Origin of the sequence: Ancylobacter novellus DSM 506 (assembly GCF_000092925.1) — a bacterium.
Lineage (GTDB): Bacteria > Pseudomonadota > Alphaproteobacteria > Rhizobiales > Xanthobacteraceae > Ancylobacter > Ancylobacter novellus.
Genome location: NC_014217.1, coordinates 4,375,582 through 4,431,989, shown reverse-complemented (window position 1 = coordinate 4,431,989; position 56,408 = coordinate 4,375,582). Strand labels below are relative to the sequence as shown.

General features: G+C 68.4%; 52 protein-coding genes (2 of these 52 only partly in view). 28 read left to right on the top strand and 24 right to left on the bottom strand.

The window, feature by feature from the left end; genetic code table 11:
- From SNOV_RS20875 to SNOV_RS20845, 7 genes are all read right to left on the bottom strand, one after another.
- On the bottom strand, window positions 1–491 hold the 5' portion of the coding sequence (locus tag SNOV_RS20875; protein ID WP_013168964.1) for a hypothetical protein. 436 nt of this gene lie to the left of the window's left edge; 491 of the gene's 927 nt are visible here — the first part of the coding sequence; the start codon lies at window positions 489–491; its stop codon lies off the left edge, out of view.
- Complete coding sequence (locus SNOV_RS20870; RefSeq protein WP_013168963.1) at window positions 492–1,352, bottom strand: DUF58 domain-containing protein; 861 nt, start codon at window positions 1,350–1,352, stop codon at window positions 492–494.
- Window positions 1,349–2,380 (bottom strand): AAA family ATPase, encoded by a 1,032-nt coding sequence (locus tag SNOV_RS20865; RefSeq protein WP_013168962.1) that lies wholly within the window; start codon window positions 2,378–2,380, stop codon window positions 1,349–1,351. Before SNOV_RS20865 ends, SNOV_RS20870 begins: the two co-directional genes overlap by 4 nt.
- A 218-nt stretch (window positions 2,381–2,598) precedes the next feature.
- Entirely contained in the window at window positions 2,599–2,913 is a 315-nt protein-coding gene (locus SNOV_RS20860) for a methanol dehydrogenase [cytochrome c] subunit (protein ID WP_013168961.1), read from the bottom strand.
- A 44-nt stretch (window positions 2,914–2,957) separates the two neighbouring features.
- Entirely contained in the window at window positions 2,958–3,566 is a 609-nt protein-coding gene (gene moxG, locus SNOV_RS20855; protein WP_013168960.1) for a cytochrome c(L), periplasmic, read from the bottom strand.
- 82 nt (window positions 3,567–3,648) lie between these two features.
- Window positions 3,649–4,533 carry a methanol oxidation system protein MoxJ gene (moxJ, locus tag SNOV_RS20850; RefSeq protein WP_013168959.1) on the bottom strand — a complete coding sequence of 295 codons (885 nt, stop codon included), beginning with the start codon at window positions 4,531–4,533 and terminating at the stop codon, window positions 3,649–3,651.
- A 119-nt stretch (window positions 4,534–4,652) separates the two neighbouring features.
- Entirely contained in the window at window positions 4,653–6,557 is a 1,905-nt protein-coding gene (locus SNOV_RS20845) for a methanol/ethanol family PQQ-dependent dehydrogenase (RefSeq protein WP_013168958.1), read from the bottom strand.
- Between the two features lie 448 nt (window positions 6,558–7,005).
- Here SNOV_RS20845 and SNOV_RS23265 point away from each other — a divergent pair, with 448 nt between their 5' ends.
- The 13 genes from SNOV_RS23265 (at window position 7,006) to SNOV_RS20780 (ending at window position 23,663) form a co-directional block, all read left to right on the top strand.
- The gene (locus SNOV_RS23265) at window positions 7,006–7,548 is read left to right on the top strand and encodes a hypothetical protein (protein WP_013168957.1); all 543 of its coding nucleotides are present in this window, start codon (window positions 7,006–7,008) and stop codon (window positions 7,546–7,548) included.
- Window positions 7,545–8,972 (top strand): ATP-binding protein, encoded by a 1,428-nt coding sequence (locus SNOV_RS20835; protein ID WP_013168956.1) that lies wholly within the window; start codon window positions 7,545–7,547, stop codon window positions 8,970–8,972. Before SNOV_RS23265 ends, SNOV_RS20835 begins: the two co-directional genes overlap by 4 nt.
- A complete protein-coding gene (locus SNOV_RS20830; RefSeq protein WP_013168955.1) occupies window positions 8,969–9,640 on the top strand; it encodes a response regulator transcription factor in 672 nt (223 codons plus the stop codon). Before SNOV_RS20835 ends, SNOV_RS20830 begins: the two co-directional genes overlap by 4 nt.
- 186 nt (window positions 9,641–9,826) lie before the next feature.
- Complete coding sequence (gene glgX, locus SNOV_RS20825; RefSeq protein WP_013168954.1) at window positions 9,827–11,890, top strand: glycogen debranching protein GlgX; 2,064 nt, start codon at window positions 9,827–9,829, stop codon at window positions 11,888–11,890.
- Window positions 11,887–13,662, top strand: a complete 1,776-nt coding sequence (gene treZ / locus SNOV_RS20820) for a malto-oligosyltrehalose trehalohydrolase (protein ID WP_013168953.1) — start codon at window positions 11,887–11,889, stop codon at window positions 13,660–13,662. Before glgX ends, treZ begins: the two co-directional genes overlap by 4 nt.
- Window positions 13,659–16,157 carry a malto-oligosyltrehalose synthase gene (treY, locus tag SNOV_RS20815; RefSeq protein WP_013168952.1) on the top strand — a complete coding sequence of 833 codons (2,499 nt, stop codon included), beginning with the start codon at window positions 13,659–13,661 and terminating at the stop codon, window positions 16,155–16,157. Before treZ ends, treY begins: the two co-directional genes overlap by 4 nt.
- A gap of 89 nt (window positions 16,158–16,246) precedes the next feature.
- Entirely contained in the window at window positions 16,247–17,494 is a 1,248-nt protein-coding gene (locus SNOV_RS20810) for a Zn-dependent hydrolase (RefSeq protein WP_013168951.1), read from the top strand.
- 17 nt (window positions 17,495–17,511) lie between these two features.
- Window positions 17,512–18,969, top strand: a complete 1,458-nt coding sequence (gene hydA, locus SNOV_RS20805) for a dihydropyrimidinase (protein ID WP_013168950.1) — start codon at window positions 17,512–17,514, stop codon at window positions 18,967–18,969.
- A 177-nt stretch (window positions 18,970–19,146) separates the two neighbouring features.
- Complete coding sequence (locus SNOV_RS20800; protein ID WP_013168949.1) at window positions 19,147–20,466, top strand: NtaA/DmoA family FMN-dependent monooxygenase; 1,320 nt, start codon at window positions 19,147–19,149, stop codon at window positions 20,464–20,466.
- A gap of 45 nt (window positions 20,467–20,511) precedes the next feature.
- Window positions 20,512–21,363, top strand: a complete 852-nt coding sequence (locus SNOV_RS20795) for a transporter substrate-binding domain-containing protein (protein WP_013168948.1) — start codon at window positions 20,512–20,514, stop codon at window positions 21,361–21,363.
- Between the two features lie 25 nt (window positions 21,364–21,388).
- Window positions 21,389–22,117, top strand: coding sequence for an ABC transporter permease (locus tag SNOV_RS20790; RefSeq protein ID WP_013168947.1), 729 nt, complete (start codon window positions 21,389–21,391; stop codon window positions 22,115–22,117).
- Entirely contained in the window at window positions 22,114–22,890 is a 777-nt protein-coding gene (locus SNOV_RS20785; RefSeq protein ID WP_013168946.1) for an ABC transporter permease, read from the top strand. Before SNOV_RS20790 ends, SNOV_RS20785 begins: the two co-directional genes overlap by 4 nt.
- Window positions 22,887–23,663: an amino acid ABC transporter ATP-binding protein gene (locus tag SNOV_RS20780; RefSeq protein WP_013168945.1), complete on the top strand. Its 777-nt coding sequence runs from the start codon at window positions 22,887–22,889 to the stop codon at window positions 23,661–23,663. The genes SNOV_RS20785 and SNOV_RS20780 overlap by 4 nt, the downstream gene beginning before the upstream one ends.
- A 5-nt stretch (window positions 23,664–23,668) precedes the next feature.
- Here SNOV_RS20780 and SNOV_RS20775 read toward each other — a convergent pair whose 3' ends face one another.
- From SNOV_RS20775 to SNOV_RS20765, 3 genes are read right to left on the bottom strand one after another with little or no spacing between them, the layout of a single operon-like run.
- A complete protein-coding gene (locus tag SNOV_RS20775) occupies window positions 23,669–24,190 on the bottom strand; it encodes a flavin reductase family protein (protein WP_013168944.1) in 522 nt (173 codons plus the stop codon).
- 42 nt (window positions 24,191–24,232) lie between these two features.
- Window positions 24,233–24,775 carry a flavin reductase gene (locus SNOV_RS20770; RefSeq protein WP_013168943.1) on the bottom strand — a complete coding sequence of 181 codons (543 nt, stop codon included), beginning with the start codon at window positions 24,773–24,775 and terminating at the stop codon, window positions 24,233–24,235.
- Window positions 24,776–24,807: 32 nt separating this feature from the next.
- Entirely contained in the window at window positions 24,808–26,121 is a 1,314-nt protein-coding gene (locus tag SNOV_RS20765; RefSeq protein WP_013168942.1) for an NtaA/DmoA family FMN-dependent monooxygenase, read from the bottom strand.
- A gap of 294 nt (window positions 26,122–26,415) precedes the next feature.
- Between SNOV_RS20765 and SNOV_RS20760 the strand changes: the two genes are divergently transcribed.
- Window positions 26,416–27,486, top strand: a complete 1,071-nt coding sequence (locus tag SNOV_RS20760; protein ID WP_013168941.1) for a LysR family transcriptional regulator — start codon at window positions 26,416–26,418, stop codon at window positions 27,484–27,486.
- Between the two features lie 12 nt (window positions 27,487–27,498).
- Here the strand turns inward: SNOV_RS20760 and SNOV_RS20755 are convergent, their stop codons facing one another.
- Entirely contained in the window at window positions 27,499–27,801 is a 303-nt protein-coding gene (locus SNOV_RS20755) for a hypothetical protein (protein WP_144296027.1), read from the bottom strand.
- A 174-nt stretch (window positions 27,802–27,975) separates the two neighbouring features.
- Here SNOV_RS20755 and SNOV_RS20750 point away from each other — a divergent pair, with 174 nt between their 5' ends.
- Window positions 27,976–28,818 carry an alpha/beta fold hydrolase gene (locus SNOV_RS20750; RefSeq protein WP_013168939.1) on the top strand — a complete coding sequence of 281 codons (843 nt, stop codon included), beginning with the start codon at window positions 27,976–27,978 and terminating at the stop codon, window positions 28,816–28,818.
- Here the strand turns inward: SNOV_RS20750 and SNOV_RS20745 are convergent.
- Window positions 28,805–29,752, bottom strand: a complete 948-nt coding sequence (locus SNOV_RS20745; protein ID WP_013168938.1) for a hydrogen peroxide-inducible genes activator — start codon at window positions 29,750–29,752, stop codon at window positions 28,805–28,807. The genes SNOV_RS20750 and SNOV_RS20745 overlap by 14 nt on opposite strands.
- A 224-nt stretch (window positions 29,753–29,976) precedes the next feature.
- Between SNOV_RS20745 and katG the strand changes: the two genes are divergently transcribed.
- On the top strand, window positions 29,977–32,247 hold the full coding sequence (gene katG / locus SNOV_RS20740; RefSeq protein ID WP_013168937.1) for a catalase/peroxidase HPI: 2,271 nt from the start codon (window positions 29,977–29,979) through the stop codon (window positions 32,245–32,247).
- Between the two features lie 73 nt (window positions 32,248–32,320).
- Here the strand turns inward: katG and SNOV_RS20735 are convergent, their stop codons facing one another.
- On the bottom strand, window positions 32,321–32,923 hold the full coding sequence (locus tag SNOV_RS20735) for a TetR/AcrR family transcriptional regulator (RefSeq protein ID WP_013168936.1): 603 nt from the start codon (window positions 32,921–32,923) through the stop codon (window positions 32,321–32,323).
- 231 nt (window positions 32,924–33,154) lie between these two features.
- On the opposite strand from SNOV_RS20735, the gene SNOV_RS20730 reads away from it, so the two are divergent.
- From SNOV_RS20730 to SNOV_RS20685, 10 genes are all read left to right on the top strand, one after another.
- Window positions 33,155–34,255: an ABC transporter ATP-binding protein gene (locus tag SNOV_RS20730; protein WP_013168935.1), complete on the top strand. Its 1,101-nt coding sequence runs from the start codon at window positions 33,155–33,157 to the stop codon at window positions 34,253–34,255.
- 41 nt (window positions 34,256–34,296) lie between these two features.
- Window positions 34,297–35,352, top strand: a complete 1,056-nt coding sequence (locus SNOV_RS20725; RefSeq protein ID WP_013168934.1) for an ABC transporter substrate-binding protein — start codon at window positions 34,297–34,299, stop codon at window positions 35,350–35,352.
- Window positions 35,353–35,388: 36 nt separating this feature from the next.
- The gene (locus SNOV_RS20720; protein WP_013168933.1) at window positions 35,389–36,633 is read left to right on the top strand and encodes an ABC transporter permease; all 1,245 of its coding nucleotides are present in this window, start codon (window positions 35,389–35,391) and stop codon (window positions 36,631–36,633) included.
- Between the two features lie 46 nt (window positions 36,634–36,679).
- Complete coding sequence (locus SNOV_RS20715) at window positions 36,680–37,438, top strand: ABC transporter permease (RefSeq protein WP_013168932.1); 759 nt, start codon at window positions 36,680–36,682, stop codon at window positions 37,436–37,438.
- Window positions 37,439–37,604: 166 nt separating this feature from the next.
- On the top strand, window positions 37,605–38,528 hold the full coding sequence (gene osmF / locus SNOV_RS20710) for a glycine betaine ABC transporter substrate-binding protein OsmF (protein ID WP_013168931.1): 924 nt from the start codon (window positions 37,605–37,607) through the stop codon (window positions 38,526–38,528).
- Window positions 38,525–39,754, top strand: coding sequence for an ABC transporter permease (locus tag SNOV_RS20705; protein ID WP_013168930.1), 1,230 nt, complete (start codon window positions 38,525–38,527; stop codon window positions 39,752–39,754). The genes osmF and SNOV_RS20705 overlap by 4 nt, the downstream gene beginning before the upstream one ends.
- Entirely contained in the window at window positions 39,751–40,686 is a 936-nt protein-coding gene (locus tag SNOV_RS20700; RefSeq protein ID WP_013168929.1) for an ABC transporter ATP-binding protein, read from the top strand. The genes SNOV_RS20705 and SNOV_RS20700 overlap by 4 nt, the downstream gene beginning before the upstream one ends.
- Window positions 40,683–41,444 carry an ABC transporter permease gene (locus SNOV_RS20695; RefSeq protein WP_013168928.1) on the top strand — a complete coding sequence of 254 codons (762 nt, stop codon included), beginning with the start codon at window positions 40,683–40,685 and terminating at the stop codon, window positions 41,442–41,444. Before SNOV_RS20700 ends, SNOV_RS20695 begins: the two co-directional genes overlap by 4 nt.
- A gap of 161 nt (window positions 41,445–41,605) precedes the next feature.
- Window positions 41,606–42,559: an agmatinase gene (gene speB, locus SNOV_RS20690; protein ID WP_013168927.1), complete on the top strand. Its 954-nt coding sequence runs from the start codon at window positions 41,606–41,608 to the stop codon at window positions 42,557–42,559.
- Window positions 42,560–42,562: 3 nt separating this feature from the next.
- Window positions 42,563–43,501 (top strand): 2-hydroxyacid dehydrogenase, encoded by a 939-nt coding sequence (locus SNOV_RS20685; protein WP_013168926.1) that lies wholly within the window; start codon window positions 42,563–42,565, stop codon window positions 43,499–43,501.
- Between the two features lie 50 nt (window positions 43,502–43,551).
- On the opposite strand, the gene SNOV_RS20680 is transcribed toward SNOV_RS20685, so the two are convergent.
- The 3 genes from SNOV_RS20680 to SNOV_RS20670 form a co-directional block, all read right to left on the bottom strand.
- Complete coding sequence (locus tag SNOV_RS20680) at window positions 43,552–44,862, bottom strand: LLM class flavin-dependent oxidoreductase (protein ID WP_013168925.1); 1,311 nt, start codon at window positions 44,860–44,862, stop codon at window positions 43,552–43,554.
- Between the two features lie 19 nt (window positions 44,863–44,881).
- Window positions 44,882–45,667 (bottom strand): maleate cis-trans isomerase family protein, encoded by a 786-nt coding sequence (locus tag SNOV_RS20675; protein ID WP_013168924.1) that lies wholly within the window; start codon window positions 45,665–45,667, stop codon window positions 44,882–44,884.
- Window positions 45,668–45,766: 99 nt separating this feature from the next.
- Window positions 45,767–47,194 (bottom strand): FAD-binding oxidoreductase, encoded by a 1,428-nt coding sequence (locus SNOV_RS20670; RefSeq protein ID WP_013168923.1) that lies wholly within the window; start codon window positions 47,192–47,194, stop codon window positions 45,767–45,769.
- Between the two features lie 128 nt (window positions 47,195–47,322).
- Between SNOV_RS20670 and SNOV_RS20665 the strand changes: the two genes are divergently transcribed.
- Window positions 47,323–48,312 (top strand): LysR family transcriptional regulator, encoded by a 990-nt coding sequence (locus SNOV_RS20665; RefSeq protein ID WP_013168922.1) that lies wholly within the window; start codon window positions 47,323–47,325, stop codon window positions 48,310–48,312.
- Window positions 48,313–48,573: 261 nt separating this feature from the next.
- On the opposite strand, the gene SNOV_RS20660 is transcribed toward SNOV_RS20665, so the two are convergent.
- From SNOV_RS20660 to SNOV_RS20650, 3 genes are read right to left on the bottom strand one after another with little or no spacing between them, the layout of a single operon-like run.
- Complete coding sequence (locus tag SNOV_RS20660; RefSeq protein ID WP_013168921.1) at window positions 48,574–49,815, bottom strand: HlyD family secretion protein; 1,242 nt, start codon at window positions 49,813–49,815, stop codon at window positions 48,574–48,576.
- Between the two features lie 10 nt (window positions 49,816–49,825).
- Window positions 49,826–50,020 carry a DUF1656 domain-containing protein gene (locus SNOV_RS20655; RefSeq protein ID WP_013168920.1) on the bottom strand — a complete coding sequence of 65 codons (195 nt, stop codon included), beginning with the start codon at window positions 50,018–50,020 and terminating at the stop codon, window positions 49,826–49,828.
- Window positions 50,021–50,025: 5 nt separating this feature from the next.
- Window positions 50,026–51,660 (bottom strand): FUSC family protein, encoded by a 1,635-nt coding sequence (locus SNOV_RS20650; protein WP_013168919.1) that lies wholly within the window; start codon window positions 51,658–51,660, stop codon window positions 50,026–50,028.
- A 338-nt stretch (window positions 51,661–51,998) separates the two neighbouring features.
- Here SNOV_RS20650 and SNOV_RS20645 point away from each other — a divergent pair, with 338 nt between their 5' ends.
- A complete protein-coding gene (locus SNOV_RS20645) occupies window positions 51,999–52,511 on the top strand; it encodes a cupin domain-containing protein (RefSeq protein ID WP_013168918.1) in 513 nt (170 codons plus the stop codon).
- Window positions 52,512–52,592: 81 nt separating this feature from the next.
- Here SNOV_RS20645 and SNOV_RS20640 read toward each other — a convergent pair whose 3' ends face one another.
- The 5 genes in view from SNOV_RS20640 to SNOV_RS20620 are tightly spaced (at most 11 nt apart) and all read right to left on the bottom strand, a layout consistent with a single transcriptional unit that may run on beyond the window.
- A complete protein-coding gene (locus tag SNOV_RS20640) occupies window positions 52,593–53,297 on the bottom strand; it encodes a fumarylacetoacetate hydrolase family protein (protein ID WP_013168917.1) in 705 nt (234 codons plus the stop codon).
- The gene (locus SNOV_RS20635; RefSeq protein ID WP_013168916.1) at window positions 53,297–54,049 is read right to left on the bottom strand and encodes an ABC transporter permease; all 753 of its coding nucleotides are present in this window, start codon (window positions 54,047–54,049) and stop codon (window positions 53,297–53,299) included. The genes SNOV_RS20640 and SNOV_RS20635 overlap by 1 nt, the downstream gene beginning before the upstream one ends.
- An 11-nt stretch (window positions 54,050–54,060) precedes the next feature.
- On the bottom strand, window positions 54,061–54,867 hold the full coding sequence (locus SNOV_RS20630) for an ABC transporter ATP-binding protein (RefSeq protein WP_013168915.1): 807 nt from the start codon (window positions 54,865–54,867) through the stop codon (window positions 54,061–54,063).
- A gap of 2 nt (window positions 54,868–54,869) precedes the next feature.
- Window positions 54,870–55,700 carry an ABC transporter permease gene (locus tag SNOV_RS20625; RefSeq protein ID WP_013168914.1) on the bottom strand — a complete coding sequence of 277 codons (831 nt, stop codon included), beginning with the start codon at window positions 55,698–55,700 and terminating at the stop codon, window positions 54,870–54,872.
- Window positions 55,701–55,711: 11 nt separating this feature from the next.
- Window positions 55,712–56,408 carry the 3' portion of an ABC transporter substrate-binding protein gene (locus SNOV_RS20620; protein ID WP_013168913.1) on the bottom strand. The gene runs 308 nt beyond the window's last position, so 697 of the gene's 1,005 nt are visible here — the last part of the coding sequence; the start codon falls outside the window, past its right edge — the gene reads right to left on this strand; its stop codon occupies window positions 55,712–55,714.

Sequence of the window (56,408 nt, the reverse complement as noted above, 5' to 3'; positions counted from 1 at the left end):
AGCGGCTGCGGCGCGATGTCGGGGCGCAGCGCCATGGCCTGGCCGGGCGCCGTTGAGATGATCTCGCGCAGCGGCGACATGAGGAAAGACCACGCGGGCACATTCACCGTGACCCTCCGCTCGCCGTCGATGGCGGAGAGCACGACGCCGGGAATGGCGAGCCGGCGCGGCTCCAGCGGGGCGTAGAAGGTCTGGTAGACGAGGTCGAGCGTGTAGCGCCGCACCCCATCCTCGATGCCATGGTCCTTCAGCCGCACGTCGCGAAGGTCGAGCCAGTAGTCGAGCGGGCGCGGCGACGGCAGCGAGGCGGGATCGAGCACATAGGGCGCGTCGAGGGCGATCTCGGCGGTGAGCGCGAGGGCGTCACCGATGACATAGCCGAAGGGGCGCGGGGCGTAGAGGTCGACGGAGCGGAGCTGCGCCAGTGCCGGGCACGACGTCAGCATCGCGGCGGCGAGAAAAAGCAGCCCCATGCGCGCCCGCAGCCCCATTCACCCCTCCATCAGGCGGCGTGCGAGCGCCTCGACGTCGAGCGCGTCCTTGAGGTCGATGGCGCGCAGGCCGCGCAGAACGAAAAGCGTCTCCAGCGCCTGCCGCCGCGCGCGCGCCTCGCGCCGCCAGCGTTCGCGCAGCGACGGGCGCATGAAGACGAGCCGCGCGGCGCCGGTCTCCAGGTCGCCGACCTCGACCAGGCCCCAGCGCGGCAGCCGTTCCTCGACCGAGCTGTCGCGCACCACCACCGGCACCACCTCGTGTCGCCACAGCGCGTCGAGCAGGCTTTCCAGCTCCGCGGCCGGCATGAGGAAATCGGAGATGAGGAAGACGAGGCTGCACCGATGCGGCAGGCGCTCGGCCGCCTCCATGAGGCCGGCCGTTCCCCTGCCCTGCGGCTGCACGGCGTCGAGGCGCCGGCGCACCTCCTCCTCCAGCCCGCGCCGACGCGCGAGGGGGAGGCTCGCCTCCTCGCGCAGATACGCGTCGCAGCCGAACAGCGCGAAGCTGTCGCCGGCACGCATGGCCGAGAGCGCCAGCAGCGCGCAGAGATCGGCGACGCGGCCGGCGACGGCGTCGCCGAAGCGCATGGAGCCGGAGAGGTCCACGAGCGCGGCGACCGGCACCGCCCGGCGCGGCGCGAACTGGCGTACATGCAATTTGCCATGGGGATCGCGCAGCGAGACCCGAAGGTCGATGCGGCGCGGATCGGGCAGGCGCAGCAACGAGACGTGGCGGCGGAACTCGCCCTCCGCGCCCTCCCCATGGCCGGGATGCGCCCCAGGGAAGATGCCCTCCGGCCGCCAGCGCAGCCGGTAGGGGATCGGCTGGAGGGGCTCGTCGCCCGGCTTGCCGCTCATGGCGCCGGCACCCGCGCGAAGACGCCGGCGATCAGTGCACCGACGATGCGCTCGCGGCGCAGCTCGTAGACCGGATCGATGAAGATGCGGTGCGCCATGACCTCCGGGAACACGGCGCGCAGATCCTCCGGCACCACCATGTCGCGGCCTTCCAGCCAGGCGCGTACGCGCGCGGCACGCACGAGGTAGGACATGCCGCGCGGGCTGGCGCCGCCCTGGACGAGGCGGGCGGTGTCCACGCCCTCGATCTCGATGCCGAGGGTCGCCGGATTGCGGATGGCTTCCCAGAGGGCGAGCGTATAGGCCTCCAGCGCCGGGCTGGAGCGCACGCCGGACTGGATCGCCCGCGCCACCGTCTCCAGCGCCTCGGGGTCGATGACGCCGCTCTCGACCTCCATCAGCAGCGTATCGACATTGTGGAAGCGCGGATCGAAGACGAGGCTGCGCCGCGCTTCCGTCTCCGCGGGCATGCCGACCTGCACCTCCATGAGGAAGCGGTCGCGGGCGGCGGCGGGCAGCTCGAAGGTCTCCTCGCGCTCGACGCGGTTGCGGTCGGCGAAGACCTGCACATGCGGAAAATGATATTCGCGGTTGAAGGCGGAGACCGAGCGCTCGGCCATCAGCCGCAGCAGCAGCGAATGCACCTGCGGCCGGGCGCGGTTGATCTCGTTGAAGAAGAAGACGGAGAGCTGCTCGCCCTGGCGCAGCAGCGGGCCGGGATCGATGCGCGGCCTGCCGTCCTCGCCGAGATGGGCGTGGTAGATCAGGTCCGCCGGCATCAGGTCGATGGTGCCCTCGATGCGCTCGAAGGCGCCGCCTATGGCACGGGCCAGCGCCCGCAGCAGCGTGGTCTTGCCGACGCCGACATCGCCTTCCAGCAGCACATGGCCGCGGGCGAAGGTGGCGATGGCGAGGAGGCGGATGACGCGCTCCTGCCCCAGCACCACCTTGCCGATTTCATGTTCGAAGCGCAGCGCATGGCCCCGCCAGTCGGACAGGACGGAATCGGTGTCGCGGACGATGCGCATGCGGGAAGCCTTTCAAGCAGGCGGGCGACCATGGCGGGGTATGCCGTGAGCGGCGCCCCAAAAGGGCGCGGCCCACGCCGGCAGGAGGACCCGCCGGGCGTCGGCCGCGCCAGTTGCCCACAGACCGGGCGGCTAAGCCCGGAGGATCGCGGGGCGGACAGGAGAATGGCGTCCGCCCGCAAGTGGGTTCTTGAAAGCAAGGCTTTTACGAAGGCCGGTCAGTTCGCCGAGATCTTGCTGACGTCGTAGACGAAGCTGCCGGTCTTCTTGAAATTCTCCACGCGCTTGGCGTTGCGCGCTTCCATCTCCTTGATCGACTGCGACTGCTTGTTCAGCTCCGCAGGATTGTGCTTGGGGTCGTATTTCGAGCCGGCGACCTTGTCCGGGTAGCCGGGCTTGGGCTCCCAGCAATTGCCCGGCGCCTTGCAGTTGGTGCCGTCATAGGCGCTGGCGCCGCCGGCAAGAGCGAGGGCGAGAGCCCCGGCGCCGGCAAGGGAGAAGGCGAACTTCACGCTGCGGTCGATGATGCTCATGTCAGGTCTCCTCGTCGTTTCCACCCGTGTTGAGCCGGCGTGGTTCAGCCCGCCGGTCCGCCGCACGCCGCCGTCAGCTCCTCGGCTGGCTCGATGTGCTTGGCGTTCGCATTGAAGGGCGTGAATTTGCTGCGCTGTTCCGGCGTCAGCCAGGTCGCGCCCTTCGGATCGTCCTTGTAGAGGTGCCGCACCCAGGACATGACGAGCAGCATCTCGTTCATGTTCAGCGCGCCGTACATCGGGCCCATCTGGCCCTGCGCGCCGCCGAAGATCGTCTCGAACAGGCCCTGGTCGGTCTCGTTCTTCGGATAGGTCCAGTAGGAATCGTTCAGTCCCGGCCCGATCTTCCCCTCGGCATAGTGGCCGTGGCAGCCCGAGCACATGGACAGGAACAGCTCGTGGCCCTTGGCGAGGCAGGCCGGGTTCTCGTTGTAGATGTTCACTCCCGTCTCGAGGAACGTCTTCACCGCCTTGGTGTCGCGGCCCTCCTCCGGCGCCTCGGCGAGGTCGAGCGGCTGGCCGGTCACGGTGTTGGTCAGCATGATCGCGGCGCGGGCACCGAGATCCGTGAAACCAACCCCCGCCACACCGGCTCCGAGAGCGCCGGCCAGCAGCAGGACGGCGGCCTTCCTGGTCAGAACAGTCTTCTTCATCGAAACTCTTCACGTAGTGCCGGAGCTGGCGGGATCGGGAGCGGCGCCGGCACCGCGAAGGGCGCCGGCGGGCGGCAGGGTCTCAGGTGTTGGGATCGAGCAGCGGGATGCCTTCCTGCTTCAGGATCTCTTCGATCTGCGGCCGCGCCTTCTCCAGCGCCGTGTTGATCTCGGCGAGCAGGCCGGGATCGTTCTTGCGCACGCCGATCGCCTGGTCGTAGTGCATGTGGATCGGCTCGCCGTTCGGCTGGTCGATGTCCTTCGAGATGACGGTCATGCGCAGGGGCGTCGAGGACGTCTTCACATAGCGCGCGACCTCGGGGGCGAAGGCGATGCCGACATCGGCCTCGCCGCCCGCCACCTCGGTGACGATCCGGTCGCCGGGCACCTGGACCCACTGGTTGCGGCGCGACTTGAAGTTGACCAGCGAGTACATGTAGGCCGCGTTGTCCTCGAAGCGGCCGATGCGTTTCAGCATCGTCTCGGCCGGCGAGTAGAAGCGGACGGCGAAGCGCGTCTGGTCCTTGATCTGCTGGTCGTCCCAGGCGCTCGCGGTGATGTTGCGGTCGGCCTTGGTCACCAGCACGTAGCCCGTGCGGTAATAGGGCTTGGAAGTGAGCACGCGCTCGTCGCCGACGTCGACGCCCATCACCACGTCGCAGTTGTTCTGGTCGAGCTGGTCGCGGACCAGATAGATGCCGGGCTTGTCGTTGCGCACGAAGACCGGCTTGCGGCCCATGGCCTGCGCCAGCACCACCGCGACGCGGTCCTCGAAGCCGGAGGAATCGGCGGCGGAGAAGGGCGCCTCCACCGTCGAGGCGCAGATGCGCAGCTCGTCCGGGTTCCGACTGGCGGCCTTGTCCTTCTCGACGGTGGCCGCCGACGCGGTGCTCAAAAGGACGAGGCCCGGAAAAGCGAGGCCCGCAGCCAGAACGGCGAGACGGCTGACGGCGTGAAGCTTGGACATGATCGATCCTCCTGACGGAGCCGGCGGCCGGTTGCGCGCCTGTGCCGGAATGGATGAGGGCGAGCCGGCCGCCCGGAGCGCGGGGAGGAGCGCGACGGGCGGCCGGGGAAAGGGCGCGATCAGCCGCCGCTCTGGATCACGTTGGTGGAGTACTCGCCGACATTCGGGTCGTCATAGGGACCGTCGCCGTTGAGCGAGAACACCATCACGCCGCCACCCATCTGGGTGTAGTGCTGGAGCTGCTTGAAGGCGCCCACCGAGCCCAGGCCGGCGGTCGGGTCGTTGAGGTCGAACACCAGGCCGACACCCGGCCAGCCGCCGACGCCGTAATAGATGGCGACGTACTGCTTGCCCTTGTGGGTGTAGGTCATCGGGTGGCCGATCACGCCCGACGGCAGCTTGAACTTCCAGAGCAGTTCGCCGGTGTCGCTGTCGCGGGCCTTGATGAAGCCGTCCAGCGTTCCGTAGAACATCACGCCGCCGGCGGTGGCGAGCGTGCCGCCCCAGGCCGAGAAGCGCTCCATCACCTGCCACTTGTACTTGTTGTTGATGGCGTCATAGGCCTTGACCTGACCGAGCCCCTCATAGGTCTGGCGGTCGCCCTTCGGGCCCGGATACATCCACAGGGTCGCGCCGACGAAGAACTGGCCGGCACGGTAGGGAAGCATGAAGGGCTCCCAGTCCATGCAGATGTGGTTGATGCCCATGAAGAAGGACTTGCGCTCCGGATCGTAGGAGTCGTGGCCCTGATTGTGGTAGCCCATTGCCGAGGGGCAGATGTCGCGGCCCTTGTGGTCCATGCGGGTCGCGTATTCGGGATCGCGCTGCGGCAGGCCGGTCTTGAGGTCGACCTGCTTCACCCAGTTGACCGTATCGTCGATCTTGTCGGCCGAGATCAGGTCGCCATTCTCGCGGTCGAGCGTGTAGACGATGCCGTTGCGGTCCGGATGGGTGAGGAGCTTCCTCATCTTGCCGGTCTTGTCCTGCTGCTCGGAGAGCATCATGACGTTGACGCCGGCATAGTCCCATTCGTCATGCGGGGTCTTCTGGTAGCCGAACTTGGCCTCGCCCGTGTCGATGTCGCGGCCCCAGATGGTCATGGTCCACTTGTTGTCGCCCGGACGCATGGTCTCGTTCCACGGCGCCGGGTTGCCCGAACCGTAGTAGAAGAGGTTGGTGCCCGGGTCGAAGGCGTACCAGCCCCAGTTGGTGCCGCCGCCGATCTTCCACGCCTCGCCTTCCCAGGTCGCCTGGCCGAGGCCCTTCTGACCGTAATGCGGGTTGGCGCTGTTGAAGTCGGCGCCCAGCATCACCTGATCGTCGGGGCCGGTCGCGTAGGCGCGCCACTTCTGGGCGCCGGTGGCGATGTCGTAGGCGGTGACGTAGCCGCGCACGCCGAGCTCGGCGCCCGAGGAGCCGATCAGCACCGTGTCCTTGACCACGTAAGGCGCGATGGTGAGCGTCGAGCCGACCTTGATGTCGGAGTTCTCGAGCTTCCAGTATTCCTCGCCGGTCTTGGCGTTGAGGGCGACGACATGGCCGTCGAGCTGCGTCTTGATGATCAGCGGACCGACCGTGCCGTTGCCCGGCCAGTAGGCGAGGCCGCGGTTGACGACGTCGCAGCAGGCGACGGCGCGGGCCGTCGGGTTCTGCTTCGGCTTGTGCTGCCACAGGATCTTGCCCGGGTCGTCCAGCCCGACCGCGAAGGTCGTGTTGGGGAAGGGCGAGTGGATGTACATCACGTTGTCGACGACGAGGGGCGTGCCCTCGTGTCCGCTCAGCACGCCGGTGGAGAACGACCAGGCAGGACGCAATTGCTTGACGTTCTGCTTGGTGATCTGGTTGGCCTCACTGTAGTTGTTGGCGCTGTAGTTCTTGCCGGTCATCGGCCAGTTGTCGGTGTTCTTCGACAGCTCGACGAGCTTGTCGTTCGCCACCGCCGGCGCCGTGGCGCCGAGGCTGACCGCGGCCGCCAGTGCGGCGACGACGGTGAGCGCGGACGCCGAAGAGTGCAATCGGCTCATTGGACTTACCTCGCGTTTCCTATTCCCAGGCCGTTCCGCATCCCCGACCGGCTCGCGCCGGAAGAAGGCGGACTTCTTCGCTTCCCTCCGCACTCCCGCTCGCGGGGCATGCGCCGAAAGCTTTATTTCAAGTGCGGAGTGGAATTCTTATGATTCATTCAGAATGTTATTATTTGTCCGATTATTGTTTGCTGCGAAGACAATCCATGTCTCTAGGCAAGATGGAAATTCTTGCCGGGAACTTTTTCCCATCCACGGGGAGAATGCTTGAAGGAAAGCCGGAAGCCTTGTCCCAGGCGAAGAAAAGTGATTTTCTTACAGAGCCTTGGAAGGAGGGTCGCGACGGGTGTTTCGCCACCGGCAGGTTCTGCCGGACACCGTCGGCAGACTTCTTTCGAGCAAAGGCCGTCTCGGCCGACCCGCGCTCATAAGAAGTTCATAAGTATAGATGAACGTCGTTTCGCTTCCTCTCGCGCGTGCCCTGTTCGGCGCCGTCCTCGCCTTCGCCCTCGCCGGCTGCCCGGACGAGGGCGAGCGGGAAAAGCGCGAGCGGGTGGCGGCGCCGGCGAGCGACGCCATCGCCCGCAAGACCTGGCTGCAGCCGACCGACGGGACGGCGCCCGACGTCTGGCTGGCGAGCCGCGCGGCAGGTGCCGACGTGGCGCCGACCGACCCGGCCGTCGCGCCCTGGCACGCGCTGCTCGCGGATGCGGACGAGCGCTTCGGCGAGACCGACCGCATGATCGCCAACCGCGCCGTGCAGCTCGAGACCATGCTGGGCGAGATCGACGTCCGGGAAGGCGTGCGCGAGATCGTCACCGGCTTCGCCGCCCTTGCCCCGAAGGGATCGCGCAGCGGTTTCAGCGACCTGTGCCAGCACTATTTCAACCTGCGCAGCCAGGGTTCTTCGCGCGAGGCGGCCCTGGCGACGCTGCGCGCCGAACCGCACCGCGCGGCGGCGACCACGGCGCCGGAGGGAGGCACGCCATGAGCGCCTTCGTGCGCGAGCCCGGCTTCAGCTTCTGGCGCGGGCGCTCGCTGCGCTGGCAGGTGATGGCGGCGGTGATCGCGGTCAATCTCTGCGCGGCGCTGGTGGCGCTTTCGGTGATCATCGCCAATGCCCGCCGCGCCACTGAGGTGGAGATCCTCTCCTCGCTCGCCGTCGCCGAGCGCTTCGTCGAGGAGACGGTCGAGCGGCTGGATGCGCAGGGCGGCGGCTCGCTCGCCCAGTTGCCTCTGCACATCAGCGGGATGAGGCATGTGCGCATCCGCATCGAGGACGCGAACGGCAAGGTGGTCGACATCGCGCCGGCCGGCGACGAGGGGGAGCATGGCGAGACCGAGGTGCCCGGCTGGTTCACGGCCCTCGTCACGGTGGCCCGGGCGGAGCGCGACATTCCCGTGGTCGAGAACGGCCGGACCATCGGCCGGGTACGGGTGGCGGGCGAAGCCTCCGACGAGATCGCCGAAGTGTGGCAGGACACCTCCACCCTCGCTTTGCTGGCGCTCACGGTGAACATCGCCATCCTCGCCGCGCTCTACGTCGTGCTCGGGCGGCTGCTCATGCCGTTGCGCACGCTCTCCGCCGGCATGTCGGAGCTGGAGGCCGGCCGATTCGAGCATCGCCTGCCGGTGCCGGGGGTGCAGGAGCTCGCGGTGATCGCCGAACGCTTCAACGCGCTGGGCGCCGCCTTGAAAGTGGCGCGCGACGACAATGGGCGGCTTAACGAACGCCTCATCCGGGTGCAGGACGACGAGCGCCGGCAGATCGCCTCCGACCTGCATGACGAGCTCGGCCCCTGTGTCTTCGGGCTGCGCGCGAATCTCGAATCGGTCGACCGGCTGTCGGCCCGTGTCGAGCCGGACCTCGCCCAGCGGCTCGGCGAGCGCACGGCGACCATGGTCGAGATCCTCGACCGCATCCAGGGCCTCAATCGCCGGCTGCTGCGCAAGATCCGGCCGATGGCGCTCGGCCATGTGCCGCTGGTGGCGGTGATCGCCGACCTCGTCGCCGATTTCGAGAGCCACTCGCCGGGCCGGCGCATCCGCCTCGCCACCGAGGGGCTGGCCGAGCGCTATGGCGACAGCATCGACATCACCGTCTATCGCTGCGTCCAGGAAACCGTGACCAATGCGCTGCGCCATGGCGACGCCGAGAACATCGCCATCGTGCTCACCGCCGACCGCGGCGCCGGCCGGCTGAGCCTCGTGATCGAGGATGACGGTTCCGGGATGCGGTCCGGTGCGGCGCCCGGCTTCGGCCTCATCGGCATCGAGGAGCGCATCGGCGCGCTCGGCGGCAGCTGGCGCATCCGGCCTGCCACGCCGCACGGGACGCGCGTCGAGATATCCATCCCGGCCACCGCGGAAACCGGCGGCCGCCCCACCGTGACGAGAGAGGCTGCCACGACATGACGAGCGTGCTGGTGATCGACGACCACCCGATCGTGCTGCAGGGCTGCCGCCGTCTTCTGGAGGATGCAGGGGTCGAGAAGGTGCTGGAGGCGAGCACGCTGCTCACCGGCTACCGGCTGTTCCGCCGCGAGAAGCCCGACGTGGTCATCGTCGACCTCTCGCTGCAGGGCAACGGCCTGAGCGGCCTCATGCTGGTGCAGCGGCTGCGGGCGCAGAGCGCGCATACGCCGATCCTCGTCTTCTCCATGCATGGCGACCCGGTGATCGCCAGCCGTGCGCTGGAGGCGGGCGCCAATGGCTATGTGCTGAAGGACACCTCCTCCAGCGTGCTCATGGAGGCATTCGAGCGGGTGCGGCGCGGCCAGCCCTATATGAGCCACGACCTCGCCATGCAGGTCGCCCTGCTCGGCACGCGCAAAGCGACGCCGCTCGCCGACATCACCCCGCGCGAGTTGCAGACGCTGTCGCTGCTGGCCGAGGGCAAGGACTACACCAACATCGCCGCCGAACTCGGAGTCAGCTACAAGACGGTGGCCAATACCTGCTCGGCGCTGAAGTCCAAGCTCGGCGCCAACAGCCTGCCCGAGCTGGTACGCCGCTCGATCCAGTACCTCTCGACCTCACCGGTGAGCGCGGTAGGCCGCAGCCCGACAGGGCGGCTGTCCTAGCCTTATCGAGGGCCATACCGGCCTGTGCTGGCATAGGCGACCGCGATCGAGCGCGGCGCGCATCCCTGCGCGTTCCGGGCCTGCCGATCGTTTTCCCGGCTATTGCAAGATTGCCCGGCGACGGCGGAACGCCCGCCGGGCGGCACCGTTGTTGTGGCGTCCCTCCTCTCGAAGGTATCCGCCTCCATGCGCAAGGTGCTGCCCGGTTCGGCCTTTCCTCTCGGCGTCACGGTCGACGGGAGGGGGACGAACTTCGCGCTGTTCTCCGACAACGCCTCCGGCGTGACGCTCTGCCTGTTCGACCGCTACGGCGAGACCGAGCTGGAGCGCATCGACCTGCATGAATGCACCAACGGCGTCTGGCACTGCTATCTGCCCGGGGTCGGGCGCGGCCAGGTCTATGGCTGGCGCGTCCACGGCCCCTGGGCGCCGGAAGCCGGCCACCGCTTCAACCCCAGCAAGCTGCTGCTCGACCCCTATGCCCGCATGCTGGTGGGCGACATCAAATGGGACGACGCGCTCTACGGCTACACGATCGGCACCGGCGACGACGCCGACCTGACGATGGATGAGCGCGACAGTGCCCCCTTCATGCCCAAGGCGCGCGTGGTTGCCGGCACGCCGCTTACCGCCACCCAGCACCCGCGCATTCCCTGGCCGAAGACCGTTGTCTATGAGGGCCATGTGCGGGGGCTCACCATGCGCCACCCGCTCATCCCGGAGCAGATCCGCGGCACCTTCACCGCGCTCGGCCAGCCCGAATTCGTCGACTACCTCGTCAAGCTCGGCATCACCGCGCTGGAGCTGCTCCCCGTCCACGCCTTCGCGCAGGACCGCCACCTCGTCGACCGCGGCCTATCCAATTACTGGGGCTACAACACGCTCTCCTTCTTCGCGCCAGAGCCGCGCTATCTCGGCGAGGACGGGCTCGACGCCATCGGCGAGGCGGTCGACCACCTGCATCAGGCCGGCATCGAGATCATCCTCGACGTGGTCTACAACCACACCTGCGAGGGCAACCATCTCGGGCCAACGCTGTCCTTCAAGGGCATCGACAACGCCTCCTATTACCGGCTGCTGCCCGGCAACGGGCGCTACTACGATGACATGACCGGCTGCGGCAACGCGCTGAACACCGACCATCCGCGGGTGCTGCAGATGGTGATGGACTCACTTCGCATGTGGGCCTCGGTCTACGGCATAGACGGCTTCCGCTTCGATCTCGCCACCACGCTCGGGCGCCGTCCCACCGGCTTCGATCCCGGCCATGCCTTCTTCAACGCCATCCTTCAGGACCCGACGCTGGGCGGGCTGAAGCTCATCGCCGAGCCGTGGGACGTCGGCCCCGGCGGCTACCAGCTCGGGGCCTTCCCGCCCGGCTTCTCGGAATGGAACGGCGACTATCGCGACAAGGTACGCGAGTTCTGGTGCGGCTCGGAAGGGCTGCTCGGCAGCTTCGCCACCCGCTTCGCCGCCTCGCAGGACATCTTCTCGGAAGGCCGCCGCCGGCCCTGGTCGAGCGTGAACTTCATCACCGCCCATGACGGCTTCACCCTGCACGACCTCGTCACCTACAACGACAAGCACAATGAGGCGAATGGCGAGGAAAATCGCGACGGCCACGACGACAACAAGAGCTGGAACTGCGGCGTCGAGGGTGAGACGGACGATGAAGGCATCAACGCGCTGCGCCGCCGGCAGAAGCGCAACCTGATCGCCACGCTTTTCCTCTCCCAGGGCGTGCCGATGCTGCTCGCCGGCGACGAGCGCTCCAACTCGCAGGGCGGCAACAACAACGCCTATTGCCAGGACAACGAGATCGGCTGGGTCGACTGGTCGAACGAGGACAGCGAATTGCCGGACTTCGTCGCCCGGCTGGCGGAGCTGCGCAAGACGCACTCCTCGCTCTCCCGGCCGGAATTCCTCACCGGCTCGCGCAACGAGATGGGCCAGCCGGACGTCGTCTGGTTCAACACCGGCGGCGAGCGCATGCGCGAGGAGGACTGGGCCAACCCGCATTCCAAATGCCTGACCGTGCGCCTCGCCCCGGTGCTGCCGGATGAGCCTTCGCTGCTCATCATGCTGAACGCCTCGCATGTCGATGTGCGCTTCATCGCCCCGCCGGTGCGCTCCGGCCGCTGGGTGGCGATCCTCGCCACCGGTGGCGACCTCGAAGGCGCCAAGCTCGGCGCCCGCGCCCGCTTCACCCTGCCGGCGCGCACCCTCGTCGTGTGGGAGTGGCGCGCATGACGAGCCCCGCGCATCGCTTCGGTCCCGAACTCACGGCGCAGGGCGCGCGCTTCCGGTTGTTCGCGCCGGACGCGCGGGCCGTCGAGCTGGAGATCGAGGGCGGTGGGCGGCACGTCAGGCAGCGGGGCGACGACGGTTTCTTTGCCGTCGAAGTATCTGATGCCGCGCCCGGCACGCGCTACCGTTTCAACATCGACGGGCGGGCCGTGCCCGACCCGGCCTCGCGCATGCAGGCGGAGGATGCGGACGGCTGGAGCGTGCTCACCGCGCCGCCCGCCGCCCTGCCCCGCCCGTGGTCACGGCCGTGGCACGAGGCGGTGATCGCCGAGGTGCATGTCGGCACGGCGACGCCGGAGGGCACCTTCCGCTCGCTCGTCGATCGGCTCGACCATTATCGCGACGCCGGCTTCACCGTGATCGAGCTGATGCCGGTCGCCGATTTCCCCGGCGCGCGGAACTGGGGCTATGACGGCGTACTGCTCTACGCCCCCGACCGCGCCTATGGCACGCCGGACGACCTGCGCGCGCTGATCGACGCCGCCCATGAGCGCGGCCTCGGGATGATGCTCGACGTCGTCTACAACCATTTCGGGCCGAGCGGGAACTACCTGCCGCTCTATGCCAGCGCCTTCTTCCGGCAGAACCTAACGACGCCGTGGGGGCCGGCAATCGATCTCGAGAACGAGACGGTGCGCGCCTTCTTCACCGGGAACGCCGCCTATTGGCTCGCCGATTTCGGCTTCGACGGGCTGCGCTTCGACGCCGTGCATGCGCTGGCGACCAAGGGCGCGGAGACCTTCCTGCACGAGATCGCAGAGGCCTGCCGGGCGGTGCGGCCCGACGCCTTCCTGGTACTGGAGAACCATGACAATGTGGCCGGCTGGATGACGCGCGGCGAGCGCCTCTTCACCGCCCAGTGGAACGACGACTGGCACCACGCTTTGCATGTGCTCGCGACCGGCGAGCGGGCCGGCTATTACGCGCCCTATGCCGACGATGCGGTCGCGGCGGCCGGCCGGGCGCTTTCGGAAGGTTTCGTCTTCCAGGGCGAGCCCTATCCCGACGCGGACGGTCCCCCGCGCGGCGCGCCCTCCGGCGAGCTGCCGCCGGACGCCTTCGTCAGCTTCGTGCAGAACCATGACCATATCGGCAACCGGCCGCTCGGCGACCGGCTCGCGGCCTCGCTCGCGCCGGAGCGGCTCGCCTTCCTGCGCTTCGTGCTCATGCTCTCGCCGGAGATCCCCCTGTTGTTCATGGGCGAGGAGGCGCTGCTGCGCACGCCCTTCCCCTTCTTCTGCGACCTCAAAGGCGAGTTCGCCGAAGCGGTGCGAAAGGGCCGCCGCTCGGAATTCGCCGACTTCTTCGACGCGCATGGCGAGGCGAGCTTCCCCGATCCTCTGGCCGAGGCGACCTTCATCTTTGCCAAGCTGAAGCCGGAGGACTTCGCCACGCCGCAGGCGCGCGCCGAGCTCGACGCCTTCCGCCGCCTCGTCGAACAGCGCAGCAAGCTGGTCTGGCCGCTGACAGGAAGCCACTATCTCGGCGCCGAGCACACCCGCGCGCAGGACGCGCTACGGATCGCCTGGCGCTTTCAGGCCGGCACGCTGGTGATGGCGCTCAATGCCGGCACGCAGGCCGTGACGCTCGACCCGCCGACCGGGATCGCCGGCATGCCGGCCGCCGCCAGCATCGGTGCGGTGACACATGAGGCGGATGGACGACTTGCGCTCGGCCCCTTCGCCGCCGCGGTGTGGAGCCTCGCTTCCGCATGAGCCCCGATCTCCGCGCCACCTACCGGCTGCAATTCCACAAGGGCTTCACCTTCGCGGATGCCGAGGCGCTGGTGCCCTATCTGGCGGAGCTTGGCATCAGCCATCTCTACGCCTCGCCGATCACCCTCGCCGTGCAGGGCTCGACCCATGGCTACGACGTCGCCGACCCGACGCGGGTCAATCCGGAGCTCGGCGGCGAAGAGGGCTTCGAGCGCCTCGCCGCGCGCCTCGCGGAGCACGGCATGGGCGTGCTGCTCGACATCGTGCCGAACCACATGGCCGCCTCCAGCCGCAATCCGTTCTGGACGGAGATGCTGGAGCGCGGACCGGACTGCCCGGCCGCCAAGCTGTTCGACGTGTTCTGGGAACAGGGGCGGCTGCTGCTGCCCGTGCTCGGCGATCCCTTGCAGGCGACGTTGGAGGCTGGGCAGCTCTCGCTGCGCGCCGAGGAGAGCGGGCGCGTTGTCCTCGCCTATGCCGACCATGCCTTCCCGTTGCGTCCGGAAAGCGGCGCCGAGCTGCGCGCGGCTGCTGGCCTGAGCGACGCGCCTGCGCCGCTCGATGCCGAGGCCCGCGCAAAGCTGGACGCCGCCTTCGCCTCCGCCGATCTCGCCGCCATCCTCGACGCCCAGCACTGGCGGCTCGGCTGGTGGCGCATGGCGGCGCACGACCTGAATTATCGCCGCTTCTTCAACATCACCGATCTCGCCGGCGTGCGCGTCGAGGACCCGGAGGTGTTCGAGATCGTCCACCGCCTCCCGCTCGACCTCATGCGGCGCGGCCTGGTCCACGGCCTGCGCATCGACCACATAGACGGCCTCGTCGACCCCGCCGGCTATTGCGCGCGGCTGCGCGCACTGGTCGGACCGGACGTGCCGCTGGTGGTCGAGAAGATATTGGAGCCCGGCGAGAGGCTGCGCGACTGGCCGATCGACGGCACCACCGGCTATGAGCGGCTCAACGACATCAACGGCCTTTTCGTCGACGCGGACGGCTACCGCGCGCTGGAGGAGGACCTGCGCGCCCGCCACCTGCTCACCGATACGCCGGCTAAGCGCCTCGCTGACGCCAAGCGGCAGGTGCTCTCGACCAGCCTCGCCGCCGAGGTCGAGGCGCTGACCCGGCTCGCCCGCGACGGGCTCGACGCGGACATCGCCCGCGGCGACCTCACCGAGGCCGCGATCAGGCAGGCGGTGGTGGCGCTCATCGTCCACTGCCCGGTCTACCGCTCCTACGCGACATGGGACGGCCATGCGCCGGAGGACGAGGCGATCTGGGACGTTATCCGCGAGGCCATGGCGGCCGCCGAGGACCCACTGACCAATGCCGCCGGTGCGGTGCTGCTGGAGCGGCTGCGGCAGCCACACATCGACAGCGACCGGCAGTTCCGCCTGCGCTTCCAGCAACTCAGCGGCCCGGCCATGGCCAAGGGCTTCGAGGATACGGAGCTTTACCGCGTGCCGGTGCTGCTCTGCGTCAACGAGGTCGGCGGCAGCCTTGAGCATCCCTCGCGCGGCGTCGACGAGATCCACGCGCTCAACGCCGCCCGCGCCGCGACACAGGCCCGCGACCTCACCCCCCTCGCCACCCATGACACCAAGCGCGGGCCGGACACCCGCGCCCGCCTCGCGGCGCTGAGCTTCTGGCCCGACGACTGGCTCGGCTTTCTCGACGAGACGCGCGGGGCCTGTGCCGCGCTGGCGCGGCAGGAGGCGGGCCTCGCCCTGCCCGACCCGCTCGATCAGGTGATAATCCTGCAGACGCTGGTTTCCGCCTGGCCGATCTCGCAGGAACGCATCGCCGCCTATCTCACCAAGGCGCTGCGCGAGGCCAAGCGGCACACTGATTGGGAGACCCCGAACGAAGCCTATGAGCAGGCGGCACAGGCATTCGCAACGGCCATCGTCACGGCGCCGGAGGGCGAACCCGTCCTCGCGGCGATCGAGCGGCTGGTGGATCGGCTGGCGCCAGCGGCGCGCCTCGTCGGCCTCGCCCAAACCGTGCTCCAGCTCACGCTGCCGGGCACACCGGACATCTATCAGGGCACCGAGTTCCGCGACTTCTCGCTGGTCGATCCCGACAATCGCCGTCCGGTCGACTGGGACGCGCGCCGCGCCGCGCTGGAGGGAGCCGGCACACTCGCGCCGGAGGACCGGGAGAAGTTCGACGTCACCCGTCGCCTGTTGGCGCTTCGCCGCACCCATCCGGCGCTGACCCGCGGCGGCTACACCCCGCTGCGCCTCGCCCCCTCGCCCTGGCGCTGGTTCGGCTTCGAGCGGCGGACGGACGGCACCGCGGTGCGCGTCGTCGTCCCGACGCGGGTGCCGGATCCGGCTCACGGCGCGCCCCACCTGTCGTTCCGCGACGGCTGGGGCGACGAGGAATGGCGCGACCTCGCCGGCGCGCCGATCCGCTCCCCCGGCAGGTCGCTATCCGAACAATGGTCCCTCCTCGTCGCCGTTGCTGGTGATGTCTCGCCCGATCTGTCCGCCTGACCATTGCCGCCGGCGGCTTGGGCCGCCAAAGTCGGCACGGTGCTGCCGGTGGTGAACCTCTGAGCGGCTTTGCGAAGAGGAGAGAGATCATGACGGCCCCAAGCGGCAACTGGCGCACCGACGGCGCGCGGCTGTGGGACAGCCTGATGGCGATGGCGCAGATCGGTCCGGGCGTGCGCGGCGGCAACAACCGCCAGACCCTGACCGATTCCGACCGCGAGGGCCGGCTGCTGTTCAAGAGCTGGTGCGAGTCGGCAGGAATGAGCGTCGGCGTCGACGCCATGGGCACCATGTACGCCCGCCGCGAGGGCACCGATCCCACCGCGCTACCGGTGCTGGTCGGCTCGCATCTCGATACCCAGCCGACGGGCGGCAAGTTCGACGGGGTGCTCGGCGTGCTCGGTGCGCTGGAGGTGGTGCGCACGCTGAACGATCTCAGCATCCGCACGAAGCATCCGATCGAGGTGGTGAACTGGACCAATGAGGAGGGTGCCCGCTTCGCCCCCGCCATGGTCGCCTCCGCCGTCTATGCCGGGGTGATGAGCCTTGATGACGCCTATGCGGTGCGCGACGCCGAGGGCAAGACGCTCGGCGCCGAGCTGGAGCGCATCGGCTTCAAGGGCGAGGAAGAGGTCGGCGCGCGCAAGGCGCACGCCTATTTCGAGCTGCATATCGAGCAGGGGCCGATACTGGAGGCCGAGGGCGTCGACATCGGCGTCGTCACCCATGGCCAGGGCACGCGCTGGCTGGAGGTGACGCTGACCGGGCGCGACGCGCATACCGGCTCGACGCCGATGCCGCGCCGGCTGAATGCCGGGCTCGGCGCCGCCCGCATCATGGAACTGGTGGACCGGATCGCCTGGGCGCATGCGCCGATGGCGGTGGGCGCCGTGGGCCATATCGAGGTCTACCCGAACTCGCGCAACATCATCGCCGGCAAGGCCGTCTTCACTATCGACATCCGCCATCCCGAGCTCGCCGCCCTCGACGCCATGGCAGCGGAGGTGCGCGCCGGAGCGGCAGAGATCGCCGAAAAGATGGGCCTCGGCATCGCCATCGCCGAGGTCAATTCCTTCGATCCCGTCGCCTTCGATCCGACGTTGGTCGGGCGCGTGCGCGCGGCGGCGCAGGCGCTCGGCTACTCCCATCGCGACATCGTCTCCGGTGCTGGGCACGATGCTTGCTGGGTGAACAAGGTCGCGCCGGCGGCGATGATCTTCTGCCCCTGCGTGGACGGGCTGAGCCACAATGAGGACGAGGCCATCACCCCGGAATGGGCCAAGGCCGGCGCCGACGTGCTGCTGCACGCGGTGCTCGCCACCGCCGAGATCGCCTGAACCGTAGGGAGAGAGCCATGTCCATCGTCATCAAGGGCGGCACCGTCGTCGCTGCCGACCGCTCCTATGAGGCGGACGTGCTCATCGAGGGCGAGAGGATCGCCGCCATCGGACCCTACCTCTCCGGCGACACCGTGCTCGACGCCGCCGGCACCTGTGTCATGCCCGGCGGCATCGACCCGCACACCCATCTGGAGATGCCCTTCATGGGCACCACCACAGCGGAGACCTGGGAGAGCGGCACCTTTGCCGCGCTGTCGGGCGGCACCACCATGGTGGTGGACTTCGTCATCCCGGAGGGTGACGACCTGATCGGCGCCCTCGACGCCTGGGAGGCACGCGCAAAGAGGCAGGCGAGCTCGGACTATTCCTTCCACATGTGCATCACCGGCTGGTCGGAGGCGACCTTCGACGCCATGGAGCTGGTGGTCGCGCGCGGCGTGAACAGCTTCAAGCATTTCATGGCCTATAAGGGTGCGCTGATGGTCGACGACGACCAGATGTTCGCCTCCTTCCAGCGCTGCGCCGCGCTCGGCGCGCTGCCGCTCGTGCATGCGGAGAACGGCGACATCGTCGCGGCCTTACAGCAGAAGTTTCTCGCCGAGGGCATTCGCGGACCGGAGGCGCATGCCTATTCCCGTCCGCCGGAGGTGGAGGGCGAGGCGGTCAACCGCGCCATCATGATCGCCGACGCCGCCGGCGTGCCGGTCTACATCGTCCACGTCTCCTGCGAGCAGGCGCACGAAGCCATCCGCCGCGCCCGCCAGAAGGGCATGCGGGTCTATGGCGAGCCGCTGGCCCAGCACCTCGCCCTCGACGAGGGCGAATATGCCCATCCCGACTGGGACCACGCGGCGCAGCGGGTGATGTCGCCGCCCTTCCGCGACAAGTTGCATCAGGACAGCCTGTGGGCGGGGCTCTCTTCCGGCTCGCTGCAGGTCGTGGCGACCGACCATTGCGCCTTCACCACGGCGCAGAAGCGCATGGGCCTGACCGACTTCACCAAGATCCCCAACGGCACCGGCGGGCTGGAGGACCGGCTGCCGGTGCTCTGGACCAAGGGCGTGGAGACCGGCCGGCTGACCCCGAACGAGTTCGTGGCGGTGACCTCGACCAACATCGCCCGCATCCTCAACATCTATCCGAAGAAGGGCGCCATCGCGCCGGGGGCGGATGCCGACATCGTCGTGCTCGACCCGAAGGCGGGCAAGACCATCCGCGCCAGTGCGCAGAAATCGGCCATCGACTACAACGTGTTCGAGGGCGTCGAGGTGCGCGGCCTGCCGCGCTTCACCCTCTCGCGCGGCGAGGTGGTGTATTCGGCCGGCGGCAACGCGACGCCGCGCCCGGGCCGCGGCCGCTTCGTCTCCCGCCCCGCCTTCCCGGCGGCGAACCGCGCGCTCTCCACCTGGAAGGCGCTGGTGGCCCCGCGCGCGGTGGAGCGCGACCCGGCGCATATGCCCATCGGCGTGTAGGCCGGCCCAGCGCTGACCAGCGCGCATACGCGCTGCTTAGATTCTAGGCTGGCCTATAAGGCGAGCAGACAAAACAAGCTTCGTCTCTTGGCGATACTTCCCGTCCGTTGAGCGGCCTTACCTTCTCCGCTGCGTCGCGCGCGATCGACGCTGTGCATGCAAGGAGAAGGTGCGTTCATGCCTGCCAATCCGTTTCATCTCGCCTGGTTTCTTCAGGGCTCCAGCATCCAGGCGTGGGGCGAGCCCTGGACCGGCAACATCGCGCAGGAATGGATGACGGCGGACATGTTCCTCGACCTCGTGCGGTCGATGGAGCGGGCCTGTTTCGACTACATCCTCATCGAGGATTCCATCTATGTCGGCCAGAACTGGCAGAATTCGCGCGACATCTTCCTGAAGGGCGGCATCTGCGTGCCCAGGCAGGAACCCTCGGTGGTCGCCAGCATCATGGCGGCGGCGACCAAGCGGCTCGGCATCGTACCGACGCTCTCCACCTTCGCCTACCACCCGTATTTGACCGCCCGCATCGTCTCCTCGCTCGACCAGATCTCGGGCGGGCGCGCCGGCTGGAACATGGTGACCGGCTCCTCCGACCTCTCCGCGCAGAACTTCGGCATGGACAAGCTGCCGGAGCACGACCAGCGCTACGTGATGGCCGAGGAGTACATCGACATCGTCAAGGGCCTGTGGGGCTCGTGGGAGCCCGGCGCCATCCTCGACGACCGCGAGAACGGCATTCTCATCGACCCGGCCAAGGTCCACACCATCGACTACAAGGGCCAGTACTACGCCTCGCGCGGCCCGCTGAACTCCGGACCCTGCCCGCAGGGCCAGCCGGTGATCGCGCAGGCCGGCGGCTCCAAGAGCGGGCGCAAGATCGCCGCCACACACGCCGACACCATCGTCGCCGCGCCGAACGGCGTCGCCAATATGAAGCAGTACCGCGACGACATCCGCGCCCAGATGGCCGCGATGGGCCGCGACCCGGACAGCTGCAAGATCCTGTTCCTGCTCTCGCCGGTCGTCGCCGAGACCGAGGAGCAGGCAAAATGGGCCGCCGAGCAGCGCCGCGTGCAGGCCGCCGCCAATCTCGACGCCCGCATGGCGCGCTTCGGCTGGAGCACCAATCTCGATCTGTCCGACCTCGACCTCGACACGCCGGTGAGCGAGCTGGTGCTCACCACCAACGGCCACCAGTCGAGCCTCTCGCAATTCCTTACCCGCGCCGGCGACAAGCCGCTGCGCCAGGCGATGGTAGACCATGTGAGCGTCGGCTACTGCGTCGACATGGTCGGCACGCCGGACAGCGTCGCGTCCCAGATGGACGAGGTGATGCAGGAGGTCGGCGGCGACGGCTTCCTGCTCGTGCTGTCCGACGTCAGCCGCCGCTCGGTCGCCACCATCATGGATGGGCTGGTGCCGGTCTTGCAGCGGCGTGGCCTTACCCGCCGTGCCTACGCGCACGAACAGCTGCGCGACAACCTGCTCGAGTTCTGACCGCTGCGCTCCCGCACTCCCACCCTTGAAGACAGGACGATGCCGATGAACCCCACCCAGCCGCGTCTCCCGCCTCGATCCTTCCGCGCCGGCGCCGCCGCGCTCGGCTTCCTGCTGCTCGGTGCCGGCCTCTCCACGGCCTCCGCCGAGAAGCTCAAGCTCGGCAATGAAGGCGTCTACCCGCCCTTCTCCATGGTGGATTCCTCCGGGAACCTCACCGGCATGGAGCCGGAGCTCGCCCGCGAGATGTGCAAGCGCATCGGCGCCGACTGCGAGATTGTGGTCATGGATTTCAAGGCGCTGATCCCGTCCATGCTGCAGGGCAAGTTCGACGGCATCGTCACCCAGATCTCGCCCACGCCCGAGCGCATGGACAAGGCGCTCTTCGCCACGCCCATCGTCTACAACCCGGCCACCTTCGTGGTGAAGAAGGGCAGCAACTACACGCTCACCAAGGAAGGCGTCACCGGCAAGGGACTGCGGATCGCGCTGCAGCGCGGCGCCTCCATGGTGCCCTACATCCACAAGCACTTCGGCAAGGACACCTTCGTCGAGGTCTATTACGACAACCCCGACCAGATGAAGCTCGACCTGCTGGCCGGCCGCCTCGACCTCGTCTTCGACTCCAAGATCAACTGGACGCTGGAGCTGATCGCCAAGCCCGAAGGCAAGGACTACGAGCTCGCCGGCGGCGACCACTGGCTCGGCGACCCCTCCATTCCCGAGGCCGAGCGCGGCTATAGCTGGATCTTCCCGAAGAAGAGCGAGGCGCTGGTCAAGCGCGTCAATGGCGCGCTCGCCGAGATGATCAAGGACTGCACCTACACCACCATCCGCAAGAAGTACGTGCCGGTCGCCACGCTCTCGGCGGAAGCGGCCTGCGAGAAGACCAACTGATCGCGGCCGCGAGGGAGCCCCGGCGATGACGAACCTCTCCCCCGCCGATCTGGCCGGCTATCTGCGCCAGCTCGGCGAGGGAGCCCTCATCACGCTGGAGCTCTTCCTCGCGAGCTTCGCCTTCGCCTTCGTCTTCGGCGTGCTGATCGGCGTGGCGACGCTTTCGCGCAACCGCCTCCTACAGGCGGCATGGCGGGTCTATGCCTCGATCTTCATGGGCGTGCCGACGCTGCTCGTCATCTTCCTCGTTTTCTATGGCGGCAGCGCCATGCTGGCGGCGGTGCTGGGCGAACTCGGCTCGGAGATCGACATCTCGCCCTTCGGCGCCGGCGTCACCGCGCTCGCCGTCGTCTATGCGGCCTATATCGCCGAATTGGTGCGCGGGGCTATCGAGAACCTGCCCAAGGGCCAGTTCGAGGGCGCCCGCGCGCTCGCCATCCCGCCCATCATCATGTGGGGCAAGGTGATCCTGCCGCAGGTGATGCGGCTCGCTCTGCCGGGCCTCGTCAATGTGTGGAGCTTCATGCTGAAGGAGACGCCGCTGGTCTCGCTCGCCGGCCTGCAGGACCTCGTCGCCGCCTCCAAGATCGCCGCGGGGGCGACCAAGGAGCCCTTCGTCTTCTTCATCGCCACCGCGCTGGTGTTCATCGCCTTCAGCGCCGCGACGCTCAAGCTCGCCACCATTCTGGAAATTCGGCTCGATCGCGGCCTGCGCCGCACGCCGGCCGCCGGCACGGCCCGGGCCGACGCATGAACGGGCTCCCCATCGATCCCGCCCTCGCCTGGGAGAGCCTGCCGGCGCTGCTGGACGGGCTGAAGGTGACGATGATCATCACCGCGATCCCACTGGTGCTCGGGCTCGCGCTCGCCTTCCCCATCTGCTTCGCCCGCATGTCGGAGCGGCGCTTGCCGGCCCTGCTGGCGGAGATCTTCGTCGTCTTCTTCCGCGGTGCGCCGCTCTTGATCCTGCTCTATCTCGTCTATTACGGCCTCGGCCAGATCGCCGCGCTGCGCGAGGGACCGCTGTGGATCCTGTTCGGCTCGCCCTTCGGCTGCGCCATCGTCGCGCTCGCCCTCAACCATGCCGCCTACATGACCGAGGTGCTGCGCGGCAGCCTGATGGCGGTGCCGGGCGGCATCGTCGAGGCGAGCGAGGCACTCGGCATCAGCAGGCGCAACGTCTTCATCTGGGTGCGGATGCCGCTGGCGATCCGCTACGGCCTCAAGGCCTATCAGAACGAGGTGATCAGCTTCATCAAGGGTACCGCCATCGTCTCGGTGGTAACGATCACCGACCTGACCGCCGTCGCCAACACCATCTTCGAGCAGACCTACGACCCGTTCACGCCGATCCTGTGCGCGGCGGCGTTCTACTGGGCCTTCGTGAACCTGATCCGCGTCGGCTTCACCCTGTGGGGCCGCTGGCTCAACCGCCACAATGCCGAGGAGGTCGAGGTGACGATCGCTGCGCCGACACGCGGAGCGGCGCTCAGCCGGCTCGCGGGCCTGATGAGGGTGGCGCCATGAACGCGCACCCGCATGACCAGAGGGCCATGGGCGAGGCGGCCGCGCCGGCCATCCTCCTCTCAGGGCTCACCAAGCTTTATGGCAGCCATCGCGCGCTGAACGGCGTCGACCTCGAGGTGCGACGCGGCGAGAAGATCGTCATCTGCGGCCCTTCCGGCTCGGGCAAGTCGACGCTGATCCGCTGCATCAACGCGCTGGAGCGCCACGATGGCGGGCGCATCGTCGTCAATGGCATCGAGCTGACCACCGACGAGGGCACCGTGCAGGACATCCGCCAGGAAGTCGGCATGGTGTTCCAGCACTTCAACCTGTTCCCGCACCTCACGGCGCTGGAGAACTGCATGCTGGCGCCGCAGCTCAATCGCGGGCTGACCAAGCCGCAGGCCGAGAAGCTCGCCATGCTCTATCTGGAGCGGGTGCACCTCGCCGACCATGTGCGCAAATATCCCTCGCGCCTGTCCGGCGGCCAGCAGCAGCGCGTCGCCATCGCCCGCGCGTTGTGCATGGAGCCGCGCATCCTGCTGTTCGACGAGCCGACCTCGGCGCTCGACCCGGAGATGGTGAACGAGGTGCTCGGCGTGATGGAGGAACTGGCGGCGAGCGGCGTCACCATGCTCTGCGTCACCCATGAGATGGGCTTCGCCCGCCGCGTCGCCGACCGCTGCGTGTTCATGGACCATGGCGAGATCGTCGAGAGCGGCGATGCCGCCACCTTCTTCGAGGCGCCGAAGAGCGAGCGCCTGCGCGGTTTCCTCGCCCAGATCCTGCGCTGAGGCGCTCAGGCCGCTGGCGCGGCGAGGCCGGCAATGGTTTTGCCGCGGAAGAACACCAGCGGCTCGCCGGTGCCGGCCGCCTTGGCGCCCATCACCGTGCCGATGATGATGGAGATGCTGCCGCGCTCCACCACCTGGTCCACCACGCAGTCGAACACGCCGAGCGCGTCGTTGAGCACCGGCGCGCCGGTGGCGAGCGTGCCCCACTCGCCCTCGACGAAGCGCGCCGCGCCGGAGAGGCCGGCCTTGCCGGAGAAGGCGTCGGCGACATGGCCGGCGGTGGCGGGCAGGAAGTTCACCGCGAAGTGCTTGGAAGCGAGGATCGGCCCGAGCGCACTGGTCTTGGCGTCGACCGAGACCAGCATGGTCGGCGGATCGGCGGTGACATGCGCCGCCGACAGGCCGAGGAAGCCGGCCGGTCCCTCGTCGCCCGAGGCGGTCACCACCGTCATGCCGGTGGCGCGCTCGCCCAGCGTGCGCCAGAAGGTCTTCATGTCGATCGGGGCGGGCGTCTCGGTGTCGGTCATAGGCCGGGTCACTCCAGTCGGAACAATAGGATTCGGGCGCGTTCAGGTCAGATGGTGGAACCTGCGGCCGAAATAGACCAGCCCCTCGCTGGAGCCGGCCTCCTGCAGGCCGAGCACCTCGCAGAACACCACGTCATGGGTGCCGACGGCGGCGATCTGCGTCACCCGGCAGTCGAAGGCGACGGTGGCCTCGGCGAGCACCGGCGCGCCGGTGACCAGCGTGGTCCAGCCGGCGGCGGCGAAGCGCTCGTCCATGGTCTTCATCCCGCCGGCAAACGCCATGGAGAGCGCCTCGTGATGCGGACCGGCCAGCGTGTTGACGCAGAGCACGCGGCTCGACGTGATCGCCTGGTGCGACTGGTTGGAGCGGTTCACGCAGACCAGCAGCGTCGGCGGACTATCGGTCACCGAGCACACCGCCGAGGCGGTGAAGCCGTAGCGTCCCTCCTCGCCGAGGCTGGTGATGATGTTCACCGCCGCCGGCAGCTTGGACATACCGGCGCGGTAGAGGTCGCGGCTGACGGCGGCCGGCAGGGGCTCTCCGGCCAGCGCCTTGGCGGCGGCACGCGGATCGGTCGCGCTCATTTGTCCTCCGATCGACAGGAAAGGGACAGGGATCAGAACTCGCGCAGCATCTCGCGCAGGGTCGCTCCCTCGGTGTAGCGGCTGCGGGCGAGGCCGCGGCGCTGCAGCGCCGGCACCAGCCCCTCGCAGATCTCGTTGATGTATTGCCGGCTGATGTTCGTGGTGAACGGGCGGGTGATCAGGAAGCCGTCGCCCCCGACCTCGGCCATCACCTCGCCCATGCGCTCGGCCACCTGGTCCGGCGTGCCGACGAGCCCGTCGAGCCCGCGCGAAAGCTGGTCGGCGCAGAGCCGGCGCAGCGTCTTGCCCGAGCCCGACTGCTGGAAGGCGTCGAGCGAGCCCTGCTCGCCATTGGTGGTGAGGTGGGGCAGCGGGGCGTCGAGGTCGAATGTCGAGAAGTCGATGTCGGTGATGGCGGCGACCAGCGCCAGCGTCTTCTCGTAATAGTCCGGCGCCTCGATGATCCGCGCCGCCTTGGCCTTCGCCTCCTCCTCGGTCTCGCCGAGGATAGGCGCCACCACGAACAGCACCTTGATCTCGTCCGGGTCGCGCCCACCCGCCGCCGCCCGCGCGCGCACGTCGTCGCGATAGGCCTTCAGCCCGGCGACGCCCATGGACGGGGCGATGATGCTGTCGGCGGTTAGGGCAGCGAATTCGCGCCCGCGCGGCGAGCCGCCCGCCTGCACGAAGGCGGGCCGGCCCTGCGGGGAGGGCGCGCAGTTCAGCGGGCCGCGGCTGCTGTAATAGGTGCCCTTGAAGTTGATCGGGTTGATCTTGGTGTGGTCGGCATAGGTGCCCGTCGAGAGGTCGCGCACCACCGCGTCCGGCTCCCAGCTCGACCAGAGCTGCTTGACGAGCTGGACGTACTCGTCGGCCATGTCGTAGCGCAGCTGGCGCGGCGGCAGCTTCTCCATGCCGAAATTCTGCGCCGCGAGGTCCTCGCCGGTGGTGACGATGTTCCAGCCGAAGCGCCCGTTGCAGATGTTGTCGAGCGTCGAGCACAGCCGCGCCAGCATGAAGGGCGGGTAGGCCATGGTGGAGAAGGTCGCCACCACGCCGAGATTGGTGGTGTTGGCGCCGATCAGCGCCGCCATGGGCGACGGATCGGCCTTGGGGCCCATGATGTTGTGCTTGAGGTACGTCTCGGTCGAGCCGCCATAGGCCTCCGAGATCATCAGCGTGTCTTCCAGCATGATGTAGTCGAAGCAGGCGCGCTCCATCGCCTGCGCCATGTCGATGTAGAACTTGCCGTCCCAGGGATTGCCGCCGCCGCCGGTGAACGGTCGCGTCCACTCGTCGACGGCGAAGTTGGTGAACCATCCGAGGTGGAATGGCCGTGCACCCATGAAGCTGCCTCGATGCGCCTGCTCTGACCCTCATTGCAGCTAAGGCCGGGAAACGCGCCGCGACCATCACCAAAACCCCAAGCGATGTTGGCGCCGAAGGCCGATGCCGCATTGGGCATGGGCTGCCTCGTTGCTGAATTCTTGTTCAATTAGCTTCCCTGATGAAAGCACACGCATAATCGATCCTGCTGCAATATCAGCAGGATACGGGCCGCTTCGTTGCGGCGCACAATTTGCAGAGACCCGCCGACCCCGGGGGCGAGGAGTGCATCACGACATCAGAAAGGGCCGGCAATGTCGAACATCAGCCAGATCTACGACGTCGACCTGAAGCTGCTACGCTGCTTCTGCACCATCGTGGAGGAGAAGAGCTTCACGGCGGCGCAGGCGGTGCTCAACCTCTCGCAGTCCACCTTGAGCGAGAACCTGAAGTCGCTGGAGATCCGGCTCGGCACGCGGCTGTGCCGGCGCGGCCCGAAAGGGTTCAAGCTGTTCCGCGAGGGCGAGGCGGTCTACCAGGCCGCCAAGGAGCTGTTCGCCTCGGTCGAGACCTTCAAGCAGAAGGCCTCGAACATCAACCAGAGCACCGCCTACGAACTGTCCATCGGCATTCAGGACGGCATCGTCGAGAACCCTTCCGCCCGTATCCACGACGCCATCCGGCGCTTCTCGGAATATTACCCGAACGTGCGCTTCCGCATGGAGGTGATGCTCGGCTTCCAGCTCACCGGCCGCGTCGCCGACGGCATCGTGCATGTCGGCATCGGGCTGGTGAACGACCAGTTCCCGCAGCTGACCTACGAGCACCTGTTCGACGAGCAGGGCTACATGTTCTGCAGCGACCGGCACCCGCTCTTCGCCGTGCCCGATGACGAGCTCACCATCGGCGACATCGAATCGGCCGCCTACTGCAACCGGGGGCATCTCGAATATTACCACCCCGAGCGCACCCGCCACGGCATCACCTGCGGCGATATCGGGCTCGGCATCCAGTCGCAGCTCGCGCTCATCCTGTCGGGGCGGAACATCGGCTATGTGCTCGACCACACGGCCGAGCCGCTCATCGCCGCCGGTTCGCTGCGCGCCTTGCGGCCGGATCTGGTGCGCATCGTCAATCCGGTGACGGCGATGATGGGACCCGGCGTGGTCGACTTCAAGCTCGCCCGCCGCTTCGTCGACTGCCTGATCGACGTCCATATGGAGCTCGGCCAGGGCCGGGTGCTGCCGCGGCCGGCCTTCGCCACGAGCTGCGGCACGCTCGTGGAACGCGACGGCGTGTGCAGCGTGCTGGCCTCGGCGAGGGTCGCCGCGCCGGAGTCGCCCAAGCGCGCCCACGCCGCAGGCCCGGCCTACGGCGCCGCCTGAGCGACAAGGAGCTCAGCTCCCCGCCGGCACGTAGAGACAGATCGTCCCCGCCGCCGGGAAGCCGCTATAGGAGCAGCGGTGCAGCGTCCCGTCGCCCGACGGTTTCACGCGCCGGTCCGAGAACGGGATCATCTCGCGGGTCGCCGGGATGAAGTAGCCGCCCAGCGTCGTTTCCACCTCGCCCGGCGCGGCGGGGTGGCAGTCCTTGCTGTCGCAGCAGGCGGCCGAATAGGACCAGCCGCTTGGCGCATTGTGCGCGGCGGCCGGCAGGCAAAGGACGGCGAGCGCCATAGCGCCCGAAAGGGTGCGCAGCAACGGCATCATTACTGTTGTAGGGCGGCGAAAAGCGGCGACCAGTAGCGGCACATGGAACGGTGGAGGGGCTGCATTCACGCGCAGTGCGACGGTTTCCCCCGCATCGCCGGATCAAAGGCTTGACCGATACATCGCCGGCCTCCAAGCAGGGGCGATGAAACGATCCCTGTCCTCATGACCGCCTCCCCTTCCGAAATCGTCGCCGCCACGGCCGCACGCGGCCGGCGGATCGAGACGCCCCTGTCCGGCCGCCCGCTGGTGTGGCACGCCTTCGGCGAAGGCCGTCCGCTCGTGCTGCTGCATGGCGGCTACGGCTCCTGGACGCACTGGATCCGCAATGTCGAGCCGCTTGCCCGCACCCGGCTGGTGCTGGTGCCGGACATGCCCGGCTTCGGCGATTCCGGCGATCCCGAGGACATGTTCACGGCGCAGAGCGTCACCGCGCCCGTGCTGGCGGGGCTCGAGGCGATCATCGGCCCGGCGACGCCCTTCGACATCGCCGCCTTCTCCTTCGGCGGTTCGGTTGCAGGCCTCATCGCCGCGTCGCAGGGCAAGCGCGTGGGGCATGTGGTGCTGGTCGGCAGCGGCGGACTGCGCCTGCCGCGGGCACCTCAGGTCGAGCTCCGCAACATCAGCCTGCTCAAGGACCCCGCCGCAATCATGGAGGCGCACCGGGCCAATCTCGGCATCTTCATGTTCCACCGGCCTGCGAGCGTCGACGAGCTCTCCGTGCATCTGCAAGCGGCGAACGTCGCCCGCGCCCGGGTGAAGAGCCGCCGCATCTCGCGCATGGGCGTGCTGCACGATGCGCTGCCGCAGATCAGCGCTCGTCTCGTCGGCATCTGGGGCGAGGAGGACGTGATCAGCAAGGGCCATCTGGACGAGCGCGAGGCGCTGCTGAAGTCCCATGACCCGGAGGCCCGCTTCCACCGGCTGGCGGGCGCCGGCCATTGGGTGCAGTACGAGAACGCCGACGAGGTCAACGCGATACTGGCGACGGAGCTCAGCCTCGGCTAGAGCCGCGGCGGGCCGCCGGCATGCGGCCCTGCTCGCGCAGCAGGCCGGCGGAATGGCGCACCAATTCGGCGATCTCAACCAGTTGCTTGGCCAGCGGGCTGGTCCGGCGCCAGATCATGCCGATGGTGCGCGAGGGCTCCTGACCGCGGAAATGCACCACCGAGACCGAGGCCGAGCGCGTCTCCACCGCCACCGCCATCTCCGGGATCAGCGTCACGCCGATGCCGGCATCGACCATCTGCACCAGCGTGGAGAGCGAGCTGGCGTCGAGCAGGTCGCGCGGCGGCGAGGGGCGCGTGTTCATGCTGCAGAAGGACAGCGCCTGTTCGCGGAAGCAGTGGCCCTCTTCCAGCAGCAGCAGCCGCATCTCGCGCAGCGCATCCGGCTCGGGCACCGGCTTGCCCTCGTCCTCGCCCGGCCGCACGAGGACGAAGCTCTCCTTGAACAGGGTGGTCTCGGCGAGTGACGGCTCCGACACCGGCAGGGCGACGATGGCGGCGTCGAGCCGTCCCTCCTCCAGTTCCTGGATGAGGCGCGGGGTCAGCGTCTCCCGCACATGGATGTCGAGCCCGCCATAGGTGCGGGTGAGGTCGCCGATCAGCGTCGGCAGCAGATAGGGCGCCACCGTCGGGATGACACCGAGCCTCAGCCGCCCCACCAGCCGGTCGCGCGAGGCGCGCACGAGGTCGCCCAGCTCGTCTACCGAGCGCAATATGCCGCCGATGCGCAGCGCCACCTCTTCGCCGAAGCTGGTGAGCCGCACCTGCCGCGCGCTGCGGTCGAACAATTCAGTGCCGAGTTCCTCCTCCAGCTCCTTGATCTGCATCGACAGCGCCGGCTGCGAGATACCGCACGCCTCGGCCGCGCGGCCGAAATGGCCGTAGCGCGCCAGGGCCTCAAAATAGCGGAGCTGCTTGAGAGTGAGGTTCGTCATAAGGCGAACTTATCACACCAATCAGCAAATCCGAATTAATCTAATGAAAGCTATGTGGTACGACGCTGCGTGACCGGAACGCTGCCGATGTCACGACCGCCTCACGTCGTGAGGCTAGAGCGTGTCGCGGCATCCGCATCCTTCATCGCGCCGACCGCGGCCGGAACCTTCCATGCCGCCGGACGGCCGCCACCTGACGCAACGAGCCGCTATCGGAGACGAACATGGACGCGAAGACCGAACAGGGTGCGGGCAAGTGCCCGGTCGCCCACGGGACCGGGGGCACCACGAATCGCGACTGGTGGCCGAGCCAGCTGCGCGTCGACCTGCTGAGCCAGTACTCCTCCAAGTCCAACCCGCTGGACGCCTCGTTCAACTACCGCGAGGAGTTCGCCAAGCTCGACTATGAGGCGCTGAAGAACGATCTGCGCCAGCTGATGACCGACTCGCAGGAATGGTGGCCGGCCGATTTCGGCCATTACGGCCCGCTGTTCATCCGCATGGCCTGGCACAGCGCCGGCACCTACCGCCTCCCCGACGGGCGCGGCGGCGGCGGACGCGGGCAGCAGCGCTTCGCCCCGCTCAACAGCTGGCCGGACAATGTCAGCCTCGACAAGGCGCGCCGCCTTTTGTGGCCGATCAAGCAGAAATACGGCCAGAGGATCTCCTGGGCCGATCTCATGATCCTCACCGGCAACGTCGCGCTGGAGACCATGGGCTTCCGCACCTTCGGCTTCGCCGCCGGCCGCGAGGACACCTGGGAGCCGGACCAGGATGTCTACTGGGGCCGCGAGACGACCTGGCTGGGCGGTGACCTGCGCTACGCCCACGGTTCGGAAGGCGTGCACAAGCCGGCCGACGAAGGCGTGCTCGTCTCCGACGACAATGCCGACGGCGACGTGCATTCGCGCAACCTCGAGAACCCGCTCGCCGCGGTGCAGATGGGCCTGATCTACGTGAATCCGGAGGGCCCGGACGGCAACCCCGATCCCCTGCTCGCCGCCAAGGACATCCGCGACACCTTCGGCCGCATGGCGATGGACGACGAGGAGACGGTGGCGCTGATCGCCGGCGGCCACACCTTCGGCAAGACCCACGGCGCCGGCCCGTCCGAGAATGTCGGCCCCGAGCCGGAAGCCGCCGGTCTGGAGGCGCAGGGCCTCGGTTGGCACAACAGCTTCGGCACCGGCAAGGGCGGCGACACCATCACCAGCGGCCTCGAAGTCACCTGGACGCAGACGCCGGCGCAGTGGAGCAACTTCTTCTTCGAGAACCTCTTCAAGTTCGAATGGGTGCTGGAGAAGTCCCCGGCCGGTGCGCATCAGTGGGTCGCCAAGGACGCCGGCGAGGTGATCCCGGACGCGCATGACCCGTCGAAGAAGCGCCGGCCGACCATGCTGACGACCGACCTGTCGCTGCGCGTCGACCCGGTCTACGAGAAGATCTCGCGCCGCTTCCTGCAGAACCCGCAGGCCTTCGCCGACGCCTTCGCGCGCGCCTGGTTCAAGCTGACCCATCGCGATCTCGGCCCGCGCTCGCGCTATCTCGGCCCGGAAGTGCCGAAGGAAGAGCTGGTGTGGCAGGACAACGTGCCGGCCGTCGATCACCCGCTGATCGACGCGGCGGACGTCGCCACGCTGAAGGCGAAGGTGCTGGAATCCGGTCTCTCGGCCTCCGAGCTGGTCGGCACCGCCTGGGCCTCGGCCTCGACCTTCCGCGGCGGCGACAAGCGCGGCGGTGCCAATGGCGCGCGCGTGCGCCTCGCCCCGCAGAAGGACTGGGAAGTCAACGAGCCGGCGCAGCTCGCCAAGGTGCTGCACGTGCTGGAAGGCATCCAGTTCGAGTTCAACCGCGGCGCGGCCGGGGGCAAGAAGGTCTCGCTCGCCGACCTCATCGTTCTGGCCGGCAATGCCGGCGTGGAGCAGGCCGCCAAGGCCGCCGGCCATGACGTGACGGTGCCGTTCTCGCCGGGCCGCACCGACGCCTCGCAGGCGCAGACCGACATCCACGCCTTCGCGGTGATGGAGCCGGCGGCGGAGGGCTTCCGCAACTTCCAGACGCCCTCGCTCCGGGTGCCGGCCGAGGTGGCCCTGATCGACAAGGCCCAGCGCCTAACCCTGACCGCGCCGGAACTGACCGTGCTGGTCGGCGGCCTGCGTGCGATCGACATCAATGTCGACGGATCGCCGCACGGCATCTTCACCGACAAGCCGGGCGTGCTGACCAACGACTTCTTCGTCAACCTCCTGGATATGGGGACGGAGTGGAAGGCGGTGTCGGCGGACAGGAACCTGTATGAGGGCCGCGACCGCAAGAGCGGCGAGGTCAAGTGGACCGGCACCCGCGTCGACCTCGTCTTCGGCTCGAACTCGGTCCTGCGCGCGCTGGCCGAGGTCTATGCGGCCGCGGACGCCAAGGAGAAGTTCGTGAACGACTTCGTCGCGGCCTGGACCAAAGTGATGAACCTCGACCGCTTCGACGTCGCGGCGGCCTGACGACACTATTCCCGGTCGCCGCAGCCGCGGCGGCCGGGCCGTCCCCTTTCCGGCTCGGTGGGCCGGTGATCCGCTATTCGGCTCCCGACGCCTCGACGTCGTGGATCGCCGCGAAGGCCGCGCGAACGGCCTCCAGCACTTCTTCCGACAACGCCGGATCGCTCTTGGCGACCGCCCTCGAGACGGCGATGGCGCCGATCTCTGCCGCCGCGGCCGCGACCGCGAGACGGCGGCGCTCATCGGAGGGGATCGTCTTCTCAAGCGAAGCTTCCAGCAGTGCCGCCATCGCCTCGAAGGCGCCGGTGAAGCTGGCGCTGACGGCCTCGTCCTGCCGCCCCACCTCGCTGGCGGAAGCGGCCATCGGGCAACCCGCCTCCAGCATGTCGCGCATGCGCGGCGAGAGATAGCCCTCGAGATAGTCCTCGAAGGAGAGGCGACGCTCGCCCGCCCACTCGCGAATATCCGCCAAATTGCCGGCAAAGCCGTGCGAGAAGGCTTCGGCCGCCAGCGCATCTTTGGACGGGAAATGCGCGTAGAGCGCGCCATGGGTCAGTCCCGCCTCTTTGGCGATGTCCGCCACGCCAACGCCGTCGATGCCCCGCTGGCGGAACAGCCGGCTCGCCGCCTGCAGCAGCGCAGCCCGGTTCTCTGCAGCCTTCTCCTTCGACACACGCATCAATCGACCTCCCGAAGTTACCCGCCGAATTTAGTTGCAGTCGCCATCAATTTCACCTCTCCGTGCAGAAGCTGCGCCGGGGGCGTTCGCGCGCCCGACACCACAGCTTTTTCCGGCAGGGGGCTATGGCCGGCCGGCGGTGGCGGCTAAAAGTCTCGTACGGCTGCCCAGCACCGCCGGCTTCCGCTAGGCTGGTGCGCGCATTCGCGAAGATCCTACCGGCGAGACCGCATGACCGTCCCGAACGACGCCTTCGTCACCTTCGAGAAAGTCCGCAAGACCTATGACGGGCGGACGCTCGTGGTCTCCGACCTCGACCTCGAGATCCGCAAGGGCGAGTTCCTGACCATGCTCGGCCCCTCCGGCTCGGGCAAGACCACCTGCCTGATGATGCTCGCCGGCTTCGAGCACCCCACCTCCGGCCGCATCACGCTGGGCGGGCGCTCCATCGACGGCGTGCCGCCGCACAAGCGCGACATCGGCGTCGTGTTCCAGAACTACGCCCTGTTCCCGCATATGAGCGTGCTGGAGAACGTCGCCTTCCCCCTGAGTGTGCGGAAGGTCTCGGCGGCGGAAATCGACCAGCGGGCGCGCGCCGCGCTCGGCATGGTGCATCTCCAGCACCTCGCGGACCGCAAGCCCGGCCAGCTCTCCGGCGGCCAGCAGCAGCGCGTGGCGCTCGCCCGTGCGCTGGTCTTCGAGCCGGTGCTGATCCTGATGGACGAGCCGCTCGGCGCGCTCGACAAGCAGCTGCGCGAGGCGATGCAGTATGAGATCAAGCACCTGCACGAGCGGCTCGGGGTGACCATCGTCTACGTCACCCACGACCAGGGCGAGGCGCTGACCATGTCCGACCGCGTGGCGGTGTTCAACGAGGGCAAGATCCAGCAGCTCTCGACGCCGAAGGAGTTGTATGAGCGGCCGCAGAACGCCTTCGTCGCCAGCTTCATCGGCGAGAACAACGCGGTGCACGGCACGCTGAAGAGTGCCTCAAGCGACACCTGCGAGGTCGAGACCGCCGGCGGCACGCTGCGCTGTGAGCTCATCGGCGCGCGCACGCCGGGCGCGCGCAAGCTCGTCTCCATCCGCCCGGAGCGCGTGCGCATCGTCGACGGCGCGTCCACATCCGCCAATGTGATGCCCGCCCGGATCGAGGAAGTGATCTATCATGGCGACCATCTCAGGCTGCGCCTGTCGACGACGGGCGTCAGCGACTTCATCGCCAAGGTGCCGAATGCGGAGGGTGGCCGCGACTTCGTCGCCGGTCAGGAACTGAAGATCGGCTTCAACACCACGGATTGCCTCGCGCTCGACGCTCCGGCGCGGGCCTGAGCAGGGTCTCCAACGTGCCTATGAAAACAGAGGGAACGAAAATGAAAAGCACACTCGGACGACTGATCCTCGCCGCCGGCGTGACCGCCGGCTTCTCCCTCCTCGCCGGCGCGGCCAGCGCGCGCGACCTCACCGTGGTCGGCTGGGGCGGCGCGGCGCAGGCGGCGCAGAACAAGGCGATGTTCGAACCCTTCGTGAAGGACACCGGCACCAAGCTGGTGCAGGACAGCTGGAACGGCGGCATCGGCGTGCTGCGCACCAAGGCGCAGGGCGAATCCACCTGGGACGTGGTGCAGGTCGAGGCCGACGAGCTGGTGCTCGGCTGTGAGGAAGGCATCTACGCCAAGCTCGACTGGACCAAGCTCGGCAACAAGGACCAGTACCTGCCCGGCATGGCCGACGATTGCGGCGTCGGCACCTTCGTCTGGTCGACCGCGCTCGCCTATGACAAGGGCAAGCTCGGCGAGAACGGCCCGAAGAGCTGGGCCGACTTCTTCGACACCAAGAAGTTCCCGGGCAAGCGCTCGCTGCGCCGCGGCCCGCGCCAGTCGCTGGAATTCGCGCTGATGGCCGACGGCGTCAAGCCGGCCGACGTCTACAAGGTGCTGGGCACCAAGGAGGGCGTCGACCGCGCCTTCAAGAAGCTCGACACCATCAAGAAGGACATCGTCTGGTGGGAGGCCGGCTCGCAGCCGGTGCAGCTGCTGCAGTCGGGCGAGATCGCGATGACCAGCGTCTATAACGGCCGCATCTTCGCCGCCAACAACGCCGACAAGACCAACTTCGCCATCGCCTGGCCGGCGGGCTTCATCTACCAGGTCGACAGCTGGGTGATCCTCGCCAATTCGCCGAACAAGGATCAGGCGACGGACCTCCTGAAGTTCATCCAGACCTCGGCCCGCCAGCAGGAAGTCGCCAACGCGCTCGCCTACGGCCCGACGCTGAAGGATTCGACCGGCAACATCGCCCCCAACGTGCTGCCCTTCCTGCCGACCGCGCCGGGCGTGATCGAGCACGGCCTCGGCTTCGACGTCAGCTTCTGGGTCGACAACATCGAGGCGCTGAACGAGCGCTTCAACGCGTGGGCCGCGCAGTGAGCTGGGCGGCGCAGTGATCTGACGCTGCCGACCGCGATGGAGACGACGGCGACAAACGAGGCAAGGGCCCTGCGCGCATCGCTGCGCAGGGCTGAGCGCACGCGCACGCTGCGCGGGCTTGGGCTCGCTCTGCCGCTCATCCTCTTCACCCTGGTCTTCTTCGTGCTGCCCATCGCCGGCATGCTGCTGAAGGCGGTGCAGAACGGGCCAATGCCCGACATCCTGCCGCAGACTTCCGCGCTGCTGCGGCAGTGGCGGGCGGACGAGCAGCGCACGGTCCCCGACGAGGCGGTGTTCGCCGCCTTCGCCGGGGAGCTGCGCACCGCCTCGCAGAACCGCACCCTCCCCGAACTGGCGACGCGGCTGAACTTCGAGAATGCCGGCTACCGCTCGCTTCTCATGTCCACCGCCCGCCGGCTTCCCGAGACACCGGCCGGCACCTGGCGCGACACGCTCACCGGCCTCAACCCGCAATGGGGCGAGGTGGCGATCTGGGCGGCGCTCGGCCGCGCCTCGCCGCGCCTGACCGACAGCTTCCTGCTCGCCGCGCTCGACCACCGGCGCGACAACAACGACCACATCCAGCCCACCGATCCGAGCCGGGCGGTCTATGTCGCCTCGCTCACCCGCACGCTCGAGATCAGCGCCATCGTCACGCTCCTCTGCCTCGTGCTCGCCTATCCGCTCGCCTACCGGCTGGCGACGCTGCCCGAATCCACCGCCAACTTGCTGATGATCCTCGTGCTGCTGCCGTTCTGGACCTCGCTGCTGGTGCGCACCGCGAGCTGGCTGGTGATCCTCCAGCGCGAGGGGCCACTGAACGAAGCGCTGCAATGGCTCGGCCTCATCGACCAGCCGCTGCAGCTTGTGTTCAACCGGCCGGGCGTCGTCATCGCCATGACGCATGTGCTGCTGCCCTTCATGGTGCTGCCGATCTATTCGGTGATGAAGGGCATCCCGCCCAACTACATGCGGGCCGCGACCTCGCTCGGCGCGCCCTTCTTCACCGCGTTCCGGCGGGTCTATTTCCCGCTCTCGCTGCCGGGCGTCACCGCCGGCTGCCTGCTCGTCTTCATCCTCGCCATCGGCTACTACATCACGCCGCTTCTGATCGGCGGCGCCAACGACCAGATGGTCAGCGCGCTCATCGCCTTCCTCACCCTGCAGACGCTGAACTGGGGCCTGGCGGCGGCGCTCGGCACGGTGCTGCTGGTGATCACCATCGCCCTCTATTTCGTCTACACGCGCGTCGTCGGCACCGACGGCATGAAGCTCGGCTGACGCCATGGGAGAGCGGATCCGCGGCATACTTCTGTGGAGCGTGAGCATGGCGGTGCTCGCCTTCCTCGTGCTGCCGCTCCTGGTGATCGTGCCGATCTCCTTCTCCTCGGCGAGCTTCCTCAGCCTGCCGATACCCGGCTTCTCGCTGCGCTGGTACGAGGAGCTGCTGACCAGCCCCGCCTGGGGAAGGGCGTTCCTCAACAGCCTGATCGTCGGCACCATCGCCACCACCATCGCCGTGGTGCTCGGCACGCTCGCCGCCGTCGGCCTGCACCGCAACGAGTTCCGCGGCAAGGCTCTGCTGATGGGGGTGCTGATCTCGCCGATGATCGTGCCGATCGTCATCGTCGCGCTGGGCAGCTACTTCTTCTACGCCCCGCTGGGACTGGCGAGCTCGTTGCTCGGCCTTGGCCTCGCCCATGCCGCGCTCGGTGCGCCCTTCGTACTGATTACGGTGAGCGCCACGCTGACCGGCTTCGACGCCAACCTCGCCCGCGCCGCCGCGAGCCTCGGCGCCTCGCCGCTCGCCGCCTTCCGGCGGGTGACGCTGCCGGTGATCGCGCCGGGCGTCATCTCCGGCGCGCTGTTCGCCTTCGTCACCTCCTTCGACGAGGTCGTGGTGGCGCTGTTCCTCACCGGCCCGCTCCAGCGCACGCTGCCGCGGCAGATGTTCGACGGCATACGCGAGAACATCAGCCCCACCATCCTCGCCGCCGCGACGCTGTTGATCGTGCTCGCCGTCGGGCTGCTGCTGACCGCCGAGCTGCTGCGCCGGCGGAGCCTGAGGCTGCGCGGCATAAGCTGACGTCGGCGGCACCGCCCGTCACAGCACGACGAGCGGCACCTTCCCACCATGTCAAAGCGAAACGCCCGCCTTAGATTAGGAATGGCGAGGAGGCAGGTCGACCACCAACTACCTGCCGGGCCATACTCGAAGCCGCGGGACCGGCACCTATGAGGGAGACTGCCTGATGAGCATCCGTCGTCTTCTCGCGAGCGTGGCGCTCGCCGCCGGCCTCGGCCTCGGCGCACCCGGCGCGGCCATGGCCGCCGACAGCGTCACCGTTGCCTCCAAGATCGACACCGAGGGCGCGGTGCTCGGCAACATCATCGCCCTGCTGCTGGAGCAGAACGGCCTGCATGTGAAGGAGCGGCTCTCGCTCGGGCCGACCAAGATCGTGCGCACCGCCCTGCTCGAGGGCGAGATCGACATCTATCCCGAATATACCGGCAATGCCGGCTTCTTCTTCAATGTCGACGGCGACCCGGCGTGGAAGAAGGCCGACACCGCCTATGCCAAGGCCAAGGAACTCGACGCGGCCAACAAGCTGGTCTGGCTGCAGCCGGCGCCGGCCAACAACACCTGGGCCATCGCCGTGCGCGGCGACGTCGCCAAGAAGAACAAGCTGGCGACGCTGGACGATTTCGGCAAATGGGTCGCCAGTGGCGGCGAGGTGAAGCTCGCCGGCTCGGCCGAGTTCGTCGAGAGCGCGGCGGCGCTGCCCGCCTTCCAGGAGGCCTATGGCTTCAAGCTCGGCCAGGGCCAGTTGCTGGTGCTCTCCGGCGGCGACACCGCAGCGACCATCAAGGCGGCGGCGGAAGGCACCTCCGGCGTCAACGCCGCCATGGTCTATGGCACTGATGGCGGCATTGCCGCGCTCGACCTCAAGGTGCTCGACGACACCAAGGGCGTGCAGGCGGTCTACCAGCCGGCCCCCGTGGTGCGCGCGGCGGTGCTGGAGGCGCATCCCGAGATCGCCACCATCCTGGCCCCGGCCTTCGCCGCGCTCGATCTGGAGACGCTGCAGGGCCTCAACGCCAAGGTGCAGATCGAAGGGCAGGACGCCCGCACGGTGGCCAAGGACTGGCTCACCGGGAAGGGCCTGCTGAAGTGACCCTGGCGGGCGACGCCGCCCTCGCCCCGGCGGTCGAGGCGTCGCCCGCCCGGCGCAAGGCGGCGGAGGCCCGCGCCAATCCGCTGCTGGTGCTCATCGTCACCGGCATGGTGGTGGCGCTGGGGAGCCTCGGCTTCGTCGCGGTGGCGCCGAACCGCATCCTCAGCGGCAAGGCGGTGGCGCTGTGGTCGGCCGTGGAGCCGGGCGTCGCCATCCTGATCGGAGCGCTGGTCGTGGCGCTCGGCGTCGCGGCGCTGATCCGATCCGGCATCTGGCGCGACCGGATCACCGCGATCGTCGCTGCTGCGCTGCTGATCGCCTGCGTCACCGCCGCCGGTCATGCCGGCAGTCTTGTTGCAGCCGATACCGGCCCGATCGCCCGCACCTCGCTGGGCGCCGCTTTCTGGATCGTAGCGGCCGGCTCCGCCTTCGCCCTCGCCGACGCGACCGGCCGCCTCGCCCCGCACCCGCTGGCGCAGGCCGCCATCGCCGCGGCCATGGTCAGCGTATTGGTTGCGCTGGCTTTTTCCGGCGTGCTGTCCGACCTCTCGCTCGCCCGCGAGCTCGCCAACCGCCGCGCGGCCTATGGCGCGGAAGTCGTTCGCCACATCGCGCTCGTCGGCGGCGCGCTCGCCGGGGCGCTGCCCATAGGCGGCCTGCTCGGCGTCATCGCGCTCCGAAAGCCGGGTTGGCGGAAGCCCTTGTTCGGCACGCTCAATCTCGTCCAGACCATCCCTTCCATCGCCATTTTCGGCCTGCTGATCGGACCGCTCAGCGCGCTCGCCGGCGCCGCGCCGTTCCTGCGCACGCTCGGCATTGGCGGCATCGGCGCCGCGCCGGCCATCATCGCCCTTACCCTGTATGGGCTCCTTCCGGTGGCCCGGGGCACCTTCGCCGGCCTCGCCTCGGTGCCGGAGCCCGTGATCGACGCCGCCCGCGGCATGGGGCTCGACGAGCGGCAGATCCTCTGGCGCGTCTCCGTCCCGCTCGCCTTGCCGATCCTCGTCGCCGCGCTGCGCGTCGTCGTGGTGCAGCTCACCGGCCTGACGGTGGTGGCAGCGCTCATCGGCGCCGGTGGTCTGGGCTCCTTCATCTTCCAGGGCCTCGGCCAGACCGCCACCGACCTGATCCTGCTCGGCGCGCTCTCCGCCATCGCCCTCGCCCTCATCGCCGACCTCGCGCTGCGCAGCCTTGGCGCCGTGCTGACCTCCGGGAGGCCCTCATGATCGTGCTCGACCGCCTGACAAAGCGCTTCGGCGCGACGACGGCCGTGGACCAGCTCAGCCTCACCGTCCCCACCGGCTCGATCTGCGCGCTGGTCGGCCCTTCCGGCTGCGGCAAGTCGACGACGCTGCGCCTGATCAACCGTCTCATCGAGCCGGATGGCGGGCGCGTGCTGATCGACGGCACCGACACGGCGAGCCTGCCGCCGGTCGCGCTGCGCCGGCGCATCGGCTACGTCATCCAGTCCATCGGCCTGTTTCCGCATTGGAGCATCGCCCGCAACATCTCCACCGTGCCGGAGCTGCTCGGCTGGCCGGAAGCGCGCATCGACGCTCGCGTCGACGAGCTGCTCGGCCTCGTCGGCCTCGATCCTGCCCTGTTCCGCAACCGCCGCCCGCACGAGCTCTCCGGTGGCCAGCAGCAGCGCGTCGGCGTCGCCCGCGCGCTCGCCGCCGATCCGGACCTCCTGCTCATGGATGAGCCCTTCGGCGCGCTCGATCCGGTGACACGCGATGGGCTGCAGGCGGCGCTGATCGACATCCAGGCGCGCACCGGCAAGACGGTGGTCATTGTCACCCATGACATCGACGAGGCCATCCGCCTCGCCTCGCTCATCGCCGTGCTCGACAAAGGCCGGCTGATCCAGCAGGGCGCACCGCGAGACCTGCTTAGCCGGCCGGTGACGCCCTTCATCGAGGCCTTCGTCGGCGGGCCGCGCCGTGGCCTGCGGCTCTTGCAGGTCACGCCGGTCGGCGAGCGCACCGACTATGACAATGTTACCGGGGGCGAGGCCATCGCCGCCGAAGCGACGCTCGACGTCGCGCTGGAGCGCATGGTGGCGGGCGCGATCGACCGTCTCCCCGTGCGTGACCGCACCGGGCGGCAGGGCACGCTTTCCCTCGCCGACGTGGTGGCGCCGGAGGGTGCATCATGAGCAGCCTCACCCGCCCCATCCCCACCGCTGGCGGCTTTGCCCATCTCGCCGGGCGCCCGGCCGTATGGGCCACGCTCGCCTTCGCCGCCGCGCTGGCGCTGCTGCCCTTCAGCGACGGCGTGTTCCACACCCTCTTCCCGGAACTGCAACGCCCGCTCTACACCCGCGCCAGCTTCCTCGACCTCGCGCTCTCCCATGCGGCGCTGGTCGGCGCGGCGAGCCTCGTGGTGGTGAGCGTCGGCATCGGCATCGGCATCTTCGTCACCCGCCCGGCCGGGCGCGACTTCGCCGGGCCGGTCGACACGCTCACGGCCGTCGGCCAGACCTTCCCGCCCACCGCCGTGCTCGCGCTCGCCGTGCCGGTCATCGGCTATGGCGGCGCGCCGACCATCGTCGCGCTCATCGCCTATGGCCTGCTGCCGGTGGTCAGCGCCACCATCGCCGGGCTGAACGCCGTGCCGGTGGCACCGGTGCAGGCGGCGGACGGCATCGGCCTCTCGCCCGCCGGGCGGCTGCTCAAGGTCGAACTGCCGCTCGCCGCGCCGGTGATCCTCTCGGGCGTGCGCACCTCGGTGATCCTCAACATCGGCACCGCCACCATCGGCTCGACCGTCGGCGCGCTCACCCTCGGTTCGCCGATCATCGAGGGCCTGTCGGGCTCCAACCCCGCCTATGTATTGCAGGGCGCGATCCTCGTCGGCCTGTTCGCCATCGCCACCGACCTGTGGTTCGACGAGCTGGAGCACACCCTGCGCTGAGCGGGTCACCGCACCCGACACATTGACGCCGGTCCGAGTATGGATGGGCAAGCGCCCGTTGAAGGCCATGCGTCGCACCTCGAAACTCGGCACCGACACGAGGTGGCCAATCCGTCCCGCGGACCGGCTTCCTCGTCGATGTGGGAATTCCGGGTGCCAGCATGAGTGAAGCCTTCAACCAGCCGCTGAGCGGCAACGACATGCCGCGCTTCGGTGGCATCGCCACCATGATGCGACTGCCGCACGCCTCCACCGCCGCCGGCCTCGACGCCTGTTTCGTCGGCGTGCCGCTCGACATCGGCACCGGCAACCGCAGCGGCACCCGTTTCGGGCCGCGGCAGATCCGCGCCGAATCCGTGCTGATCCGCCCCTACAACATGGCCACCCGCGCCGCGCCCTTCGATTCGCTCCAGGTCGCCGATGTCGGTGATATACCGACCAATCCCTACAGCCTCGCCAAGTCGGTCGACGCCATCGAGGCCGGCATCTCGGCCATCCTGTCCCATGGCTGCAAGCCGCTCTCGCTCGGCGGCGACCACACCATGGCGCTGCCGATCCTGCGCGCCATGGCGAAGAGGCACGGGCCGGTCGGGCTCATCCATGTCGACGCCCATGCCGACATCAACGACACCATGTCGGGCGAGAAGATCGCCCACGGCACGCCGTTCCGCCGCGCGGTGGAGGAGAAGCTGATCGATCCCAACCGCACCGTGCAGATCGGCCTGCGCGGCTCCGGCTACTCGGCCGATGAGTTCGACTGGCCGCGCAGCCAGGGATTCCGCGTCTTTCCCGCCTGCGATCTCTGGCACCGCTCGCTGGTGCCGCTGATGGACGAGGTGCGCGCGCATCTCGGCACCGGGCCGGTCTACATCACCTTCGACATCGATTCGCTCGACCCCGCCTTCGCGCAGGGCACCGGCACGCCGGAGATCGGCGGGCTCACTTCCATGCAGGCGCTGGAGATCATCCGCGGCTGCTGGGGGCTCGACATCGTCGGCTGCGACCTCGTAGAGGTGTCCCCACCCTATGATACATCCGGCAACACGGCGCTCACCGCGGCGAACCTCTTGTTCGAGCTGCTCTGCGTGCTGCCCGGCGTGCAGCGGAGGAACTGATTGATGGCCGGCCCCACCCTGCTTTTCGCCTCGAACATCGACGATCCCGCGCCGTGGCAGGCGCTGTTCGCCCGCGAGCGGCCGGATGTCGAGTTCCGCGTCTTCCCCGACCTCGGCGACCCGGCCGATATCACCCATGCCCTCGTCTGGCGCATCCCGGACGGCGTGCTGGCCTCGCTGCCGAACCTGCAGGCGGTGTTCTCGCTCGGCGCCGGCATCGACCAGATCATCCGCGATCCGGCCTTTCCGCGTGAAAAGCCGCTGTTCCGCCTCGTCGACGGCGGATTGCGCGAGCAGATGACCGAATATGCGCTCTACGGCGTGCTGAACTGGCACCGGCAGATGGACCGCTACCGCGCCCAGCAGGCGCAGCGCGAGTGGCGCATGCTGGAGGCGGTGCACCCTTCCCAGCGCACGGTCGGGGTGATGGGGCTCGGCGTTTTCGGCTCGGACATCGCGCTCAAGCTGGCACTGCTCGGCTTCGACGTCATCGGCTGGAGCCGCACGCCGAAGGAGCTTCCCGGCGTCGAGAGCTTCACCGGCGAGACGGGGCTCGACGAATTCCTCGGCCGTAGCGAGATATTGGTGAACATCCTCCCCCTGACCGACGAGACCCGCGGCATACTGAACGCGAAGCTGTTCGACCGCCTGCCGGGCGGCGGCGCGCTGGTGCATCTCGGGCGTGGCGGCCATCTCGTCGAAACCGACCTCGTCGCCGCGCTCGATGCCGGCAGGCTCGACTGGGCGATGCTCGACGTCTTCCCGACCGAGCCGCTGCCGGCGGAAAGCCCGCTCTGGAACCATCCGCGCGTGCTGGTGACGCCGCACATCGCCGCCCAGGCGGTGAGCGCGGCGGCGGAGAGCGCCATCCTCGGTAATTTCAACCGCTTCGAGCGCGGTGAGGAGCCGACCGGACGGGTCGACCTCTCGGTCGGCTACTGAACGCGAAAGAGGCGCCGCACGGCGCCTCTTCTTTGCCGGCTATCGACTGATCAGCTGCGCAGGTTCTCCCGCAGCGTCTTGCCCGTATAGTCCTTCCGCAGCACGCCACGTTCTTGCAGGATCGGCGAGACGCTGCGGGCGAAGCTCTCGAAAGTGCCGGGGAAGGCCGTCGGCGTCAGGATGAAGCCGTCACAGCCCTTCGCCTCGAAGAAGGTCTGAAGCTGGTCCGCGACGCTCTCCGGCGTGCCGACGACCTGCGGGCAGAGCTCGGAGGTGGCGAAGCGCTGCGCCGCCTGCCCGAGCGTCAGCCCGTCCGCCTGCGTCGCCTTCACCAATATGTCGAAGGAGCCGCGCGAGCCCTCCTCGAGCTGGATGTCGGAGAGCGGCTGGTCGGCCGGGTAGCGGGAGAGGTCGACGCCGAGATGGTAGGAGACCAGCGCCATGCCAAGCTCGGCGTCGACGAGGCTGTTGATATAGGCCTGCTTCTCACGGGCAATCGACTCCGTCTCGCCGATGATCGGGTCGACAGAGGTGAGGATGGCGCATTCCTCCGGCGCGCGTCCGTACTTGCCCATGCGGACCTTGATATCGGAGTAGAAAGCCTGCATGCCGCTGATGTCGTGCTGCAGGGTGAAGATGATCTCCGACCAGCGCGCGGCGAATTCGCGCCCGCGATCCGACGAACCGGCCTGCATGATGACGGGATGGCCCTGCGGCGAGCGCGGCACGGTGAGCGGCCCGGCGGTCTTGATCCAGCGGCCCTGATAGTTGACGGGGTGGACCTTGGACGGGTCGGCGAAGGTGCCGGCCTTCTTGTCCAGCACCAGCGCGCCGTCCTCCCACGAGTGCCATAGCCCGATGCAGGCCTCGACCACCTCGTCGGCGCGGTCGTAGCGCTCATTGCGGGCAGGCAGCCCGTCGAGGCCGAAATTATGCGCCTCCAGGCTACTCGACGAGGTGACGACGTTCCACGCCACCCGTCCGCCGGAGAGATGGTCGAGCGTCCCGAGCGTGCGGGCGATGTGGTAGGGGTTGAACAGCGAGGTCGAGATGGTCGCGCCGAGGCCGATATGCTGCGTCGCCCGCGCCATCAGGGTGAGCAGCGGCACCGGGTCGAGCAGGCCCATCTGCCCGCCCTTGCCGAGCATCGTGTCGTAGCTGCCATTGTAATAGTCGGAGATGCCCAGCACGTCGGCGAAGAACAGGCTGTCGAAGCGCCCCTGCTCCAGCACGCGGGCGACGTGCTCATAGGTCGCCGGATCGAGGAACGCGTTCTGCGTCTCCGGATGGCGCCACATGCCGTGATGGTGCGAGGTCGGCCCGGCGAACAGGAACGCGACGAGGTGCATCTGTCGTGTCATTGGATTTCCCGATGTGGCGCTAGCGGAACAGTCGTCCGCGCCCTTGCAATTTCGATGCGTTTCCGCTGCCGCGCAGCACGTCCCAGGCCAGGGCCTGGTTGCTGGTGACGACGGGTTTGCCGGTCGCCACCTCGATGGCCTCGACGACGTCGGCGGTGGCAAGACCGGTGCAGGAGATGAACAGCGCCTGCGCCTCCGGCGTGTCCACGAGGCACTGCTTGCCGGCTGCGATCAGGCATTGAGGTGTGACGCGGTTCATCTGCCGGTCGCCATCGAGCGCGAAGGTGGCGCGGCTGAGCACATCGACGCTCGCAGTTTCGAAGAAGCCGGAGATGAGGTTGCCGGCCGCCTCCAGATAGGGCGCCAGCAGCGCGATGCGCCGCACGCCGAGGACGTCGAGCGCTCTGGCGCCGGCCTCAATGGGCGTGTGGACCGGCAGGCCGGGACGGGCGCGGGTGACGGCGGCGTGGACGTTCTCGACGCCGATGGCGACGGTGCCGGAGGTGCAGCTGAAGGCGACGGCATCGAGCGGCGAGCCCGGCACGAGGCGCGCGGTCGCTTCCGTGAGATGGTCGCGCATCGCCGCCAGCGAGGCCGGCGTCACCACCTCGGCGATGGGCACGCGGCTGGTGAAGACGGACAGGCCTTCGACCGACGCCAGGAAGCGCTCGAAATCGCCCACGCCCACCCGGTCGGTGGCGAGCGCGATCATGCCGACGGAGAGGCCAGCCTCTCCTTCCGCGGCGAACTCAGCCGGCAGGCGCGACCAGCGCGCCGGCGCGGCGATATGGCGTTCAGCGACCATCCCGTCACCCCTCGAATAGCCATCGAGGATAGGCGGCAGGCCGCCGGCGACGAATGCATCAACGCAAATCTAAAGTTTGGCCGCGCGCGGACCAAAGCGTCAGTCGGGCAGGCCGATGGACGGGTCGACCATGGCGCCGGGGTTCATCACCCCGTGCGGGTCGAACAGGCCCTTGAGGCCGCGCAGGACGCGGTAGCGGCCGGGATCGGCATAATGCTGCAACAGGCCGCGCTTGAGCCTTCCGACGCCGTGCTCGGCGCTGAAGGTGCCGCCCATGCCGACCGCGATGTCGTAGAGCCTCGGCGCCAGCTCGCGGGTGACCCGGTCGGTGAAGGCGAGCCGGTCCTCGCCCGGCGGGACGAGGATGTTGTAGTGCAGGTTGCCGTCGCCGACATGGCCGTAGACCGAGAGCTCGAAGCTCGGGTCATAGGCCGCCACCGCCGCGCCGCCCTCTTTGAGGAAGTCGACCGTGCGGCCGAGCGGCACGGAAATGTCGTGCTTCACCGAGCCGCCGAAGCGCTTCTCGCCCTCGGGGATGGTCTCGCGGATGCGCCACATCTCCGCCCGCTGCGCCTCGGCCTGGGCGATGATGACGTCCTCGGCCCAGCCCTGCTCGACCACCTCGCCCATCGCGCCTTCCAGCACCTCCTCGATGGGCAGATGCTTCGAGGAGGAGGACAATTCGACCAGGATCACCCCGCCCGAGCCGCTCTTCAGCCTGCCGCCATCGGCTGCCACCAGAGCCAGGGAGCGCGCGGTGATGAACTCGAAGGAGGAGACGAGGTCGCTGGTCTCGCGCCGCACCAGCGCCAGCATCTCCGGCAGCGGCACGTCGGGCGCGAGCTCCACCCAGGCGGTGGCGCGCCGGGTGGGCATCGGGATCAGTTTGAGCACCGCCCCGGTGACGACGCCCAGCGTGCCCTCGGCGCCGATGAAATTCTGGCGGATGTCGTAGCCGGTGTTGTTCTTGCGCAGCTTGCGCATGTCGTTGACCAGCGTGCCGTCCGGCAGCACCACCTCCAGCCCGAGGACGAGGTCGCGCGTCATGCCGTAGCGCAGCACGGAGAGGCCGCCGGCATTGGTGCCGATGACGCCACCGATGCGGCAGGTGCCTTCCGAGCCGAGGCTGAGCGGCAGGTACAGTCCGGCGGCTTCCGCCGCCTCCTGCGCGTGCTTGAGGATCACGCCGGCATCGACCGAGAGCGTCGCGTCGAGCGCATCGACCGCACGCACCTTGTCGAGCCGCTCCAGGCTGAGCACGAACTGCTCGCCCGAGCCGTCCGGCGTGGCGCCCGCGCAATAGCTCGTATTGCCCGCCTGCGGCACGATCCCCACCCGATGCTCGCTGGCGAGGCGCATGATCGCCATCACCTGCTCGGTCGAGGACGGCCGCAGCACCGCCGGCGCCGCACCGCGCACGAGGTCGCGCTGGTCGACGAGATAGATCGCCAGCCGGTCCGGATCGGTCAGCACGCCGGCCTCGCCGAGGATTTCACGCAGGCGCGCCAGCATCGCAGTATCGGGCATATCAACTCTCCCCGACCGGCCGCCCATGGACGCGGCGGCTGGTCCGATGTTTGCTTTCATTCCTCCCCCGGGGCACGAACCGGCCGGCGGCGCGAGCGCCTTCGGCCCTCGCGATAGCGGAGGCGAACATGGTCAATATCGCGAATGTCGATCTCCGGCTGCTGCGCGTTTTCACCACGATCGTGGAATGCAACGGATTCTCCGCGGCGCAGGCCGAGTTGAACATCAGCCAGTCGACCATCTCCAACCATATGATCGCGCTTGAGGAGCGGCTGCGCTCCAAGCTGTGCCAGCGCGGGCGCAGCGGCTTCGAGCTCACCGACCACGGCCGCGTGGTCTATGAGGCGGCGCTGCGCCTGTTCGCGGCGCTGGACGAGTTCAGCTCCGAGACCGAATCGCTGCACGGCATGCTGACCGGAGGCTTGCGCATCGGCGTGGTCGACAACACCGTCACCGACCCGCATTCGCCGGTCGCGGAGGCGTTGCGGCGCTTCTCCAAGCGGCCGAACAACGTCAGCATCAAGCTGGTGGTGGACAGCCCGCCGGCCTTGCAGCGGCAGGTGGTCGACCGGCGCATCGACCTCGCCATCTTCGGCTTCGTGCCGCGCCTGCCGAACCTGCGCTACCAGAACCTCTACACCGAATCGAGCGCGCTCTATTGCGGCGAGGGCCACCCGCTCTTCGCCAGGGACGAGGCCGAGCTGAGCATCGACATGATCCGCGACCACGCCTTCGCCAGCCGCTCCTACTGGTGCAACCAGGACCTGGAGCGGGTCGGGCTGGCGAAGACCGCGGCCTCGGTGGAGCAGATGGAGGCGCAGCTCATGCTGGTGCTCTCCGGCGCCTATCTCGCCTTCCTGCCCATGCATTATGCACAGGGATGGGTCGAGAGCGGTCGGCTCAAGCCGATCCTGGTCGACGAGACCTCCTATGCGGTGCGCTTCCAGCTCGCCACCCGCAAGGGGGTGCACACCACGCCGACGCTGAAGGCCTTCATCCAGGATCTCTACGGCGCGGTGGGCGTCAACGGCCGCAAGAAGAACGAGCCTGAGCTGCCGGCTCTCGCCTCCTGGCAGCCGCGCCGCACCCGCCACGAGGCCGCGCTGGTGATGAACTGAGGCCGGCAAGGAGCGTCAGTCGAGATAGGCCTCGCGGACCCGCTCGTCATTGACGAGCTCCGCCGCGGCGCCGGAAAGCGTGATGGCGACGGACTTCAACGATGCATGCGTGGCCATTTCACACTCCCCAGGTGGTGATGGTCTATGGGGACACGCGATCGCAGCGCGAAACATCGCAAGCTGCAAATGTATCCTTGAAGGGAATTGGGGGTGAGCGCGGGAGCGGGGCGATCCCGCCTCTGCCCGCTTCCCGCCGGCTCGCTACTTGCCCGGCGACACCGTAAGCCCGGGGGCGAGGCCGGGCTCCAGCTGCTTCGCCGCATCCGACGGGGAATCCGCCGGCACCGGGACCCGCTCCGCCGGCGCCGGGCCGGACGTGGCGGCGATGCAGCCGGGCCGCGGCGGCTGCGGGCCGTAGAAGACCTCGGACAGGCGGCCGAGGATATCGGCGGGGATGCCGGCGAGCCCGGCCGGACGATCCGGCTGCGACGACACGATGCTCACCGTCGCCGTCAGGCCGGAGACCAGAGGCACGCCCGGCGGCACGTGATCAATGGCGACGCGCACCGGCACGCGCTGGGCGAGGCGTACCCAGGTATAGATCGGGTTGACGTTGGGCAGGCCCTGCGTGCCCGCCTCGGCATTGGACACGCTGATGCCGCGGGTGATGGTCTCGACATGGCCGGTGATCGGCGCGGAGTAGCCCATCAGCTTGGCTTCGGCGCGGTCGCCGACGCAGATCTTGGCCATCTTGGTCTCTTCGAAATAGCCATCGATCCAGAAGCTGTTCGAATCGATCACCGAGATGTTGGTGACTCCGGTCTGGGCGTAGTCGCCGACGCGCAGCAGGAGATTGGTGACATAGCCGTCGACCGGGCTCAGCACCTTAGTGCGCTTCAGGTTCACCTCGGCCTGGGCGAACTGCTGGCCCGCCGCGTCGAAAGCCGCCTTCGCCTGCGCGGCGTTGCCGGCGAAGACCTGCTGCTCCTCCGGGGTCGTGGCGATGGGCGAGAGGTTCTGCCGCCGCTGCGACTCGGCCTGCTTCACTTCGAGGTCGGCCGCGCGCTCGTCCATCTGGGCCTTCGCCGCGCGCTGGCTCACTTCGAAGTCGAAGGGATCGATGACGTAGAGCACGTCGCCGGCGTGGACGAACTGGTTGTCGGAGACCTTGACGTCGACGATCTGGCCGGAGACCTGCGGCGCGACATTCGCCACCTGCACGCGCACCGCGCCGTCGCGCGTCCACGGCGCCAGCACGTAATACTGCCAGGCGACGAGCGCCGTCGCGACGGCGACCATGGCGATGGCGAGGGTGAGCAGGTGCCGGCCGGCGGAGCGCAGAGAGCGCATAAGGCGGCTCGGGCCGGCGACCGGCGGCGCCGTCGCGAAGGCGGGCGCAAATCCCTCGGCCCCGACGCGCGCGACCGGCGCAGTGTCGGCCGTTTCGTCGACGACCGGATCGTCGCGCAGCAGAAGCTGCACCTGGGACTGACGTGCGTCCATGGCTGTACCCTCAAGCGAATTGGATGAGCAGGCTGAAGATCGTGACGTAGATTCCGAGCTCGGCGAGCGCGGGGTTGCTGACGAAGCGGCTGAAGCCGACCACGCGCAGCAGCGGGCGCAGCGCCAGAATGATGACGAGTGCGATCACCGCATAGGAGACAGCAGGCGAGATCAGCACGCCGCCGATGATGAGTTCCGAGAACATGGCGATCAGGGCTCCCTCTTCGCGACAGGATGGTCGGCGCACAGCCGCATCCGCGCGGCATGATCGAAGCAGGCAATGGCTTGCGTTACGGCCGGTTGATTCTGCGGGGCCGAACCGCCGGCCATCATCATCTCGCCGATGCGCGCCGCATCGCGGAACGCCGCTTCCTCGGGCGCGAGGCACGGGCCGGCACCCGTCTCCAGTGCGGCGAGGTCGCGGCGCGCGGATTTCGCCAGCCAGCGGATGCGGCGCTCGCCGGACAGCGGCGGCAGCACGATCTGGATAGCCGCCAGAAGGAGCGTCGCGAGCAGGAGAAAGAGGCAGGTGAACAGGAAGGCCTGCGGGTCGTAGCTCTGCGGATTGGTCGGCAGGAACAGCAGCACGATGAAGACGAGGTTGATCCGGCCGAAGCCGGCGAGCACCGGGTTGGGCCGGGTCATCAGCAGCGCCGAGCCCATGACGAAGGGGGCGAGGGCGAGCGCCAGCAGCGGAAAGGCGTCGACGCCGTCGAGCACGACGAATTCCAGCACGCCGGCGAGGAGGCAGGAGACCGGCGCGGCGATCACCGCGAGCCGGATAGTCACGGCCGGGTCGGGCATGGTGGCGCTCAGGCCGATCAGGATCGCCAGCAGCGCGAGCGCGGCATTGGCCGACGGCCAGCCGGCGATGACGAAGAACGCCGAGGCCAGCGCGAAATAGACGACCGCACGCAGGCCGTTCGCCAGGGCGATCCGGCGCGAGCGATAGACGGGTGCATGCCGTTCGTGGACGGGACGCTCGCCGGCGCGCAGGGCCGCGAGATTCCCGCGCACCTCGGCGTGCTTGCGCAGCAGTTCGTCGGTGAGCGTCGAGGCGCAGGGCGAGGCGGTCGGCTGTCCTTCCAGCGCGCGCGCCGTGGCGAACATGGCCACGAGGTTGACCATGGCGGCGCGTGCCGCCGCGCTGCGCGCCGGCCCGGCGCTCGATTCCGTGGCGAGGCCGGTGATGTCGGGGCGCAGGAGGGTGAGCTCGCGCAGGAGACCGGCAGCCATCGTCGCGGGCAGGGTCTCGCCACCCACCGAGCGCTCCGCATAGCCGGCGATGCGGCGGTGAAGGTCGCAGAGCTTGGCCAGGACCTGCGGGTAATAGTCGGGTGCCGCGGAGAGGTCGTTGACGAAGGCGACCGCGAGGATGCCAACGACGATGGCGGCACCGCGCCCGGTGGCGGCATCGAAGATGTCCTGCGGATCGTCAAGATGCTCGAGCGCGACGAGGGCCACGGTGATGACGCCGAGGCCCGCCATATAGGCGCGGTTGCCGTCGAGCAGCGCCGCCAGGTAAACGCAGGCCCCGATCCAAATGGCGAGGGCAGCCAGCAGCAGCACCTGCGTCTGCGTGAACAGGCCGACGATGGCGATGGAGGCGGCGCAGCCGATCACCGTGCCGAGCAGCCGGAATCCGGCCTTCTCCATTGTCTGGCCGCGCGTCGGGATGGCGAGGATCGCCACGGTGAGCGCAGAGGAGTACGGCGCGTCGAGCTCGAGCCAGAAGCTGGCATAAAGCGCGATGACGAGCGCCAGCCAGGTCCGGAGCGCGAAGGCCCAGGAACTGCCGGGGAACCCGGCGAAGGTGAGCGGCTGTGCGTCGGCGACGGCGGTCACGGCAGTCACTCGGGTTCGCGTGGCGTTGAAGCTGTCGGCTGCATGAGGATCATCAGGCCGCCCGGTGAGCGTCGCTGTGCAGCAGCAAGTTCAGTGCGCCGTAGGGACGGCCGTCAAACCTGCGATGAACGAGCGCGGCCCCAGACCCGCATGCGACGCATCGCACTCTTCATGCGATTGCGTTCGCGGCGATATTTGACGGTGAGGAAGCTGAAATCTTTTCAGAACGCGCTGACCTGTCGGCATTGCCCGCCGTGGCGCGGCGGCTCTATCGGCCGGCGCGTTCCCGGTTATGATCGGCCGGCCATTCCGGTGCCGCAGCAGGAGGGACGACAGCGATGGGCGATCATTCCGGCGATCATCCGCACGACCACTCCCATGATCACGCCGAGCGCTGGAAGCATGACGGCGTGCGGGTGATCAAGGGCGACAAGCTCGATGCCAACACGGCGCAGACGCCCGGCATGTTCCGGCAGGCGGCGATCAACCACGCCCGCGTCGGCGCGCAGAAGATCTGGGCCGGCACGGTGACCATCCAGCCGAACGCCAAGACCGGCGTGCATCATCACGGCGAATTGGAGAGCGTCATCTACGTGGTGCGCGGGCGCGCCCGCATGCGCTGGGGCGACCGGCTGGAATATGTCGCCGAGGCCGAAGCGGGCGACTTCATCTTCGTGCCGCCCTATGTGCCGCATCAGGAGATCAATGCCGATCCGGATCAGCCGCTCGACTGCGTGCTGGTGCGCTCGGACAATGAGGCGGTGGTGGTGAACATCACCGATGTCGACCCGGTGGAGAAGCCGGAGGAGGTCTACTGGGTCGATCCGATCCACAAGGCGCCGGAGGCCTGAACCAGCCCGGCCGCAGACGCGAAACGCCCGGCAGCGGTCCTGGACCGTGCCGGGCGTTCGATTCTCACAGGTGAGGCTGCGTCAGACGACCTTGACGTCGAGCGTGGCGACGCCCTCGACGCCGCCTTCCATGTGGTCGCCGCGCTGGATGGGGCCGACGCCCGCCGGCGTGCCGGACATGATGACGTCGCCCGCCTGCAGCTCGAACAGGCCCGACAGGTACTCGATCATCTCCGGCACCTTCCAGATCATCTGGTTGAGGTCGCCGACCTGGCGCTGCACGCCGTTGACGTTCAGCCACACCTTGCCCTGGTTCGGATGGCCGATCTTCGAGGCCGGCACCAGCGCCGAGCAGGGAGCGGAATCCTCGAAGGCCTTGCCGACTTCCCACGGACGGCCGAGCTTCTTGGCTTCGCCCTGCAGGTCGCGGCGGGTCATGTCGAGGCCGATGCCGTAGCCCCACACATGGTCGAGCGCCTTGTCGGCCGGGATGTTGCGGCCACCCTTGCCGAGCACGACCAGCATCTCGACCTCGTAATGCACGTCGCTGGACTTGTCGGGATAGGGGAAGGTGCCGTTGGTGATGACGTTGTCGGGGTTCTTCTGGAAGAAGAAGGGCGGCTCCTTGTTCGGGTCATGCCCCATCTCGATCGCGTGCTCGGCGTAGTTGCGGCCGACGCAGTAGATGCGGTGGATCGGGAACAGCTTGTCCGAGCCTTCGACGGGGAGCGTCGCGATGCCAGGAGGCGTGATCACATAGGCGGAATTGTCGATAGGCGCGTTCATCAGCGTACTCCTGCGTAATAGTCGACGCGTTTCTCTATGGATTCGATGACGGCGGACAGGCCCATCGCGGCGGCGAAGAGGATGATGGTCAGGGCCCAGAAGTTATCCATGTCGAAGTTGCGCGAGTAGAGCTCGAACAACTCGCCATAGCCGATGATCGAGACCAGCAACTGGCCGATCACCACGCCCTTCACGCCGCGCACCACGCCGAGGCGGATGCCCGCCAGGATCTCCGGCAGGGCGGCGAGAAGGATGATCTTGAAGTAGAGGGCGAAGCGTGAGGCGCCGTAGCTGCGGCCCATCTCGATCAGCGAGGCCGGCACGCCCTGGATGCCCGCCCGCGTGTCCAGCACGATGATCCAGACGGAGAACAGGAAGACGGTGACGACCACCGTCGTCTCGCCCATGCCGAACAGGATCATCAGCACCGGCACCAGCGCCGAGAGCGGCGCCGAGACGAAGATGTTGACCCAGATGCCGAGCAGGTTGTCGGCCGCGGCGAAGCGGCCCATCAGCACGCCGATGACGATGCCCGCGACGATCGCGAAGAACATGCCGAGCAGGAAGCTGTTCAGCGTGGTCAGCGCCGCCGCCTGCCAGGTGCCGGTCTGCACCAGCGCCACCGCGGCGACCACGACGTCGGAGAGCGGCGGGATGAGGAAGGTCGCCCCGGAGCGCCCGACCAGCTCCCAGACGGCGCACCAGACGATGAGCGAGGCCATCATCGGCACGCGGTAGCCGAAAAGGGTCATGATCGCGCTCCCTAGTCGACGTAGTGCTTGAGGCCCTGCCAGATCTCCTCGACCGTATCGAGGTAGCTCTGGTCACGGCGGATGGCGTCGGGCGAGGCCGAGCGGTCGATCTCCGGCTCGATGATCTGCGCCACGCGGCCGGGCCGGCGCGACAGGATCACGATGCGGTCGGAGCAGTAGACCGCCTCTTCGATCGAGTGGGTGACGAAGATGAAGGTCTTCTTCTCCTTCTCGACCAGCTCCAAGAGGTCCTCCTGGAACTTGCGGCGGTTCTGCTCGTCCACCGCCGAGAAGGGCTCGTCGAGGAGGAGCACATCGGCATTCACCGCGAAGGCGCGGGCGAGGCCGACGCGCTGGCGCATGCCGCCGGAGAGCTCGTGCGGGTACTTGCTCTCGAAGCCGGACAGCCCGACCTCGGCGATGTACTTCGCCGCGATCGCCTGCCGCTCGTCCTTGCCCATGCCCTTCAGCTCCAGGCCGAAGGCGACGTTGCGCATCACCGTCGCCCACGGCATCAGCGCGAAGTCCTGGAACACGAAGGCACGCTCGGGGCCGGGGCCGGTCACCGTCTTGCCGCCGACGCGGATCTCGCCCGAGGTCGAGGGGATGAGGCCGGCGATGATCTTCAGGAGCGTGGTCTTGCCGCAGCCGGACGGGCCGAGCAGCGTGGTGAGCTTGCCGGCGGGGAAGTCGAGGTCGATGGAGCGGAGCGCCTCGACCTCGTTGTACATCTTGCACACCGCGCGCACCTCGACGGCGACGTCGGATCCGGCGGGCTTGGCGGCAGCAGAAAGCGCCTCGGCCGTGATGTTGCGCATGGTCAGGACTTCCTCTTCTCGGGGCGCAGCACGCGAAGCTCGAAAGCCTCAAGCGCGGCGAGCGTCAGGGTGGATACGAGGATGATGGACACCACCGCGGCATACATCTCCGCGTAGTTCGCCACCGAGCGGTGATAGGTGATGAGGTCGCCGATGCCGGTCGGGGTGATCAGCAGCTCTGCAAGGATCACGCCGATGAAGCCGGCGGCGAGGCCGAGGCGCAGGCCGGCGAAGATGACCGGCGAGGCGTCGGGGATGATGATCTTGACGATCCGCTGCCACCACGTCCCCTGGAAGGAGTAGCACATGGCCACCAGCGAGGGATTGGCGTTGCGCACCGCCTTGTAGCCGTTGAGCGCGATCACCGGCAGCGCCAGCATGATCACCGCCAGCGTCTTCGAGACGAGGCCGATGCCGTACATGAAGGTGATGAGCGGGATCAGCGCCGCCATGGGCGCGGCCTGCAGCACGATGAACACCGGGGCGATGAGCCATTCGGCGAAGCGCGACAGGCCCATCACGATGCCGAGCCCGACGCCGATCACCGCCGAGATGGCGATGCCGATCACCAGCGGCTGCAGCGTCTCGGCATAGGCCGCGACGAAGGAGCCGTCGAGCGTCATGGTCACGAAGGCACGCAACGTCTCGAGGAAGGTCGGGAAGGCGAAGCTGATCGGAATGCGGCCGGCGATCTCCCAGGCAAGGAAGAACAGGCCGATGGAGGCGATCCGCCAGAGGGCGGTGCGGTGCCCCGACAGCTTCCTCCAGAAGGAGGAAGCCTCGGCGGGGCGAACGGCCCGCGAGGAGCCGTTCGCGTGAGCGGGAGCCGACATCAATCGGGCCTTCAGTTCGTGCCGACCTTGCCGAGCGCGCGGTTCAGCGGCTCGAGCGCCCAGAAATCCTCGACCTTGAGGCTCGCCGGCTCGCCGGTGAGCTGGCCGGAGAGGGTGTAGAAGGCGAAGTCGTCCTTGGCCGCCGCCGCGCCGCCGCCATTGAGCGGGAACGCCTTGCCCTCGGCGAGCTCGGTGAAATAGGGGGTGATCTCCGCCACCTGATCGGCCGGCAGGTCGGGAAGCAGCTTGTACTTGGTGCGCCACTCGGCGACGACCGCCGGGTTCTTGGTCACCTCACGCCAGGTGGTGAGGATCGACTCGACGATGATGTCGACGTCCTTGGCGTTCTTGTCGAGATAGTCCTGCCGGGCGAACAGCGCCTCGTCGGTGGCGTTCACGCCTTCCAGCGGAAGGATGATGAACTTGCCCGGCGCCTTCTCCTGCAGCAGGCGGCGGCCGGCGGCGTCGACGATGGTCGCCTTCACATTGCCCTGCAGCAGCGCGCCGGTGCGCACCTCGGAGCCGGGGATGTAGCTGATCTTGGAGAACTTGATGCCCTGCTTCTGCTCCATCAGCTTCATGATGGCCTCGGTGCCCGAGCCGCGCGAATGCACCGCGACTTCCTGGCCGTTGAGGTCCTTCCAGGTCTTGTAGAACTCGGCGTTGACCGCCGGATAGAATTTGAGGGTCGAGAGCTGGAGGAAGATG

Coding starts and splice junctions, on each gene's coding strand:
- SNOV_RS20640 (WP_013168917.1), bottom strand. CDS start 53,297: ATGAACGCGCCTATCGACAATTCCGCCTATGTGATCACGCCTCCTGGC.
- SNOV_RS20795 (WP_013168948.1), top strand. CDS start 20,512: ATGAACCCCACCCAGCCGCGTCTCCCGCCTCGATCCTTCCGCGCCGGC.
- SNOV_RS20635 (WP_013168916.1), bottom strand. CDS start 54,049: ATGACCCTTTTCGGCTACCGCGTGCCGATGATGGCCTCGCTCATCGTC.
- speB (WP_013168927.1), top strand. CDS start 41,606: ATGAGTGAAGCCTTCAACCAGCCGCTGAGCGGCAACGACATGCCGCGC.
- SNOV_RS20675 (WP_013168924.1), bottom strand. CDS start 45,667: ATGGTCGCTGAACGCCATATCGCCGCGCCGGCGCGCTGGTCGCGCCTG.
- treY (WP_013168952.1), top strand. CDS start 13,659: ATGAGCCCCGATCTCCGCGCCACCTACCGGCTGCAATTCCACAAGGGC.
- SNOV_RS20630 (WP_013168915.1), bottom strand. CDS start 54,867: ATGCGCAACATCACGGCCGAGGCGCTTTCTGCTGCCGCCAAGCCCGCC.
- SNOV_RS20860 (WP_013168961.1), bottom strand. CDS start 2,913: ATGAGCATCATCGACCGCAGCGTGAAGTTCGCCTTCTCCCTTGCCGGC.
- SNOV_RS20800 (WP_013168949.1), top strand. CDS start 19,147: ATGCCTGCCAATCCGTTTCATCTCGCCTGGTTTCTTCAGGGCTCCAGC.
- SNOV_RS20685 (WP_013168926.1), top strand. CDS start 42,563: ATGGCCGGCCCCACCCTGCTTTTCGCCTCGAACATCGACGATCCCGCG.
- SNOV_RS20760 (WP_013168941.1), top strand. CDS start 26,416: ATGTCGAACATCAGCCAGATCTACGACGTCGACCTGAAGCTGCTACGC.
- SNOV_RS20765 (WP_013168942.1), bottom strand. CDS start 26,121: ATGGGTGCACGGCCATTCCACCTCGGATGGTTCACCAACTTCGCCGTC.
- SNOV_RS20720 (WP_013168933.1), top strand. CDS start 35,389: ATGGAGACGACGGCGACAAACGAGGCAAGGGCCCTGCGCGCATCGCTG.
- SNOV_RS20835 (WP_013168956.1), top strand. CDS start 7,545: ATGAGCGCCTTCGTGCGCGAGCCCGGCTTCAGCTTCTGGCGCGGGCGC.
- SNOV_RS20725 (WP_013168934.1), top strand. CDS start 34,297: ATGAAAAGCACACTCGGACGACTGATCCTCGCCGCCGGCGTGACCGCC.
- SNOV_RS20750 (WP_013168939.1), top strand. CDS start 27,976: ATGACCGCCTCCCCTTCCGAAATCGTCGCCGCCACGGCCGCACGCGGC.
- osmF (WP_013168931.1), top strand. CDS start 37,605: ATGAGCATCCGTCGTCTTCTCGCGAGCGTGGCGCTCGCCGCCGGCCTC.
- SNOV_RS20735 (WP_013168936.1), bottom strand. CDS start 32,923: ATGCGTGTGTCGAAGGAGAAGGCTGCAGAGAACCGGGCTGCGCTGCTG.
- SNOV_RS20770 (WP_013168943.1), bottom strand. CDS start 24,775: ATGAGCGCGACCGATCCGCGTGCCGCCGCCAAGGCGCTGGCCGGAGAG.
- hydA (WP_013168950.1), top strand. CDS start 17,512: ATGTCCATCGTCATCAAGGGCGGCACCGTCGTCGCTGCCGACCGCTCC.
- moxJ (WP_013168959.1), bottom strand. CDS start 4,533: ATGTCCAAGCTTCACGCCGTCAGCCGTCTCGCCGTTCTGGCTGCGGGC.
- SNOV_RS20700 (WP_013168929.1), top strand. CDS start 39,751: ATGATCGTGCTCGACCGCCTGACAAAGCGCTTCGGCGCGACGACGGCC.
- SNOV_RS20645 (WP_013168918.1), top strand. CDS start 51,999: ATGGGCGATCATTCCGGCGATCATCCGCACGACCACTCCCATGATCAC.
- glgX (WP_013168954.1), top strand. CDS start 9,827: ATGCGCAAGGTGCTGCCCGGTTCGGCCTTTCCTCTCGGCGTCACGGTC.
- treZ (WP_013168953.1), top strand. CDS start 11,887: ATGACGAGCCCCGCGCATCGCTTCGGTCCCGAACTCACGGCGCAGGGC.
- SNOV_RS20790 (WP_013168947.1), top strand. CDS start 21,389: ATGACGAACCTCTCCCCCGCCGATCTGGCCGGCTATCTGCGCCAGCTC.
- SNOV_RS20830 (WP_013168955.1), top strand. CDS start 8,969: ATGACGAGCGTGCTGGTGATCGACGACCACCCGATCGTGCTGCAGGGC.
- SNOV_RS20715 (WP_013168932.1), top strand. CDS start 36,680: ATGGCGGTGCTCGCCTTCCTCGTGCTGCCGCTCCTGGTGATCGTGCCG.
- SNOV_RS20785 (WP_013168946.1), top strand. CDS start 22,114: ATGAACGGGCTCCCCATCGATCCCGCCCTCGCCTGGGAGAGCCTGCCG.
- SNOV_RS20745 (WP_013168938.1), bottom strand. CDS start 29,752: ATGACGAACCTCACTCTCAAGCAGCTCCGCTATTTTGAGGCCCTGGCG.
- SNOV_RS20775 (WP_013168944.1), bottom strand. CDS start 24,190: ATGACCGACACCGAGACGCCCGCCCCGATCGACATGAAGACCTTCTGG.
- SNOV_RS23265 (WP_013168957.1), top strand. CDS start 7,006: ATGAACGTCGTTTCGCTTCCTCTCGCGCGTGCCCTGTTCGGCGCCGTC.
- SNOV_RS20845 (WP_013168958.1), bottom strand. CDS start 6,557: ATGAGCCGATTGCACTCTTCGGCGTCCGCGCTCACCGTCGTCGCCGCA.
- SNOV_RS20695 (WP_013168928.1), top strand. CDS start 40,683: ATGAGCAGCCTCACCCGCCCCATCCCCACCGCTGGCGGCTTTGCCCAT.
- SNOV_RS20730 (WP_013168935.1), top strand. CDS start 33,155: ATGACCGTCCCGAACGACGCCTTCGTCACCTTCGAGAAAGTCCGCAAG.
- SNOV_RS20670 (WP_013168923.1), bottom strand. CDS start 47,194: ATGCCCGATACTGCGATGCTGGCGCGCCTGCGTGAAATCCTCGGCGAG.
- SNOV_RS20665 (WP_013168922.1), top strand. CDS start 47,323: ATGGTCAATATCGCGAATGTCGATCTCCGGCTGCTGCGCGTTTTCACC.
- moxG (WP_013168960.1), bottom strand. CDS start 3,566: ATGAAGAAGACTGTTCTGACCAGGAAGGCCGCCGTCCTGCTGCTGGCC.
- SNOV_RS20625 (WP_013168914.1), bottom strand. CDS start 55,700: ATGTCGGCTCCCGCTCACGCGAACGGCTCCTCGCGGGCCGTTCGCCCC.
- SNOV_RS20655 (WP_013168920.1), bottom strand. CDS start 50,020: ATGTTCTCGGAACTCATCATCGGCGGCGTGCTGATCTCGCCTGCTGTC.
- SNOV_RS20870 (WP_013168963.1), bottom strand. CDS start 1,352: ATGAGCGGCAAGCCGGGCGACGAGCCCCTCCAGCCGATCCCCTACCGG.
- SNOV_RS20865 (WP_013168962.1), bottom strand. CDS start 2,380: ATGCGCATCGTCCGCGACACCGATTCCGTCCTGTCCGACTGGCGGGGC.
- SNOV_RS20780 (WP_013168945.1), top strand. CDS start 22,887: ATGAACGCGCACCCGCATGACCAGAGGGCCATGGGCGAGGCGGCCGCG.
- SNOV_RS20810 (WP_013168951.1), top strand. CDS start 16,247: ATGACGGCCCCAAGCGGCAACTGGCGCACCGACGGCGCGCGGCTGTGG.
- katG (WP_013168937.1), top strand. CDS start 29,977: ATGGACGCGAAGACCGAACAGGGTGCGGGCAAGTGCCCGGTCGCCCAC.
- SNOV_RS20660 (WP_013168921.1), bottom strand. CDS start 49,815: ATGGACGCACGTCAGTCCCAGGTGCAGCTTCTGCTGCGCGACGATCCG.
- SNOV_RS20680 (WP_013168925.1), bottom strand. CDS start 44,862: ATGACACGACAGATGCACCTCGTCGCGTTCCTGTTCGCCGGGCCGACC.